Source organism: Cohnella herbarum (assembly GCF_012849095.1).
Lineage (GTDB): Bacteria > Bacillota > Bacilli > Paenibacillales > Paenibacillaceae > Cohnella > Cohnella herbarum.
This window is the reverse complement of record NZ_CP051680.1, coordinates 3944666-4002336: the sequence shown is the minus strand read 5'-3', so window position 1 is coordinate 4002336 and position 57671 is coordinate 3944666. Positions and strand designations below refer to the sequence as shown.

The window sequence follows — 57671 nt, the reverse complement described above, 5'->3', positions numbered from 1 at the left end:
ACGTCTCCTATCGCTAATTCAATTGTCTTTGATCTCGAGCATATGAATGATGATCGTTGTCCCTTTGCCCACTTCACTGTTCATTTGAAAATGAGCTCCTTTAATAAGTGAAAGCTTTCTAAATGGATTTGTGAAGCCCAATCGCTCACTTCGACCACGCATTAGCTCTTGCTGCTTTTCTAGAGGAATCCCGACACCGTTATCCTCTATCGTAATTTTGATATACTGCTGTTCCCGCTCGATAGTAAGACGCAGAGTTCCACCTTTAATACTTTTGGTTATCCCGTGAGTAACAGCATTTTCCACTAGCGGCTGAAGCGTCATTGCAGGGATATAGGTTTGAATCGTTTCGTCGATATTATATTCGATATGAAGCCTTTCTTCGAAGCGCAATTGTTCTATCGCTAAGTAAGCCATCACTAATTGTATTTCTTCCTCCAAAGGGACGAGTGAGCGCTGCTTCTGGTAATCCAGCTTTCCTCGGAAATAGGTAGAAAGATGTTCTAATGCAATTTGGGTTTTTTCCTGGTCAGACCAACTTAGCGCAGTAATCGCACTGAGTGTGTTGTATAAAAAATGCGGTTTAATCTGAGCGTAAAAGTAGTTGAGTTCATGCTCCACTGCATCCTGCGCTGATTGTTTCATTAATAATAAGGACTCGATTCGCATCTCTAATTCCTTCAAATTAACAGGCTTTTGCAAGTAATCATTGGCTCCTAATTGGAAGGATACAACTAAATCAGACAATTGTCCTGCTGCTGTTAATATGATGACAGGCAAATCTACTAAGTCATGCTCCTGTCTGATCGTTTTGCAAACCTCATATCCCGTCATACGGGGCATCATTAAATCTAATATTAATAGATCCACCTTTTCCGTTTCAATGATGTCGAGTGCTTCCTGCCCGCTGCCTACTGCAATTACGCTATAATGAAGCGAATGAAGCATATTAATAAGCACCTTCAAGTTGGCAGGCTCGTCATCTACAACTAATATCGTATATGGATTTGATCCTTCCACTTTTGTAGGGAGGATAACCTGCGACTGCTCCATCTCCCGATTTTTCATTTGGGTAAACGTAACTTGTTGGTTCATTTCGTGATTGTTTATTTCATTATGACCTAATAGCTGCTGCTTAGTAGCCAGTGGGAGCGTGAAGGTGAAGCATGAGCCTTTACCTATTTCAGAAGTTACCCAAATACGTCCGCCTGCACTCTCCACAATTTTCTTGGTAATGCTTAATCCCAAGCCAAGTCCTTCTGATTCCCTGATCCGGCTGCTTTCAACTTGATAAAAGGTTGTAAATATGAGGTCTTGGTACTCTGTAGCAATACCTGGTCCCGTATCCTCAACCGATATGTGCATCTGATCCTCTATGATTTGAGCTGAGATCGTGATCGTTCCCTGCTTGGTGAATTTAATCGCATTATAGATCAGATTAAAGAAAACTTGCTTTAGCTTTTGCTCATCGGTGTAGACAAGCGGCAAATTATCTGGAATCGAATTGATCAGTTGAACAGGCAGAGCGGGCGGCATGACATAGGCAATCTCAGCGAGCACTTCCTCAATAATTCGAATTTCGACTGGTCTGGATGTAAAAGACACCTCACCTTGCTTTATTTTGGAAATAAATAAAAGATCCTTAACCAAGCCTGTCAATCTTCTACTAACCGAGTGTATCAAAATAACGCTTTCTTGCTGTTTCCTTTTTAAAGGCCCCTCTACGCCCTCCAGCAGTGATTGAGTGAGATTCATGATACCGTGAAGTGGAGAGCCGAGCTCATGTGATGTTTTGACTAGAAATTCGTCCTTTATCCGGTCGAATTCAAGCAATTCATTAGACAGTTCCTCCACTTTATTATATGCCCGCTGAGAACGGTGACTCATTAATAGCGCTAAGCTCATCACCATAATTAGAAACAAAAGAAGCGACGGCATTTCGATATCCACTTCAAATAGCAGGACAACTGCAAGTAGAGCACCATAAACAGCAAAAGTAAAAACAATGATCAGCACATAGTCGGATTCATCCGTTTTTTGTTTATAGGCTTTTAGCAGCATAATAAAAATATACACATATCCAATAGCGGTAGTCCCTGAAACAATGAGTTGAATGAGCGGAAATGGAACCTTTACCATTAAATCAATAGTCATGCTTAACACACACACTGCCAAAGCTTGAAATCCTAACATTGCACTTAATGCAGTGACGATCCTTTTGCTGGCGGACATGTTGAAGAAATGATAAACAAATAGTAGGAAAAACAATACGAAAAGTGTAAGTGAAATGGCTTGAATTCCTAGTTGTGAGGATGGGCTGAGCTCCGGAAATTGTAAGTAGATCCATCTTTCATTTATCGTTGATATATGTACAGCTTGCGCTAAACTGAATAGACTGAAATAAAGCTCATACCGGAATTTCCGTTTATGTTGTAAATATGTTGTAACGTATATGAATGAAAACAGCAAATAACCGGAAATGAGAAAGGCTTCAAGGAATTTTTCACGGCCTTGTTTGGCTAATATTTGATCGGCTAGACCGAAATGGAGCGAACTGACAATCCCGCCAACGGCATAGTCATAATTGGCAACTAGAATAACAAGCTCTATTTGTTTATTATTACTATTTCCCAGCACGACATACTTTTTGTAATCGAAGCGATATTCTTCGGTGCTTTTTGAAGGAACACCTGCTGAGCCAAGCTCTTCCCCGTTTAAATACACTTTGTTGGCATTTCGAATCGTATTCAGCTTTACACCGTAACGGTCATCCTCCGGAACATGAATAAGCAAGCGATACGTACCTGTCCCATAAGGAGTAGCGTTCTCAGTTCTATAGCGATCCCACGCTGTAGGTACTGGAATGGATTGGCGTTGGTTCTTATAACGTTCAAATACATCCTCATTCGGACTTGGCACGATTAATTCATCTGGATAGAAGTCCCATTCTCCATCAAGCGCAATAATTTTTTCATCCTGCCGATCCCAATGCTGTAATGAAAGAACACCATTTTTCGCAGCGAATGTATCGGAGTCGAATATACGTAAGGAGCTAAGAACAAAGTATGTTGTCAAGAGAGTGATAGCGATCATAATTAAGGTTAGCGTCTTTCTCTTTTTCACATAGCCAATTCCTTTCACTAGGAGAGCTGCACCCATTTGGGTACTTGCGACCATTCAAACAGGCGGCAGCGCATCTTGCTCTAGTATATTTGACTCGCATCGCGTTCAATTCTTAATATGGAGGTAACGATGGGGGGAACTGCGGTTTGTCAAATATTTAAATAGTTTACCATAAATTTATAAGAAGGGGACAAACGGGGCGCCTAAACCGGATGTTAAAACAAAGGCACTCAGAAAATTAATGAGTTTCAGACCGATTAAGAGGCAGTTGCCGATGGCAACTGCCTCTTTCGCATACGGCAAAGCTATTTGAACCGGATCAGACAAGACGAGTAAGACTGTACGGTCGCTAGCCATACATTGGCGATGTTTCCGCATCTTTTAAGATTTCATTAAGAGTTTTATGGTCGAACGGTTAGTATAATTTTTTTGATAGAAAAGCGGAATCCTGAATAAAATACGAATCTCACATTCTGGAGGTAACAATGCAATGAAAAAAATAGGGAAACGAATGAGCAGTCTGCTGCTCTCGGCGTGCATGGTGCTGCCCATGTTGCCCATGCTGCCAACGATGGCGTTTGCCACGGGCGAAGATTTTTCTCTCCCAACAGGACAAACCTACTATTTCGACCTATCCAGCGAAGCGGATCATATCGGTACAGTGAACACAGCTGTGCCCGATACTACCCTGCACTATGTACCGTTCACCTATGCGGGAACAGTCAACGCGTATAGTCTTGACAGTTCAAGCAGTGGCCATTCAAACGCATCGGAGACGGCTATGGCAAGCAATCGCAACCTTTTTGCGCCGGATTATGCCCTGAGCTATTCTATATCGTGGAATACGCTGAATGCGAACGGCCTTATCTTCGGCAAAACCTATGATACCAACTACAAATTGCGATCTCTGAGTGTGGGTAATAGCACGGGTACTGGCTCACCAACTAATAATGAATGGGATCAAATTTTAGATAAAAATAGTTCCTTGATAAAAAACTGGTCCAAACTCTCCTGGGGGCAGGATACGAATACGATAAACCCGGGGGTCCGCCTCTCGAGAGGAGGCACGGCTGTGCGCAATGCGATTGGCGCCCAAGCGGATCACGTCCATGCTGCATACGGATTCCGGCCCGTCCTTGAAGTCCTGAATGTTGGGGCGCTGGGTCCTGATGGACTGCAAGCTGTCGCCCTTGAGCTTGGCGACGGAAGTGTCAACGGAGAAAACATGATTTACATCATCAGCGCTGGAGGTCATTTCACAGCGCCAAGCGGCACTGGCTTGACTCCGCCGGCTAATATGACCTTTTACAAATGGCAACAAACAGGCGACACAAGCAAAACCTACAATGCCGGAGATACAGTCACCTATACGAACGGTTTGGGGTTGACTGCGATATGGAAAGAAGCCACGCCTAATATCGCGATCGATTATGCCAATGAAAAGTTGACAGGCTTCGAAGTGGGCGGCAACTATACGTTCGATGGCGCACCGGTATCTCCAGTTAGCGGCAAGCTGGATGTTGCAGGCTACATCGGAACGACGATTGCTATCGTGAAGAAGGGCAACGGGACATCGACGATTGATAGCGCTGGACAAAACCTGGTTATTCCAGCAAGACCCGGCACTCCGACTGCAGTAGGCGTGAATCCGACAACCATCGGTGGCGATGGGACGATTACAGGCGTAACGGCAGGCATGGAGTATCAATTATCAGCAGGTGCTTGGACGGATGTAACGGGAACGGAAATTACGAACCTGATGGCAGGTACCTACCACATTCGTGTCAAAGCAACGGCAACCGACTTCAAGAGCGCCGAGCAGATCGTTACGATCACGGCATTTACACCGGGGGTAGAAGCCACGCCTAATATCGCGATCGATTATGCCAATGAAAAGTTGACAGGCTTCGAAGTGGGCGGCAACTATACGTTCGATGGCACACCGGTATCTCCAGTTAGCGGCAAGCTGGATGTTGCAGGCTACATCGGAACGACGATTGCTATCGTGAAGAAGGGCAACGGGACATCGACGATTGATAGCGCTGGACAAAACCTGGTTATTCCAGCAAGACCCGGCACTCCGACGACAGCTGGCATTGATCCTGTCACCAACGGAGGGACAGGCACTGTTACAGGCGTCACTGCGGCCATGGAGTACAGATCTTCAACCGGCGGCTGGACGGATGTAACGGGTACGGAAATTACGAACCTAATGGCAGGCATCTACCACATTCGTGTCAAAGCAACTTCAAGCAGCTTCATGAGCGCCGAGCAGACCGTCACGCTGACTGAGCCCGCACCGGCCTATACCGTGATCCTTAGCAATGGCGGCACAGGCGCAAGCGGCAGCGGAAATTATACAAGCGGTGCGATAGTTTCAATACAGGCGGGAAACCGCAGCGGTTACAGCTTCAATGGTTGGACTTCATCAGACGGCGTAAGCTTTGCGGACACCAGCAGCGCAACGACCACCTTTACCATGCCTGCCACTAACGTGACCGTTACGGCCAATTGGAGGGATATCGGCGGCTCCACGGGAGACACCGGCGGAAGTGGAGGGGGTCCACCCTCAACTACGCCGAATAGTCCCGCGATCACGATCGACAAAAAACCAAATCAGCCGACTCTCGCATCCATAAACCTAACCGCAGCCGTGAATCAGAACGGCAATGCTTCTGTCCCTATTACGGTCCCGCAAGTAAAGGCATTGATCGATGCCGTGAAAAAGGAAGCTCAGAACAAAGGAAACATAGCTGACGGCATTGGCATTGTCTACAATATCCAGTTTGGTGCAGACGGGATAAGCTTCAGCGTGAAGCTGGAGGAAGGAACCCTCGCCTTGTTGGAAAAAGAAGGTGTGAAACGCTTTGATGTAAACAGCACGCTTGTCAGTTTCTCTTTTAACCAAACAGCCATTCAGGAAATGCATTCTCAGGCAGTGGGAGACGTCGCGTTCGGAGCGAATCCTGTTGCCAAGCTGTCTGATGAGGCCAAGGTACTGATCGGTAGCCGACCGGTGTACGATCTCACCGTCAGCTATCAGAAGGACGACAAGATCGAGTATGTTACGAACTTCGGCAAGGGCACGGTCACGCTGGGTATCTCCTACAAGGCGGCTTCCGGTGAAAAGAACGGGAACCTCTACGTCGTGTATGTAAACAAGATCGGTAAACCACAGCTTTTGTTCAGTTCCAGTTATGACAGCAACATGCTGATGTTTAGCAGGAACAGTCTGTCCACCTATGGAGTGGGCTATCTGGCACCGGCGCCGGCTTTTATGGATACGGCAAAGCATTGGGCGAAGGACAACATTGATTATGTTATCAGCCGCGGGCTTATCTCCGGCACCGGCGCGACAACCTTCTCGCCCGATACGGCCATCGCCCGAGCGGACTTCCTTATGGCGCTGGGCATGCTCTCCGGTGCTGACATGAACGAGTACAAGTACAAGTACAAGCAAAGCAGCTTCACTGATGTTTCAAGCACAAGCGCTGCCATGCCCTACATCGAATGGGCAGTGCAGAACAGGATCGTGCAGGGTATCGGCAATAACAAGTTTGATCCGGACAGCCCGATTACTCGTGAACAGATGGCGGTTATGATGGTGAGTTACGCCCAAGCCACTGGGTATAAGCTGCCCGTCAATAGGCAGGCTGTCACCTTTGCAGATGACGCGATAATCAGTTTATGGGCAAAGGAAGCGGTAAAAGCGATCCTGCAAACAGGTGTCGTGAACGGCAAAGATAACAATCTGTACGATCCTGCCGGTAAAGCAACTCGCGCGGAGGCTTCGACCATCCTACGCCGGTTCATGGAGTTTGTCATTGACGAGGGTGCGGAGCTGGTGGAGTGAAATGACAGCGGCAGTAGCAGTATACTAACATAAACGGCAAGGCTGTCACCGGCTGGCAGGACATCCTGTTGTGGCTCGGTTTCTCTGTCAAGAAACTGAGCCACAATAGGGGATACTAATTTTTTTTTTAACGAGGCAGCTTGATCCGAAACACCGTTTCCACGTTCGGCGTACTTTTCAACTCCACGTTGCCTTGGTGGGCATAGGCGATGTCCTTGACAATGGCCAGGCCAATCCCCAATCCTTCTCCCTTTCTTCCGCTGTCCACGCGGTAAAAGCGTTCGAAGACGTGCGCCTGATGCTCGATAGGAATCCCTTTCCCCTTATCCTTCACGGAGAAATTCACAAATTGGTCGTCCGCTGTCAGTTGGATGCCAAGATATCGTCCATCCTTGCCGTACCGGATCGCATTGTCGAGGAGATTCCGTAGGGCTCTCTCCATAAGGGGAGCGTCAATAGGGAGAAGAATATCCTCATCGGGTGTTTCGACGTCCAATTCCACTTGATCGCCATCGAGCATCATGATGTATTCCACCGCGATTTTGCGAACGATCTCCGATAAATTATGATTCTCCAGGCGAAGGGTCAGATCATCCGGATCCGAGCGGGAGATGTCCAGCATTTGGTCGAGCAGCTTGTCCATGTATCTGCAACGTTGAAGAATGATTTTGGCTCTGCTCTGGAGCTCTTGCTGATCATTATAATTTCCGGTGCGTATCATTTCGGCGCAACCGAGCATTGTCGTCAGAGGCGTTCGCAGATCATGTGACAGATTGGATAGCAGCAGCTTGCGCTTGCTCTCGAAATGTTGAATTTCCGCGAATTGGGCTCGGATCCGATGCGCCATGGAATTATAATGTTGCGTCAGCTGGCCCAGCTCGTCCTTGGAATTGTCGAACAGTTCGACAAGTGGCGAGTCGCTTTGGATATTCAGTTGATTCAGCGCATGGTTGAGTTTGCGGATTCTTTTATTCAAGGATGTGAACAACCATAAGGCCAACAGGAAGGGAATCGAAAACGACAGGATAAGCGGCAATACCAGTGTGAGCAACGATTCGAGCTTGCGAATGAGAAAATAAACCTCGCCTTGCTTCATCGCGGAGGCCGGAATGCTCATGAGCAAGAAATACGGCTGTCCGTTCTTGGCGGCAGGGGTGAGGATATGAATATCGTCTTCGGTTAAGTAATTCCTGGGTATATCCTGCATGAGCATCGCCAAATCATGGAAGGTAAATGTCGGATTAAGTCCTGCCGTATCATAGAGGGATTGTCCCTGATCGTTCAGCAACACCCAACGAATGACGGGGTGTTCTGCGTGCGCGCGCTCCAAGGTTTGTTTTACCGTGTCTGCCCCAAATTCAGGCAGTTCCCTCATAGAATCGACAATGGATTGCGCAAGCGGATTTAACTCGAATAGTGCGTAGCCTTTATTCGCTACCTTTCCGATCCAGACAGTCGTATAGCCGAACAGTACCATACTCGTTGCGGCGCTAAGCACAAGCGATATCCACAGCTTGGTGCGTAATTTCATAGGCCAACTCCCGTCAACCGGTAACCAACGCCGCGTACGGTTTGAATTTCCCAAGACGACTGAGCCCGTTCCAATTGTTTACGCAGCCGACTCATATATACGCTTAAGTTGTTATCGTCATATCGTTCATGCTGCCAGACTTGTTGATAGATTTCGAGCTTCGTCATCACGCGGTCGGGATTCTGCATAAGGAGCTGCATGAGATCGCACTCTACCATCGTTAAGGAAATCTTCTCGTTATAGATCAGAAGCGCGTAGTTATCGATATCCAGAATCATATTGCTCAAACGAATGACCAAAGAAGGGGGGCTGGATTTAGGGTGCCGTCTGCGCAGAACGGCTTGAATGCGGGCCATTAACTCCATGGGACTAAAGGGCTTCGTCATATAATCGTCAGCCCCGAGTCCTAGCGTGGCGATCTTATCTTGTTCCGCTCTTCTAGCGCTGACGACAATAGCCAATACGTCTAAGCTGCGCTTATTCAAGTAACGCAGCACTTCGAATCCGTCGCGATCATCCATCATGAGATCCAGAATGAGGACATCCACCTGCTCGGATTCCAGCCGTTCGATCGCTTGCTCACCGGACTCGGCTTCGAGCACATGCATGCCAGATTGTTCGATATGGGTACGGATCACTTCGCGAATTTGCGGGTCATCGTCAACTATCAGAATTCGTTCCATACTATTGTTGTCACCACCAAGATATAGATTAACTCGATCTTAGCACGATTCATCCGGAATTTGATTCTTTCAAGGCAATGATGCTGAATCCTTTAAGGTTCCTTTAAGATTCCGGTACATTTCAAACGGGCTTACAACGTATTAACTCAGGTTAAGTTCACGTTCGATAAGTTGGCCATGTTCCCCAAAATGATGGTATTCATGGAAGATTCTCCGTTATCTGAAGCCGTATATACATTATACACAGAAACGGCTGATGTGGTCGTTGCGATGTTTTCTTTATACAGCAACCTACTTTTGTTAGACGTCCTGATCTGGTTAAATATATATTGACTCTGTATACTCGACACATGTGGAGTGCTGTGTTTCGCTCGTAAGAAAGTAGCAGTTAAGAGCCGTATTTACCTGTATAATGAAGCCCGAATGTATTTCGTATACGGGCTTCTATGTTTGTGGTCGCCAAACGGTTCGAACGAAAGAAAGGAATTGAATCTGTTCAGCTAGAATAAATCTGCATCGGTGAGTCTTCTTAGTTACCGGTTCCCTTCTCCTTGGTTTGTACGTTAATGAACCGTCCGGGGGGGGGGGGGGGAACGGTTTTTTCTTACGTTCAAAAAAGGACCTCATCGTGATGTTTGTGTTCAACGCCTCGCAGATATTTGAAGGGTACATTTTCCTTAAATGATGATACTATTTAGATAATCAACTTATTTATTGCACTCTAGTAGATTGGGGTCTGTTTCATCATGAGGGGTACTCTCCGATTCGGTTCTCGTACGATCTTGCTTTATATATCCGCTGCCGTTGTTGTCGGCTTGATTGCAAGCTATGCCGTCATCTTCGCTCCGGTCTCCCCTAAGGTTCAAAGCGAAAAAGGCATTCTGGATTTAACGCAGGTTCATGTCAGCGAGAATCCGCTAAAGCTAAAAGGGGAGTGGGCGTTCTACTGGCAAGAGCTGCTGTCGCCTGAGGACATACGGGTTCGTTCGGCCAGCGACGGAAATCATGACCGCTGGATCAACATTCCGGGCTCCTGGCTAGGCTATCGGTTAGATGGTCAGCAGTTGAAAGGTACAGGTTTTGCAACCTTTCAGGTGGTCATAAAGCTTAGCGAGCAGGATCGGAACGAGCGTCTTGCCCTGCGGCTGCCTACCATCTTTCATTCGTATAAACTATGGGTGAATGGCGAGCTTCTGGAAGAAGTCGGCGCGGTTGGTCAGGACAAGAGCAGCGTGACGCCGCGTTTGGTAACGAAGCTGGTGTTCTTTCAGCCCGAGAAGGATAGGGTGGAGCTGGTGATGCAAGTAGCCAACTTCCATCATAAGCGAGGCGGCATCACCAAGTATATCGAGTTGGGCGGTAGTGATGAGTTAACCGTCAGGACAAATCTGAGAATCGCCGCTGAAATGTTCATCACCGCAAGCCTGCTGGTGATTGGCGTGTATCACCTGCTGTTGTTCGCCCTGCGACGCAAAGACAGGGCACCATTGTATTTTGGTCTGTTCACCCTGTTGTTCGGTATCCGCTCGTTGCTGGTCGGCGAGCTATTGCTCACGCAATTGTGGCCGACTTTTCCGTGGGAATTGCAGTTCAAGATCGAGTACCTGATTCTTTGCAGCAGTGGATACATCATCACGATGTACTCGGAATGCATCTTTCCAAATTATGTGTCGCGATGGTTTCGTCTTAGCACCCGGATCGCAACAGGCGCACTCTGTCTAGTAGTTGTGGTGGCTCCTGCGCTTATATATACCAAATTATTACCGATAATCGGTGTGGTCGTTGTTCTCCATATGATTTATCTGATGGTCGGGCTGGTCCAAGCGGCTGTTCGTCGTATGGAGGGAGCGCTGGTCTTCCTGCTGGTGTCGGTGGTTGCTTTGGTTACCGTCGTCAACGATTTTTTATATTACAACGAACGGTCGCCGATCGGAAATACCTCTCCTCTTGGTCTGTTAGTGTTTACGATCGCACAGATGATTTTGCTTTCTTCGAGATTTACGAGGGCGGCATCGAACGAGGAAAGGATTGCGCGCGAACTTCAGGACGCTAACGACAAGCTTATCGAGATGAATATGAATCTGGAACGGACCGTGCAGGAACGCACGCAGGCCTTGTCTGCAGCTCATGACGATCTCCGCGCTTCGTACGACCGGTTGCTTCACTCTGAGGAAGGGCGGAAGAAACTCCTAGCCTATATTACGCACGATCTGCGTATGCCGCTGTCCAGCATGCTTGGTTATGTAGAAGCTGTGCAGGACAGGGTCAAGCCGGAACGCAATGAACAGTACCTGAAGTATATCCAGGATAACACGATAAGGATTAACCGCATGATCGAGGAGTTGTCCTTCTTGTCGCATCTAGAGACGGGACAAGTCTCGTACCGAATGGAGCCGGTTCATGTGATCCACTTCTTGCGTGGTTTTTTTGAACAATATGAGCTGGTTGTGCGCGATGCAGGGCTCAATTTCATGCTGGATATCGGAGATGGGGAAGACCAACGACCGAACTCGCCCGTTGTCGAGATGGATGCGCAAAGATTAGAGCAGGCTTTGTTTAATCTCGTGTCGAACGCGATGAAGTTCACCTCCAGAGGCGGGGTGGTGCGTATTGCGCTAGCTGTGGACGAGGCGAATCCTACCCGCTATGCGATCATTAGCGTGCAAGATTCCGGCACGGGTATTCCTCCGGATCAGCTCGAACAAATCTTCAATCGCAATTACAGGTATGATAGGCCGGACGCGGAGACGGGGGTCGAAGGCAGCGGGCTTGGGCTGGCGATTTGCAGGGAAATCGTACAAGCGCATGGAGGGGCGGTTCGAGCGGAGAGCGACGGCAAGACGGGGTCGATATTCTATGTATCGCTTCCTTGTATTGTAGATCGTCGATGATGATCCTCATATATGCGAGATTGTTCAGGTGTATTGCGAGAGAGAGGGTTTCATATCCTCCTACAGTCATAGCGGGACAGAAGCAATGAAGCTGATAAGGTTGGTAGCCTACCAGAAGCAGGGTTAAATATACCAAAAAAATGGGTCGAAGCGTTGCAACTTGGCGCTGTTGACCCATTTTTTGTTATTTCCGCTAGCTTCGTAATCAGCTCCGTCAACGGACGCAAGAGCGAACTTAAAGTTTTCTTTGTAATTCACAATTGGCCCCATCCACCATGATAAACTAGGTGAAAATTCGACATAAACTTCCCTGTGTCGGCGATATCATTCAATTTTCACGTGGGGGCGATTAAACGGTACAAGCAGACGAAGGCCAATCTATTTACATAGAAGTAGAGACGGGTGCTGTAGAGCTATTAATCTGACAGCCCTGACAGCATGGGGGATGAAAGAGCAGTAGGGCAGGAAGAGATTCATAACAGTTACGAGAAGGGATGAATAAGCGTGAAGAAGGCAACAAAACGAGGTTGGAAGTCGAAATCAAGGATTCTGGTGTGGATGTTGATCATCAGCATGATCGTGACCGCACTGCCGGTACAGCAGGCGACAGCGGCCGAACTGTCGGTGCAACAGGCGGCAGCGTCCGAATCAAGCGGTTTCCAAGATGTTCGTCCAACGGACTGGTTCTACGAAGCGGCCGTCTATGTCCGGAAGAATGGGATATTCAGCGGAACGGGCGGAGGTCTCTTCTCGCCCAAGGGAACGATGACGCGCGCCATGTATGTGACCGCGCTTGGACGAATGGCGGGCGTGGATGTAAGCGAGTATTCCGCCTCGAGCTTTGCCGACGTGCCGGCGGGCATTTGGTATGCGCCATATGTAGCGTGGGCGGTTAAGAAAGGGATTGCTGGCGGAACGGGCGGACGGAATTTTTCTCCGGATGCAACCGTATCCAGAGAGCAGATGGCGACGCTGATTTTGCGGTATTTTGAAAGCTATCAGATTCCCTATCAATCAAGCAATCGCATAACTACGGAGCCGAGCGATCTCGCGAACGTTTCTTCCTGGGCGGCCGATGCGGTCGTCAGGCTGTGGCAAGAAGGCTTGTTCGCCGGGGATAGCAATGGCAACTTCAACCCGCATGGCCAAGCGTCTCGCGCGGAAGCGGCTATTCTCTTCATGCGCAGCAACGCGGTTGTGGAGGCGTGGGCCAATCAGAATCAAGAGACGCCGACGCCGACGCCATCGCCGACACCGACACCGACACCCGGAGCCGGCGGTAACAGCGGCGGAGGGAATGCAGGCGGCAACAGCGGCGGAGGAAATGAAGGCAGCACCGGTATCGAATATACGCTTACGTTCGAGAGTAACGGAGGTACAGCGGTAGCTGCCCAGACGGTGAAAGATGGCTCCGTGGCTGTGATGCCTGAAGTGCCGACAAGGACAGGTTATCCGTTCGGCGGCTGGTACAGCGACAGCAACCTGACAATTCCTTACGGCTTCACGGAAGCGGTAACGGGTGATATGACGTTGTACGCGAAGTGGATTGCCAACTACACGGTGAGCTTCGATAGTAACGGTGGATCGGCAGTAGCTGCCCAGACGGTACAGGAAGGGGGATCGCTGAGCCGCCTGCCTGCCCCGGCGAAAGACGGATATATTTTCCAAGGGTGGTTCAGGGATAACGATTTGTCGCTTATTTTCACGGAGGGCAGTACGGTCACTGCCGATACGAAGTTGTACGCGAAGTATATCGATAATGTGAGTAATGCCGTACGGAGCACTCCGAGCTACTCCGTGCTGGATGTCGCTCCGAGCTTCACCATCGCTATAGCGGATGCGACTGGTAGCCTGACGGCATCCGAGGTGCAAGAGCTTATGAAGTTTGAGGACACCTCGAATCCTGATTTTACGGGGATTAGCGTCACCGGCGCGAATGGTCTCTTCTCGTTAGCGGCCAAAGGCGGTCAGTTCACAGAAGGACACACCTATCAACTGACGTTGACGGATGACAATCTGTCTTTCCAAGGTCAAGATGCGACGACGCGTATCTATGTTTTTAGCGTTGCCAAGGAAGAAGTTATGGTCGTTCCGCTGAATCCGAATATGATTTATCTGCCCTTCGCAGATGTCACGAATATGATGCTTAATGGCAAGGATGTGAATTCTCCCGCGATTCCGGTGGTCACGACGACGGTGGGCGACAGCGAGAACGGTCTTGCTGCCGCGAATGCGGGCGGCGGAACTTTTGAATATACCGGAAGCGCCGCAATCCGGGTTGGCGATACCGTCGCCATCTACGAAGGGGTTCGCCCCGATCTGCGCACGGTAGACACAACCGGTGCCGACGATGGCGCTGTCGCCTATGTACAGATTACGGCGATGAACGGCAATACCTACACCTATGATCACGCGGATGCCAAGCAGGTGTTGTTCAAGCCGGATGTTCTGCCTGTGAGCGTAGAGGCGGACACGGACGGAGACCCGGGCAACCACTCTATCACGGTAGAGCATATCGCGATGAACTACAGCGACAGCCAGTATGCATCAATAGGCTTGAATGAGCTCACTACCGTCGATGTAGGCGATTTTATCGCTTTCTATGAGGGTGAATTAGCCGAAGGTGCAGTAAACACAGCTGTTGTCGGTTATGGACGTATTACGTCAATTACGCCTGTGGCGGAGATGGATGTGATTGCCTATACCGATGTCACGGAAGAAGACATCGCGCATATCTTCGACGTCTATCAGCAGCAAGCGATTGACGGCGACCAGTTATTGTCGGATGAAGAGATTGCGCAGCTTGAAGATCAAATTAAGCAGCAAGCGATCGCCAGCGGCTTCGTCGATCAAGCCGCGAACTATCTGTCTGCCCTGGCTATGGAGACGAATGGCTTCAAGACGCAGATGGAAGTGAATATGCTATCGGCCTCAAAAGGTGCGGGCAAAGTCAGTGTAGAGAATCTGACCGTCGTCCCTTCGCTAGGCACGAGAGTGAAGCATATTGCCGGACAAACCTCCGGAGTCAGCGCTACGCTTCAGATCGGAGCGGACATTGTCATTCGGATCCATGAAGAGAGCGACCTCGTCATCCATATGACCGGTACGTTCCTTCAGGAGATCGCCTTGAATCTCGGCATCAATGGGGGGACGGAATGGGGGGAGGCATGTGTTTGGTTCCTCTGCGTGCCTTACCCGAGAGATTATCGGATCACCGCTAATCTGGATGCCTATACCTATACCGGGATCAACGTTACAGCGGAGATTGCTACCGTCGAACACGATAAGCTGCAGGATGCGCTGGACGACTGGGATAAAGCAGCTACTGGCGGTATGCTAGGCAAGGTTCGTGACATCGCGACAGAGATTAAAGCGTTAATTGATGGTGTGCAGGATACCAGCGTAGATGCGGAATCTCTGAAGGCACAGTATCAAGAAATGATGGAGAACGAGACGGATTGGGTTCCGTTAATCAAGAAGAAGCTCTTCGAGAAGAGCGTGCGCGTGGTTTATGGCATCATTGAAGTCAATTTCGAAGCCAACTTTGTGGTCAGCGCCAATGTGAACCTGACGATCGGGGCTGATTTCAACTATACGACAGCCAAACGCTACTCGGTTACCGTGCACGTGCTTGGTTTCAGGGGCTCGAGCGGAACCGTAAGCTTGCCGGGCGACGGCAATTACCAGTTTACCTTCTATGTGATGGGTACGCTCGGACTGCGGGCGGGTGTTCTGCTGGAGCTTAAAGCGGGGGTTGGAAGTGTTGAGCTGAATAGCATCGGGGTGTCTATTGAAGCCGGCGCGTACGTGAATCTGTGGGGGTACTTCTACTATCAGTTGAAGCAACTGAATGGGGAGCAGACCACCCGGTCCATGGGCGCTCTGTATGTAGAGATCGGCATCTATCTGGAGACTGCAATAGGCGCCCAATTGGGCGATGGGATGCTCTCGGGCAGTATACCGGTATACGAGAATACATGGCCGTTGTACACGGTAGGGGAGCAGCGGAATGTTGTAGAATTTGCCTATCCGCAGGATGAGGCGCCTGAGCTGAACTTGGCAGGCTCTGCGTCATCTCTCACTGTGCCGAAGATGTTGCTCGAGATGAGTATGTTTGATCTGAAGTCAGGCGGCACCGATACTCAGACGTATGACGCTTCGCGGTTCGATATTCAGGTGGATCATGCGAATTTCAAGTATGACCCGGCGACCCGCAAGATTGAGGTGCTGAATACAAACAGCCCGCTGAGCAAGGGGAACCTGGTCATTACGTGGAAGGGGGCGCCGCTGTCGTTCGGGTCTGAGCCGCTCAAGCGTACGATTCCGGTGACATGGCGCATCAGGGCAGGGGAATATGTCCTGCAGCTGGACCCGCAGAATGGCGGAGTGACGGAGGTTATCGTTGGCGCACCTAACACGGCGATTAGCGCGGCGACCCCGGTATATCCGGGCTACACCTTTGACGGCTGGTTTACGGAGGCTGTCGACGGCACGAAGACGACGATTCCGAGTCGAATGCCTGCGGGGGATCTCCAACTGTACGCGCATTGGACTGCTAACACGAATACGCCGTATACCGTTCAGCATTATTTGATAGAGCCGAACTCCAGAACGGCGGCATCGCCTGCGTATACGGAAATATTGACTGGAACAACCGATACGGAGATTCAGATCAACTCTGACCGCTTCAAGGGTGAAGGCTATGCGAACGGGACGTCAAGCGGTTCGACCATCAAGGGCGACGGTTCGGCGGTAGTGCGTGTGGATTATTATCCGACGAATCGAACAATGACGTTCAACCTGAATTATGCGGGCGCTCCTGCAGCGTCGATCACGGCACTGTTCGGTAAAAATATTGCCGCGCGTATTCCTGTGCCGACAAGAATGGGCTATACGTTCGCCGGGTGGTCGCCGGAGGCGCCGAGCCTCATGCCGACTTCCGACACTACCTACACTGCAACGTGGACTGCGCGCGAGAACACGCCTTATAAAGTCGTGTACTTGAAGCAAAATATTGCGAGCGACACCTACACGGTGGCGGATACGGAATCCTATTACGGGATCACCGGTGCTGAGGCGAATCTGACGAATGTCACGCTGAAGTCCTATCCGGGCTTCAGCTTCGACAACAGCGTTCCCGGAACGGTGCTTGAGCGCCTGATCGCAGGCGACGGCACAACGTTGCTGAAGGTGTACTACAAGCGCGATGCGCATACGATGACGGTCGATTACAACGGTTCCGGCGTAGCGACGAGGGTCATTGAGGTTCCGCTGGGCGCCACGATCTCTCTCGGTATTCCGACACGGCAAGGGTATGCCTTCGCAGGCTGGTTGCCGATTCCTCCGGCTACGATGCCGGCGGAGGATGTCCAGTTCACCGCACAGTGGACGCTGAACACCAACACGGTGAGCTTCGATAGCAACGGCGGGTCGGCGGTGGCTGCACAGACGATCGGTTACGGCTTCCTGGCAAGCGAACCCGTCGAACCGACCAAGAACGATTGGGTATTCGGAGGCTGGTACAGCGATAGCGCTCTGACGAACGCCTACGACTTCGCGACACAGGTGACGGGCGACCTCACGTTGTATGCGGAGTGGCTGCGCAGCTACACGGTAAGCTTCGACAGCAAGGGCGGATCGCCGGTAGCGGACCAGAAGGTGAATGAAGGCACCAAGGCGATAGCGCCTGACGCTCCTACGCTGGAAGAATATGTGTTCAGCGGTTGGTACCGCGATGAAGCCTTCACGACCGTCTACGACTTCACCACAGAGGTGGTGACGGGCGATATCGAGTTGTATGCCAAGTGGACGATGGATCTGAAAACAACCTACACGGTAAGCTTCGCGAGCAACGGCGGCTCGACGGTGGAGGCCCAGACGGTGAACGAAGGGGCTGTGGCTAAGGCACCGGCTGCTCCGACGCGATCGGGGCATACGTTCGGAGGTTGGTACAGCGATAGCGGCTTGACAAGTCCTTATGGTTTTACCGCAGGAGTAACAGAGGATCTTACGTTGTACGCGAAGTGGACGAAGAACAGTTACACCGTGAGCTTCAATAGCAATGGAGGGTCGACGGTGAGAAGCCAGTCGGTAGATGACGGCGACACGGCTGCGAAGCCTGCCGATCCGACCCGTTCCGGGCATGTGTTCAGCGGCTGGTACAGAGATGCGGGGCATAGTCAAGCCTATAGCTTTACGACCCCGGTAACGGCGAATGTCACGCTGTATGCGAAGTGGATCGCTACCTATACTGTGAGCTTTGAGAGTAACGGCGGCTCGGCAGTGGACGCTCAGACGGTGAATGAAGGGGATGTGGCTGCGGCGCCTGCCAACCCGATCCGTTCGGGGCATTCGTTCGACGGCTGGTACAGCGACAGTAGTCTGAGTGAAGGCTACAGCTTCACGACACTTGTAACGGAGAATATCACATTGTACGCGAAGTGGACGGAGAACAGCTACACGGTGCGCTTCGACAGCAACGGCGGCTCGGTCGTGAACAGCCAGACGGTGAGTCCTGGCAACAAGGCTGCGGTGCCGAGCGCTCCGACGTGGAAGGGCTACAGATTCGAAGGCTGGTACGTGGGTCTCAACGAGGGTTCGCCAGTCTACGACTTCAATACAGCGGTGACGGCAGACCTCACGGTATACGCGAAGTGGACGCTGTCCCCGTGGCAAAATGTAGGGGATACGGTCGGTCAAGTTTTCGAATTTAAGTCTGCGCTCGACAGTCACGATACGCCTTATGTTGCTGGTGCGTTAGATGGCACTGTATACGTGATGAAGTATGATGGAGACGAGTGGGTCAATATCGGCTCCTTTGCTGGGGCGCGGAACCAGCTGGAGTTTGCCATAGACAACGCGGATGTTCCTTACATTGTTTATAGGCCTCAAGGCACTTATGCGCTAGTCGTAAGTAAATATGACGCTAGCACTGGAACCTGGACGCCCGTAGGCAGTGACGTACTTCCAAGCTACACGAATAACCCGTCTCTTGCCTTCGACGGAAGTAATGTTCCTTATCTCGCTTACGTGCATAACGATGGATCATCAGAAAGAACGAGGGTAGTCAAAAATAACGGCACGAGTTGGGTCGATGTAGCTGGCGGCGAGAGTCTCGTAAGCGGTTGGCTGCCTCCAATCATCAAGTTTAGCAAAGGCAACATCCCTTATTTATACCAAAAAGTATTGTACGGGGATGCGACTGTTTCTAAATATGAGAATGGCGCTTGGGTGACTGTCAGCAACCTGGGCAGCCTTGAGAATCAAGCCCTCTCGTTTGCGCTTGATCCGAATGGCGTGCCGTATATCGTCTACAGGAATAATTCAACAATGAGCGTGATCAGGTATAATGTTGGCTCCAACAACTGGGGCACGATCGGTACGATTGCGACAGGCAATACAGGGCAATCCCGTTCAAACATTGCTTTCGATAGCAATGGCACGCCTTATGTCGTTTACGGATACGGGAACAAGGCGACCGTGATGAAATACGAGGGCGGCAGTTGGACGCTTGTAGGTAATGCCGACTTCACCGAAACAGCAGCTTATCAAACCGGGATGACGATAGACAGCCGCGACAGCGTGTATGTGTTCTATGTGGATAACCAGCCTCTGGGTAATCCAGTTAACTTGACGGTGATGAAGCATGATTCCGGCAAGTAACCGTCTTTCGTAGCACATACTAGAGCAGCCTACTCCCACCGGAGTAGGCTGCTCTTCTGTGAGCCCGGCATAGGCCATAACTTGTATTGGGAAAAAAGGATCTCATCGTGATGGGTTCATATCCTTCTACAGTGGTAACTGCTTAGGTCCATTCTACTTTCGGCGAACACACCATACTTCCATCCAACAAGGTACATTTTTGGCCTACTTTCAGCGAACGCACCATACTTCCGTCCAACGAGGCACATTTTTAGCCTACTTTCAGCGAACGCACCATACTTCCGTCCACAGAGGTGCATTCGACCTTGGCAACTAAGAGTATCGGACTAAGAAAGGCAAGAAGAGTGACCTGAGTAGTAACCCTACAGTGGAGTTGTCAAAAAAAGTGCAGTTTGAAAACACACTCATACGGAACCCCCGTTGCTACGCTGCCTTTGACAGCATTCTTTCACGATAGATAGCTGGCGGCCAGCCCCCTGGATTAGAGGTGTAGATCCGCCGCCTGTTGTAGTAGACCATGATGTACCTGAAGATGATTGATTTAATATAGGCCATCGGATAGTGCTCCGTTCGGATCTTGTACAGCTTCTCTTTCTTTAACGTAGCAAAAAAGCTTTCCATCCTTGCGTTATCATAGCAGCGCCCCGTGCCGCTCATGCTTTGAATGGCGCCGCAGTTAGCCAGACTCTCACGGAAAGCTTGGCTCGTAAACTGGCTGCCTCGATCGCTGTGATAAATCATTCCGCGGGCATTTCTTGCTTTACAGGCATTCTCAAAGGCTTGGATGCAGAGTTCCTTGCGCATGTTGTCGTCCATGGCGAGGCCCACGATCTCTCCGTTGAAACAATCCAGTACCGCGGATAGATATAGCTTGCCGTCCGAACAAGGGACTTCGGTGATATCCGACAGCCACTTTTGGTTGGGTGCTGTGGATTTAAAGTCTCTCTGGATCAGGTTCTCGCTCTTTTGAGCAGCGGCATCCTCGCGTGTAATGCCGTTTGGATGACGCTTGGCTTTCTTCAGCAGACCGTGCATCTTCATGATGCGATAGACGGTGCTGTAGCTCGTCGTGATCTCTATTTGTAACAGCGCCAGCAGTATACGCTGGACGCCGTAGTTACTGTTGTCGTCATGTTCTCCAATGATGTCTTTGATTTTGACCAGAAGACGTTGCTGCCGCTCCTGTTTGGGCGTAGGCTTCAAGCTACGGTAATAGCCCGATTCGCTGACAGCAAGTACTTCGCACATCTCCTTGACGGTCCATCGATCCCGTCGTTTACAGATGTAAAGATAGAGCTGGCATGCCTTTACCGCTTCCGGTCTTTTGCGAAAAAACCGAGTGCATCCTTGAGAATTTCATTCGCTCGGCGCAACTCGCCTATTTCTTTTTCTAATTCGATTTCTCGCGCAGTCTTATCGGCAGATGCATAAGCGCGTCCGCTCCCGATATGCGCTCCGTCGCCGTGCAGGGTTCTTTGCTTTCTCCATCCTTGCAAGGTGTGGTAGGCTACGCCCAACTGCTCGGCGGCTTTCTTTGGTCCAATTTCATCGCTCAATCTGACTGCTTCTTCTTTGAATGCTTTGTCGTACTGATTCATTGTCTCTCGTCCCCTCGTCAGCTTTCATTTTATTTCATACGAGGGTGTTTTTCGACTGCATTTTTATCGTAGCACTCCACAGTGAGTTCATTAATGTAGCAACGAAGTAAACTAATAAACTAGCCTCAGACGCTGCCAATCCAATTGTTACGATTCGGGGGCGGGCAATATGCTGGCTGCCAGAAGTGCGTGCAAGCGCGAAATAACCGTTAACCGGACAATTATTCAGCAACTCTAAGCTATTTTTCTAGAATCCTGATAGGCCCAACTAAGTTCATCCTATCGCATCTTCAAGCGCGAGTTTAAAGTTTTCTTTACATTTCACAAATGGGCCGATCTACTATGATAAATTAGAAGTAATATTTGTAAGTTTTTGACGGGGGGAATGGCGTGAATATTAAATCCGTACAACCGGTCAGTGATTATATCAAAGCAATGCAGCAATGCAAGGACGCACATGCGACGAAGGATCAGTCGCGTTTGGCATCTATTCGAAATACACTCATGCTGGGCAAGAAGCTACGCACCGAAGAAATGGACTACTTACAGCGACATGATCCCAATCTATATGACCAAGCAATGAGCCTCTCGATGGAACGCCAAGCGTATGAGGACGCATTGCAGCATAGCCGTAGCAAAGCGGATGCGAACTATTACAACACGTTCAAGCTGATGCAGATTGCTGGGCAACTGAAGCATGGTGGTTCCGAGGAGCTGCTGATGCGCACGAACGCGATTCGGGAGGCCTATCAAGAGTTCGTGCGATCGAGCAAGTATGCCTCACTGAGGTGAGATGGAGGGATAGATGGATGACGTTATCGATTAACTCGTATAACTCGATGTATCCGATTAACAGAACGAAGCCTTTGAGCTTCCTGTCATCTAGTAATCAGAGTGCGAACCAGTCTTTCTTATCAAATTACGTTGTGAAGAGCAAGCCATATGAGCAATATATCAAGACAGCAGCAACCGGGATTGCGAATTTTTTGAAATCTGCGCAGGATATGCAAGCATCGGCGCAAAAAATAATGCAGAAGGATCATTCATCTTTCCAAGCAAGGACGGCGGAATCATCGGACGGCAAGAAGGTTACTGCAACTGCATCGGCCGGAGCTGCGAGCAAAACTTATGAAGTTAAAGTGAATGCGATCGCGACTTCCCAAACGAACAGTGGAACATTTTTGTCTAAAGTAGACACGTCCGTTGCAAGCAGAGGCACCAATCAGTTCAACATTACGATAGGCGGCAAGACTACGAAGGTATCGGCTGTTATCTCTGATAATGATACAAACGATCAAGCGCTGACCAAGCTGAAAGATGCGGTCAATGCAGCGAAGACGGGCGTAACCGCCAGTATTGTCACGGATGATAAAACAGGCAATAAGAAGCTTGAGTTAAGCAGCGACAAGACAGGAGCGGATCAGGCATTCGAGGTTGAAGATATTACCGGCAACGCGATGTCGGCAACCGGCGTTCAGGATGCAACGCAACTAGCGTTGAATGCGTCCTACAGCGTGAATGGCGGCACAACTCAAACTTCGCAGTCGAACACGATTGATCTGGAGAAGGGTAAAGCTGCGGCGACACTATTAGCCCCGTCAACGGACACTGTGAATATACGAATCAAACCGGACGAAGACAAAGTCATCGCACAAGTTAAAGATCTGGTGTCGAGTTACAATACGATGCATGATCGCTTGAAAGAAGCCGGTGGAGTCATGAATTCAACTGTCCGTAAAAGCATGGAATCGTTAGTCAGCTCATCTACCTATGAGCGAATCGGTATTCACCGTAATGGCGATGGTACTCTCAAGCTGGATGAAGAGCAGCTAAAGAAGAGCTTAAGCTCGAATTTCGAACAAACAACGAAAGCGATTAGCGGGAACTATGGCCTAGCTGACCGTCTATCCTCAGCAGCGGAAAGATACAATGAAGTCCCGGCAAGCAGCTTGCTGAACTCTAAGGCTCGCCAAGTGCAGCAATTCGCGATGTACCAGTCATTGATGCAAACGGTTATGCCGAAACAAAGCGAATGGGTCGTGAATTTGCTTTATTAACTCGATACAGGTAATGAACAACAATTTATAGATAAAGGATATAATTGTAGGTATGCTATCCGGGATGGTAACGATGAAGGCATACGCCACTAGCTTCCCAGACGAGACGCAAGATTTCACCGGTTATACAGTATTACCCAAGAGCAATGCCACACGAGCAGAAGCGTTGCAGATCATCTTGAATGTGCTCAAGCTTAACCCACAGTTGAAGACGTTGTTGGATTCGCTTAGCTAGTATTTGTGGGAACATTCCGGCATGGGTGAAGGGCAGTATTGCGATCGTACAACAAGCAGATATCATGAGGCTGTCTCCAAAGTGAAATCTTCGGAGAAGCCTTTTTTTTCTGTTCTAACCGTTAACATCGGATAATCGCCATGACGAAGTTGATTTCGGAGTAGAAGGGAAGGAATTGCTTTAGATGAGTGCAGACCGAGGAGATCTAGTGTGGATAAACTTTAATCCTCAAGCAGGTCAAGAACAGGACGGGAGAAGGTCTGCAATCGTGCTTTCACCACAAGCATTCAATGAGACGATGGGTTTTGTTTCCGTTTGTCCAATCACCCATACCATTCGAGGCTAGGGGTATGAAATATTGCTCCCCGATAGTTTGGTGTTTAACGGGGGGATTTTGACGTATCGGATTAAAAATCTTAGATAAAATACACACTTTTTTACAGGGATCACCTCCCTTACGCCGCTATTTTGCTAGAATCCTGATAGGCCCAACTAAGTTCATCATATCGCATCGATTCAACGTTCTTATAGTCTTTATCTCGAGCTCGAACTTAAAGTTTTCTTTGAGTTTCATCAATGGGCTAATCTACCATGTTAAGATACAAGGAGGAAAATCGCTATAGTTTAACATACTTCAGGGGGAAAACGAAGCTATGGTGCCCCCCATCGGTGGAAGGAAGGTGACGATGTGGCGGACGCGCACAAAATTATGATCGTCGATGATGATCCCCATATCTGCGAGATTGTTCAGGCGTATTGCGAGAGGGAGGGGTTCATATCCTCCTACAGTTATAGCGGGACAGAAGCCATGAAGCTGCTCGAGACTTTCGAGCCGGATTTAATTGTACTGGATGTCCTGCTGGCTAATGAAAACGGCATTGATTGGTGCAGGAGCGCACGCTGCTACACGAATGCGCCGATCGTGTTTCTGAGCAGCCGTGAGGAAGACGAGATCAAAATCAGTGCGTTATCCTATGGCGGCGACGATTATGTGACCAAGCCGTTCAGTCCGGGCGTACTCATGGCCAAGATCAAGGCTCACCTTCGCAGAGTGTCGACGGGCAGAAGGGAACAACTGATGGAATTACCGGGTTTAACGCTGGATTTCTACGCCCAGTCCGTCAACATGGGTAGTGAAACCATCTTATTATCGAAAAAAGAGTTCAGTCTACTGTCCTATATGGCACTAAACGTGAATCGTGTCGTCAGTGTCGATGCGTTGTTTCAGTTTACTTGGGGAACGGAGAGTCTAGAGGATACGAGAACGGTCGCTGTACACATCAGCAATTTGCGCAAAAAAATCGAGGCTGACCCTGCCAGTCCTGAGAGAATCATTACGATTCGAGGAGCCGGTTATATGCTGTTTGCCAGAAGTGCGTTGCAAGCGCGAACATAGCGCTAAGGTTGGTAGCCTACCATAAGCAGGGTGAAATATTCTTGAAAAATGGGTCGCAACGTTGAGCTATGACTTGACGCTGTTGACCTTTTTATTGTTCTTTCCGCTAGCTTCGTCTAATGAACGCTTTCCAAGAGATTGTGTTGTAAGCGCGAACTTAAAGTTTTCTTTGTAATTCACAAATGGTCCCATCTACCATGATAAAATGCTATAAACTCTTTAACTGATTGAGAGAGCAGTAGGGTAGTGAAAGAGATTCAATACAACTACGAGCGAGAAGGGATGAATAAGTGTGAAGAAGGCAAGCGGTAAAAGGTAATGGAAGATTCGATCCCAAAGGCAATGCCACACGTGCAGAAGCGTTGCAGATCATCTTGAATGTGTTGGAGCTTAACCCACAGTTGAAGAAGTTGTTGGATTCACTATGAGTAGTGTATAAATAGGGAGAAATCCGTGGCAGGAGCAGTCCTCTGGCGTCGTCACCCAATCTAATCTAAAGATCGGTTTATGAAAAGATAGCGGCGTAGAGATTATCTCCCTTACGCTGCTATTTTTCTAGGTGTGCGCCCGGCATGGACGATAACTAAGCGGTGCAAGCCCGCTTCGGTATTCGATCGTTGCTGGTCGTCCAGCGATTGCTTACCCTCCAGTAACGGTTCGAGCGGAGAGCGACGGCAAGACGGGATCGATCATCTATGTATCGCTTCCTTGTATTGTAAATGAAGGACCTTCGATCCGAAAAGCTTGAAGAAGGGTCAAAAGCCTTCCGTCTTCTACTATGTCGAAACGAAGAAGGCACGGGTAGAAGTCGGCGGTAAGGTAGAGGGTAATACCATCACTGTAGAAGTCAATCACTTTACGAATTTTGCTGTACTCATCGTTGGACCGACGGAAGGAACGCCCACAGAGCCGATCGGTTTCAGTGATATTTCCGGTCACTGGGCGGAGGCTAACATGGGCGAACAAAGCAGTCGCGCAAGCAGTACAGGCAGGCATCGTTAATGGCTACGCCGACGACACGTTCCGTCCGAACGCAGAGATTACGCGCGCCGAGATGGCGGCGATGATCGCCAAAGCGTTGGGTCAGTCGATTAATGCGGCTACGGTAACGGGCTTCGCGGACGACAAGGACATTCCGAACTGGGTGAAAGGCACAGTAGCGGCCATGAAAAAGCTGGGCATTATCGAAGGTAAAGGCGCAAACGCATTTGCTCCAGGCGATAAAACGACAAGAGCAGAGTCAGTAACGGTGCTACTGAAGATGCTGGTACAGAAGAGCAAGTAATGTAAAATTAGACGAGGGGTTGTCCCAAACTAACACGGCCTGACGGTCGCCACCATGAACGAAAGTGTACTCGGCCTGTGAATCTGCGTGTTCCTACTGGAACTGAAGGTCACAGGCCGATTCTTTTTTGGTAGTACACACTCTGAGTCCCAAACCGGCCGTCTGTATCCCGCGAACACCGCGGTGCTATGTTTGGCTGTCGCTTCGAAGTCGTGCGCTTTCTCCTGGGAGGGCGGTTGTAGGGACACGGAGCCTTTGGGGAGGCGAAACTCCGCGGTGAAGAGCAATTTCTCTACGTGTTCAAAAAAGATGGACATCATAATTATTGTTTGCTACTATTTAATTGCGAATATTACAGAACACCGTTCTATAATATAAAACAAAATCGGGAGGGGGCCAGAGAAGAAACATGCCGATCATTCAAGCATTGGATAGAGCATTGCAAATTATCGACTTGTTCGATGATCATCATATGGAGTACAAGCTATCTGAAATAAGTTCGGAAATGAAATTGCATAAGAGCACGGTCCATTCGCTGTTAAAAACGCTTCAAGCTCACCATTACATCGTTCAGGATGAGCAGACCGGGAAGTACCGCCTTGGATTAAGGTTTATAGAGAAGGGACAATTGCTTCTTAATCATTTCGATATTCGAGAAACCGCTAGACCCCATCTAAGAGCTTTGTCTACTGCCACCGGCCAAACGACGAATTTGGTCATTTTGGATGGGAAAGAAGGCATATACATTGATAAAGTAGAAGGGCATAAGGCGGCAATTCGGTATTCGCGTATCGGACGCAGAATACCTTTGCATTGTAGCGCTGTGGGTAAGGTATTGGCGGCTTTTCGGACTATCGATGAACAGACGCAGATGATGGTAGGTCATACGTTTGTAAAACATACGGATAAAACGATCGACAACCTCGAAGCATTCTTAGCAGAGTTGGAGCAAGTAAGGAAGCAGGGCTATGCGATTGATAATGAGGAGAATGAGCCAGGGGTCCGGTGTGCCGCTGTTCCGATATACAATCATAATGGACAAGTGATAGCAGCGTTGAGTATATCCACCATGGTGGCATACGTTGATGATCAAGAACTGGCCCAATTAATCGACTTGCTTCTGCAGGAAAAGAGTGAAATTTCTCGGCAGCTAGGTTATCGGCAATAAGGATAGGCTCAAGCATAGGTTGTTTTTTGGCCAATTACGAGAACGTCGTTTTATAATATAAAACAAGGAGCGGTTAAAATGAGAATTATTCGATATCAAGATGGCTTAGAACAACGTATGGCAGCGGTAACTGACAAAGATAAGGTATACACATTGAAGGATTCGGACTTTATATCATTCCTTGAACGAGTTGAGAAAGCCGGGAAAACACCGCTAGAAGACGTGAACGATCTAATCCGTTCAACTCAGCCGCTGGATAGGGAGTTTGAAAGTCTTGAATTACTTATTCCCGTAGATGCCCCAGAGGTATGGGCGGCCGGTGTAACCTATCAGCGCAGCAAGGAAGCAAGGAATTATGAGGCGACAGGCGGCAAGCTGGATGCATTCACCTTCTATGATAAGGTGTACGATGCGGAGAGACCGGAATTATTCATGAAATCTACTGCGGCCCGAACGGTCGGCCATCTTGATCAGGTTTGCTTAAGGAGCGACTCGAACTGGCAAGTTCCCGAGCCAGAGCTTGGTTTGGTACTGAATAAGCGCGGAGATATTGTAGGGTACATCATTGGCAACGACATGAGCTGCCGCGATATTGAAGGAGAGAATCCGTTATATCTTCCGCAAGCCAAGGTCTGGAAGCAATCTTGCTCGATCGGTCCGAGTATCCGATTAGCCGAAACGGTTCAAGATCCCTATCAGTTGCAGATCACTTTGCGAATCTATAGAGATGGAAATCAAGTGGTCGATGAGTCAGCAAGTACGGGGCAGCTTAAGCGTAAGCTGGATGAACTCGTATCCTTCTTGCTTAGGGATAATATTGTGTTCGATGGCACGGTTCTCCTCACGGGCACTTGCATCGTTCCACCGAATCAATTCACGCTTGCTCCAGAGGATATCATTGAAATTGAAATCACAAGCCTTGGAACTCTAGTGAATACTGCTGTAATGGGCTAAAAAGAAATGAATACGAGAGAGGATGAGTAAAATGACCGACATAAACGCCCAGGTATATGACAATTACATTAATGGAGAATGGAGGAGCTCCGAGAGCGGCAGAACGCAGAAGAGTATTAATCCTTCAAATAAGAATGAAATCGTAGGTATAATCCCAGATTCGTCTAAACAGGATTTAGAGGATGCCGTAGCATCCGCGAAGGCAGCCAAGCTCGCTTGGCGTAAGCTTGCCGGAACGCAACGGGGCAATCTGTTATTCAAAGTTGCTGATATTATGGAAAGCAGAATAAATGAAATCGGTGAAGCGATGACATTGGAAATGGGGAAGACATTACCCGAGGCGAAAGGCGAAACAGCACGCGGTGTAGCCATTCTCCGTTATTATGCAGGAGAGGGCATGCGTAAAATAGGCGATGTTATCCCTTCTTCCGATGCGGATGCTTTCTTGTATACAACTAGATCTCCGCTCGGAACGGTAGGGGTGATCTCCCCTTGGAATTTCCCGGTTGCAATTCCCATCTGGAAGCTGGCACCTGCATTAATATATGGCAACTCGGTCGTATGGAAGCCGGCAACGGAAACAGCGGTTACAGCAGCGAAAGTAATGCAATGCTTCCATGATGCCGGCTTGCCGGCAGGCGTCCTGAATATGGTCGTTGGGAGCGGAAGCGTCATTGGACAAGGTATTGCTGAACATGTCGATATTAACGGAATCACCTTCACTGGCTCCAATGCGGTTGGTCAAGCGGTAGGGCAAGCAGCGCTAGCACGCGGAGCTAAGTACCAGCTAGAGATGGGCGGCAAAAACCCGATCATAGTCGCTGCGGATGCCGACGTTGATCTGGCGGTTGATGCGACCATTAGCGGAGGCCTTCGTTCAACGGGTCAAAAGTGTACTGCGACTAGTCGAGTCATCGTGGTAAAGGATGTTTACGAGGAGTTCAAGTCGAAGCTGCTACAAAAGGTTTCCGAATTAAAGGTTGGAAATGGAATGGATGGACAAACATGGCTTGGGCCTTGCGCGAACGAAAAGCAAATGGAAACGGTTCTATCTTATATCCGTAAAGGCGTTGAAGAAGGGGCCGTATTGTTACATGGCGGCACACGACCAATAGACGGTGCCTTATCCAATGGCTTCTACGTTACGCCTGCGATTTTTGATAAAGTAACTTCAAAAATGTCCATTGCTCAAGAAGAAATATTCGGACCTGTACTTACATTAATCGAAGTGAATGACATTCAAGAAGCCGTAGAACTAGCGAACGATACGAACTATGGTCTTAGCGCATCGATCTATACTCGTAATATCGGTAACGCATTGATGTTCGTTCAAGAAATGGAAGCGGGTCTTGTACGTATTAACGCGGAAACGGCCGGAGTTGAACTTCAAGCACCGTTCGGCGGCATGAAGCAGTCCAGCTCGCATTCAAGAGAGCAGGGCCAAGCAGCAATCGAATTTTATACTTCGATTAAAACCGTATTCATTAAGCCTTAACGACTGACTACACAAGGAATGGATGGGGTAAGTATGTCTTCGGGTTTCGAAACGATTATGGGTAAGGACTTGAGTTCTTACTTTGACATCTATACACATGCTTCGGGACCAAGCGGCTCATTGCCGCTAACACCGGATATGCTGCGCCATTCACCAAGCGGTGATCTATTCGGCTTAACGCAGAACGTCGGTATGGGATGGGATCCTGCTAAACTTCTGGGAAAGCAAATACTCATTCTTGGAACTCAAGGTGGCATTCGAGATGAAGACGGACGTCCAATTGCGCTTGGTTATCATACAGGCCATTGGGAAGTTGGAATCTTGATGAAAGCAGCAGCTGAAGAAGTCGCGAGCCATGGCGGAGTTCCCTTCGCGGGCTTCGTAAGCGATCCTTGTGATGGCCGTTCTCAAGGGACGACAGGAATGTTCGATTCACTGCCGTTCCGAAATGATGCTGCAATGGTATTAAGACGTCTTATTCGTTCCTTGCCGCAACGCTCGGCCGTTCTGGGAGTAGGCACATGCGACAAGGGCTTGCCTTCCATGATGCTGGCTCTGGCAGGGATGGGCAAACTTCCGGGCGTAATCGTTCCAGGCGGCGTTACTCTTCCGCCGACCAATGGGGAGGACGCAGGCAAGATTCAAACGATTGGCGCGAGATATACGAATGGTGAACTGTCGCTTGAGGAAGCGGCTGAACTTGGCTGCCGTGCTTGCGCAACGCCTGGCGGAGGCTGCCAGTTCCTAGGTACGGCGGGAACTGCGCAGGTTATAGCGGAGGCTCTTGGGTTGACCGTACCTCATGCTGCACTGGCACCGTCAGGACAGCCGGTGTGGGAGGAAATGGCTAGGCAATCCGCGAGAGCTGCGCTCAAAATGGCGGAAAGCGGATTGACGACAGGTATGATTATTACCGATCGCGCCATTCGTAATGCGATGGCCGTTCATGCAGCCTTTGGCGGATCTACAAATCTGCTGCTCCATATTCCTGCAATCGCACATGCAGCTGGGCTTTCCATACCAACGGTCGCTGAATGGGCAGAGATGAACCGCAATGTTCCGCGATTAGTCAGCGTTCTTCCTAATGGACCTGAGCATCACCCGACAGTAAGAGCTTTCCTTGCCGGCGGCGTGCCCGAGGTTATGCTGCATATGCGCAAGTTAGGCGTATTGGATGAGAAATCGCTTACGGTAACGGGGAATACGATTGGCGAGACGCTGGATTGGTGGCAATCGTCAGAACGACGTCACCACATGCGCCGGCATTTGCTGGAGAACGAAGGGATCGACCCCGATCGCGTTATTTTCAGTCCGGAGCGTGCCAAACAAGCAGGATTAACTTCGACTGTGACCTTCCCGACTGGAAATATTTGTCCCGAAGGCTCTGTCATCAAATCTACAGCTATTGACCCGTCAAGGGTTGACAGCAATGGCGTCTATCGGCACGTTGGCAGGGCGAAAGTGTTCACGACTGAACGCGCGGCTATCAAAGCGATTAAGAACAAAGGCATCGTGGCTGGGGACATTATGGTGCTTATGGGACGCGGTCCATCGGGTACCGGGATGGAGGAGACGTATCAACTGACTTCAGCTCTTAAGCATTTGCCATTTGGCAAAGAAGTTTCGCTGCTGACGGACGCTCGCTTCTCAGGAGTGTCAACTGGCGCTTGTATTGGGCATATTGGACCCGAAGCCCTTGCTGGCGGACCGGTTGGCAAGCTTCGCAATGGCGATTGGATCGATATTCGTATTGATTTACATCGATTAGAGGGGACTATCGACATGGTAGGCAGCAGCGAGGAACCGGAGGATTCGGATGCCGGAACGAAAGTGTTAGCTTCCAGATTGCCCCATCCAGATCTCGCGAAAGACCCGGAGCTTCCTGACGATACGCGTCTATGGGCAGCTCTGCAAGCAGCGAGCGGCGGCACATGGCGGGGATGCGTCTACGATGTAGATCGGATCGTAAAGCTGCTTGAAGTAGGCATGAACACGGCAGAAGGTCGTGAGATTATGGACAGCTAATCAGGACAATGAAGGGGAGTCGAAAGTGTGATTAGCAATCCAATACTACGGGGATTTCATCCTGATCCGTCTATCGTGCGAGTAGGAGAAGACTTTTATATTGCGACTTCGACATTCGAATGGTTTCCTGGGGTACTCGTTCACCATTCCAAAGATTTGGTAAATTGGCACCCGCTCACATCGATATTGACACGCTCCTCTCAATTGAATATGGAGGGAAATGTTAATTCGGGAGGCGCATGGGCGCCGTGCTTAAGCTATCATGACGGCATTTTCTATCTTATATATACGGATGTAAAGAGTCGTATGGGAGCTTTCAAGGATACCCATAATTATATGGTGACGGCCAATAATATTAAGGGACCTTGGTCAGAGCCGATTTATTTGAACAGCAGCGGGTTCGATCCTTCCCTGTTTCATGACGAGGATGGCCGACAATGGCTTGTCAATATGATCTGGGATCATAGGAAAGGGACAAACTCATTCGCAGGCATCGTTCTTCAGGAATATTCGAAGGAAGAGAAGAAGCTTATCGGTCCTAAGAAAAATATTTTCCAAGGCACAGAGCTTAAACTTACCGAAGGACCGCACTTATATAAGCGGAATGGATATTACTACTTGCTGACAGCAGAAGGCGGAACGCAATATGAACATGCTGTAACGATGGCGCGTTCTCGGCATATCGACGGTCCCTATGAGGTAGATCCCGCGAATCCGATCTTAACCTCTGCCGGCAAACCGGAACTGGAGCTGCAGAAAGCGGGACATGCTTCATTGGTAGAAACGCAGACGGGCGAGTGGTATATGGTTCACCTCGTTGGTCGTCCTGTGAAGGATAAACTATGCATGCTCGGCAGAGAAACCGCCATTCAGCGCTGTCATTGGACGGAAGAGGATTGGATTGCCGTTGATGGAGGAAACAATTGGCCGCAAACAGTCGTGCAAGCACCCCAATTGCCATCACATCCTTTTCCAGTTGAACCCAGCATAGATCACTTTGATAACACGGAGCTTGGGCTGCAATGGAACACCCTTCGCATACCTGCAAGCCCGGATTGGCTATCCTTAACAGCAAGATCAGGCTGGTTGCGGCTGCGGGGCCAAGAGTCCATGAGTTCAACGCATCGCCAAAGTCTTGTCGCGCGTCGGCAACAATCGATGTATTGTGAAGCTGAGATATCGATGGAATACCGACCAGAGCATTATCAGCAAATGGCGGGATTAATTCTGTTCTACGATACTCGCGATTATGTCTATTTGCGCGTGACGCATCATGAGGAATTAGGCATATGCATAGGGATTATTCAATCGATAAATGGAGTCTACAATGAAATACTGGAAGGGGATATCCCGCTTGGCGAGGGTACATACCATTTGAAAGTTATGATTCAGCGAGACAAAGCTAGGTTCATGTACGCAGTGCAGGATGGGGAATGGAACGGTATTGGTCCAGAGCTTGATGTCAGCCATTTATCTGATGAATTTGCGGATTATATTCGTTTTACAGGCAACTTCATTGGGATGAGCGTCCAAGACTTAAGCGGAGAAGGCATGCACGCCGACTTCGATTATTTCCGTTACGATGAGCATGAAGATGCGAATGGATAATAAACAATTACAGCAGTCATTTCTTGTTAAAGACCCATAACCGTGTTATGGGTTTTTGTGTAATTAGGTATCATATTGGGATATATTCCCTTAATAAATGGCGAGGATAACGGGCTTTTCTGTTGAATACAATACAGCTGGTGATTTTCCTTGAAAGAGGGACGGACAATGAACAATGCGGTGAATTTCTTAATTCGTTCCTTAACGGGAAAAACGATCATTCGAACGATTATGGTCTCTTATTTAATTGTAAACATTCTGCTTTTATTGCTGCTAGGACTATTATCCGTTCGTGATTCGACGACAAGCCTTACTAAGGAAATCACTCAATCCAGCTACAAAATGATGGAACAAGCAGCGCGTGGGTTCAGCTTCAATCTTGAAGAGGCTACTCGCCCACTTGCTCTTCTGGCAGGCCATTACTCGGTTCACAGCATGATGAATCCGGGCAGGGAAATGGAGGTTGAAGGGCGTATCCAGCATGAGAGGAATATCGCGGACGTAGCTTTTGGCGTATCATCGTTGCAATCCTTGGTTAGCGATATTTTATTATTGGGTGAAAATGGATATGTAAACAACCTAGATGGCAGAAAATCGCTTCGTTGGGATTATCCTTTCATCGAACAGGCATGGTTTAAGCGGGCGATATCGGGAACTCCAAACAAAGGCTTCATTACACTTGGACTCCATAAGCAGGACTACTATCTAGGAAATAATATATCAAAATACAACAAGCCGACACTGTCCATCGCCCTGCCTGTCAAGGATTACAACCGCAGACCGATTGGTGCGGTCATCGCTAATCTGGATTTGGAAAGAATCAATGGGATGTTTGAATTAAACTCCTATCAAAATAATGAGAGCGTTTTCATGATTGACAATCAACAGACCATCATCGTCCACAAAGACGTTGCCGCAATCGGTACTAAGCTTGATTTCGCGGACATCGAGCTTATTTACGCCGGCGACTCCGGGAGCTTCGTTACTGAGCTTGACGGGGAGGAGACGCTTGTTATCTTCCACCCCACTGCTGTCCAAGGGTGGAGGATGATCTCGACGATTCCGATGTCGGTCATCAGTGGACAAGCTGACTCGCTGAGATCCAAATTAATCGGGTTTATTTATCTTTGTTTGCTGCTCAACTTTCTTATTTCCATATTGATTACGATCCGGATATCCCGGCCGTTCGGACGATTTCTCTCCACGTTGGATAAAATTGGGGGGGACAGTATTTATGTCATTGCCAATAACTATAAATATCGCGAGCTGAACATGATAGGCAACAAATTTAAGGAGCTGGTAATCCGGATAGAAACGCTGGTCAAACAAAACTATCAATCGGACATCGCATTGAAGGAAGTGGAACTCAAAACGTTGCAATCGCAGATTAATCCACATTTTCTCTTTAATACACTGCAGTTGCTGCAAACCGAGATCGTATGCGGCAGTACGGAGGAATCCAACCAATTGGTACTGTCGCTAAGCAGTCTGCTGCGATACTCCATGAAGCAATCGGAGGAAACTGTGGAACTGGAACAGGAAATTCAGAATGTAAGGGATTATTTATATATCTTGAACAAAAAATATGACAATCGAATCGATATCGAGTTTCGTATACCGGATGAATCCATTTTGAAACATGGAACGATTAAGTTAATTCTGCAGCCGCTCGTTGAAAACGTGTTTCTACACGGATTCGGTGAAAATCCTCAGTCGGCAAAAATAACGATCTGCGTTGTGGGAGTCAAAAAAGGGATTATGATCGCAATTAAAGATAATGGTAGAGGAATAGCGAAGAGTCGACGGCAGCAATTGGCTAGACAATTAAACTTACGGGATTTTAAACCGGATGGCATCGGTCTCTTCAACGTAAATCAGCGTATTCGGTTGAAATTCGGCGCTGATTACGGATTGAAGATTAGAAGCAAGCAGGGGATATTTACAACGGTTTATATCGTATTGCCTAAAGCTTGAATCATCGGGGGAGGTAATGAGCGTGAAGCTGCTTATAGTAGATGATCAAGTATCGTTGCATAGGTATTTGAATAAAGTGATGAGCTGGAGGGACATGGGGTTTACTAAAGTGGAGCATGCATATGACGGCGAGGAAGCGGCTGGGATGGTCGATACCTTTCGCCCAGACATAATGATCATGGATATCCATATGCCGTTGTTGAATGGAATCGAATCGTTGAAGCGGATTCAACAGTCTGGCAATTTACCGAGGACGATTATTCTAAGCGCTTATGATCAATTTGAATATGCTAGAGACGCACTCCGGCTTCAGGTTTCCCATTACCTGTTAAAGCCGGTCGATGCCGATCAGCTTAGAGATGTTCTAGGGGAACTGATTCGAGAGTCGGAATCGGCCGTACGGCAATCGATTCGCAGCGAGCTTAACGGGATAATATATTCCGGAGTCATTGAAGCGGAATCGTTGTCCATCGTTCGGAAGGGACTTGAATTTCTCGCGGTCGACCGTTTTGCAATTTTGACATTCACGGACAGCTTGCCTTCGGAGAGCGACTATATCTGCTGGCTGCAAGAACAAGCGGTTTATAAATTCCGTTGTGTTATATGTTGTAAAAATCGGAAGGATCAGATTGTTTTGGTTGGCGGGGGGGATGATTTGTCTAACGGTCAATTGCGGGAATTGAGCGAGTTTGTGATGGAAAAAGCGGCAGCGTTATCGCCGACTCATACGTTGTCTGCCGGAATCAGCTCGATTGCCCAGGATGTCGCGCTCCTGCCGCAATTGCTTGCGGAAAGCGCACAAGCAATGTGGGAGCCTGCCGAAACCGGCTCCAGGCTGCAAGATGCTGTGTGGCGAATTAAACCGTATGTAGATAGCAGTTATCAAGAGGATTTATCCTTGCAATCAGTCGCAAGTCGGTTCAACATTGACAAGTATCAGTTAAGCCGGGCGTTCAAGCAGGAATTCGGAGTAAATTATTGGGCCTACGTGATCAAGGTGCGGATGGATAGAGCCGCTGAATTGCTTGTCGGAACGAACTGGAAGAACAGTCGCATTGCAGAGCATACCGGCTTTCTGGAAGAAAGCCACTTCAGCCGCGCATTCAAAAAATATTACGGCGTAACGCCTAAAGAGTACCGCGCTTCATCCGTTCGCCTTGATTGAACGGGTATACGGCTAATGCAACAATTGACAACAAATGATGCAACAAAATGAATTCAGATTCAAACAAGATCATACTATACTCATGTTGTAAGTGCTTACAACAAAATATTTCTTTCGGGGGTTAGTCAAACATGAAGAAAAAGTCTTTGCTTTTGTTGATTACCATTATCTGCCTTTCATTAGTGCTGGCTGCTTGCGGCGGCAATGCAAGTAATGAAGGAAAAAAAGGTAATGAAGGTAAGAGCAACGATACAACCGACAGCGCAGATGCTCCTAAACCGGTCAAGCTCAGCATTCTTGCCTGGAACAATGAAAAAGAGATGAAACCTGTTATTGACGGCTTCAAGAAGAAATATCCGCATATTACGTTCGACTTTCAATTCGCTCCCCCGGTAGCAGATTACATTAAAAAGCTGCAGACGATGCTTTTGTCTGATACGACGCCTGATATTTTCATGATCGCCGCAGAAAACCGCAATGAGATCATTGACGGAGGTTACGCGCTGGATTTGACCGACCAACCGTTCATGTCCGTTATGCTGGACAGCAACAAGCCGATGCTCAGCAAGAATGGAAGAACGTACGCCTTTACGCAAACGGGATGGGCTGGCGGCTTGTTCTATAACAAGCAACTGTTTCAAAAGGCCGGCATCAATCAATTGCCGGAAACATGGGATGAATTTATTCAAGCTTGCTTAAAGTTAAAAGAAGCCGGCATCCTTCCGCTTTATGACAGAATGCATGATATTACGATCATTCATTCCGCTATGTTCGGTAGCAATGTATTATCGAAAGATCCATCGTTCGACGAAAAGCTTTTTAAAGGCGAAGCAACCTTTGCCGAAGGCTGGACAGAAGTGTTGACGATGTGGAAGGAAGGGCTTATCGACAATAAAATATTAACGCCGGACATGATCGGAATGACTAGTGACCAAGTCATGAACGAGTTTGCCCTTGGCAACGTGGCTATGTTCCCTGGCGGACCTTGGAACATCGGTACGATCGAGCAAACTAACCCCGATATCGAGTTTGAAATCATGGCTATTCCAGGAAAAGAACCAGGCAACAAATATTTCAACGGGGCACCTGGCGTAGGTTTTGCCGTAAGCAGCAAAACTAAAAACAAGGACGAGGCTCTGCTGTTCCTCGAATATTTATCGACACATGATGGGCTGAAGCAGTTCGAGGAAGGCACGGGCGGAATCATTACGGCTCACGGTTATGAAACTAAGGTACATCCGGCGTATGAACCGGCTTATAAAGACGGATTGATGGCAGGCCGAATTTATTTGCCAATGGTATCGTGGGATCGGCATCAGGAAGCGCTGCGCAACCAATTCCTTGTTGGATTTCAGGATATAGCGTTAAACCACATAACGCCGGAGGAAGCAACCGCTGCACTGGATAAGAAACTGAAGGAAATGGATAATAAATAAGCTGAATTAAGTCTTGTAGAGGGTATAGGAAAACCTACTACCCTCTTTTTTTCAACTATTAATGACTATTAATTCATTCATCAATGCTAAGTTTTTACGTTAGGAGGCAAAATATGACCAAGTTTGTCCGACAGCTGCAGTTTCTATTATTTTTGCTTCCAATCCTTGTTATCTATTCCTTGTTTACGATCTTTCCGCTGGTCAAAGCCTTTTTCCTGAGTTTTACCAACTTTAATGGATACTCGAAGGTATTTGATTTTGTCGGCATGAAAAATTATGTGCGGATATTTGCTGACGATGCAATCATTTCCGCAATTTCTTATACCCTATTCTTTACATTTGCGAAGGCGCTGCTCGTTACGGTGTTAGCGATCCCGCTAGCAATGATATTGGATCAGAAGTTTTTCACAAGAAATTTGCATCGGGCCATCTTCTTCTTTCCGTCAATCCCTAGCGGGTTGCTGCTTGCTTACATTTGGGGATTTATACTTGCACCGATGGGATCAGGCGTATTTAATACGATCCTCAAAGGGTTGTTTAACATCGGACCTCAGCCGTGGTTGGCCGATCCGTTGCTCGCGAAGCTGTCTACTATTGTGGTAGCTACATGGGCGATTACAGGATGGCATGCAGTGCTTTATTTGGCTTTTCTGCAATCGATTCCGAAAGATTATTATGAGGCTGCTTCAATTGACGGAGCGAACCGTCTTCAGCAAATTCGATTTATTACTTTGCCGCTGCTTGCTCCCGCGATGACGATTAGCATCATGTTGCTAATTACAGGCGGACTTAAAGTATTCGAAATACCTTTCGCCTTGACGAAGGGCGGACCTGGCTTTGAAACTTATTCGATTACTCAGGTGATCATGTTAAGAGGAATATCGGAAACGCAGTACGGCCTTGCATCGGCGATGTCTGTCGTCTTCTTCCTGATCGTGTTAGCGATCGCTGTCTTCCAAGTCACAGTGATGCAACGAAGGGAGCAAAGCATGCAATGACGAAATCGAATAAACGGTTATGGATTCTCGATGTCTTAATGCTCCCTGCAGGAATAATTGCATTCTTCCCGTTTTATCTGATCATCATCAATACGTTCAAAACGATGCAAGATGCCGCAAAGAAACCGTTATCCCTCCCTTCGAAATGGATCTTTACGAACTATGTTCAAGTGTTCGAGGAAACATCGATCCTGCGCAGCTTCGGAAACAGTCTGACGATCACCATCTTTGCCGTACTACTGATCGTGTTGATCGGCGCGATGGGGGCATACCCAGTTGTGTTCAATATGGGTAGATTTTCACGGTTTGCTACGATCTATTTGCTTGCGGGATTTATGATTCCTTTTCAGGCGACACTCATTCCCTTATTCCAACTGATGAGCGATTTACACCTGATCGACAAACTTTATGGTTTGATTATTTTGTACATGAGCGGCTCTGTTTTTGTCTTTTTCCTAATGAGTGGCTATATGAAGACGATTCCTCGGGAGCTGTCCGAGGCGGCTGTTATCGACGGCTGCAGCGTATGGGGTATCTTCTGGCGAATCATCTTGCCGCTGCTTAAGCCGATTACGATTACGAGTGTCATCTTTCAGACGATGTGGATATGGAACGACTTTTTGGCACCCATGCTGTTTTTAAACTCGTCTTCCAAATCGACTCTCGTTCTGGAGATTTATAAAGCCAAAGGTGAATTTACCGTTAATTGGCCGATGTTCATGACTCTAACGGTCATTACGTTGGTGCCGATATTTCTCTTCTTTATCTTTATGCAAAAGCATATTGTCAAGGGGATCGCCGCCGGCGCTGTCAAAGGCTGATTTCAATCTGAAACCGGCGACAATAGCTAACTTGTTTGGCATGAGTCCGGTGTGATCGGACTCATGCCTTATAGTTTTGCCTTAATCCTTAGTACCGGAAATTGACGGGACTAAGGTTTTTTGTGTTTTGATGGGGCAAGGGTCCTATACATCTCGTAAATATAACGTTGCGTTTATAGTGAAACCGAATGCATCCACATTCAATAGCTTTTTTGTGGGAAATGCGAAGCAGTATGAAGTTCAATTTATTACCAATCAATTGAAGGTACAATTTGCATCGTTTGGGATTAGTCCGAAAGATCGTTATGTTGCCGCGCACCGTGTAATTAATAGTGAATTAACAAGAATCGTATGAGTATGACTTGTAGGGTCGTGATTATGCTGTCCTGGATTTCCAATCGTGCTCACTTGGAACATCTGCCGAATTCCTGTAGACTAGATGAAAATGTAAGTTTTTAACGGACGGCATGGACAAAGCGGCGTCGGCCGATAAAGTCATCATCGGCAACGCTCACGCTGGTGCAAGCCGTGCGCGCGATTCCGCATTTTATGGCAAAGGAGCAAGCGCGTGTTTTTCGAACATGACAACGACAACGCCTTCGATATTGACGCAAAGGTGTACCCGCTATGAATCGCCAACAAGGACGGATATACGGCAGAATACACGAAATTTCGCTGCTCTCCCAGGCGTATCATTCCACTTGCCTTGGGTCTGCGGAAATCGTGTACGTTTCAGGTGCGCCCGGCATCGGCAAAACAAGTCTCCTGGAGTGGGTATTTCGCCAGGAGCATAATCATCCTCGCCCCCCGATTTTCTTAACCTGTAAGTTCGAGCAGATTGCCAAGGACAGTCCATATCATCCCATCATTCAGGAATTCCGCGGATTCATGCGGCACTTGCTCGGCGAAAGCTCGCATCGAGTCGACGCCTGGGCCAAAAAGCTGAGAAGCGCCTTGCGGTCGTATGAAGCAGTTATCGCCGCCATCATTCCCGAAGTCAGGCTGCTGCTTGGCGATATCCCCGCCGCTTGGGAACTGCCGCCTGACGAAGCGAAAAAAAGGTTCGTATATGCGTTCCGCAAATTTGTGCAGACGCTCGCCTCCAAGGAACAGCCTCTTGTCCTGTTCATCGATGACCTGCAGTGGGCGGATGCGTCGTCGCTGCAATTGCTGCACGCGCTAATTTGCGATCCCGAGCTGCAATATTTGCTGTTTGTCGGCGCTTATCGAGATGGCGAGATGGAGAGTACAAAGCTGCCGGGCTACGAGGACGATGGCAATATCGCGAAGGAGGCCGTCATTCATCACGTTCAACTTCGTGAACTAACGCTCGAGGAGTTGAACCCGATCGTCATAGAGGCGCTCGGCTGCAGCTCCGACGAAGCGATCCCTCTGACGGAGGTAATATATCCTGAGTCGCAAGGGAACCCGTTTCATTTCAAGCAAATTCTTAGGCGACTGCTTGATGACCGTCTCTTGACCTACGACCTTGAGCGTCGGAGTTGGGAGTGGAATCTGAGCGACCTGATTGAACGGGAGCAGCATTTGGCCATAGGCGAACTAATGGCGCATAAGCTGCTGCGTCTTACCCGGTCGGCGAAGGAAGCGCTTGAAATCGCGGCGTGCCTCGGGAGCCGATTCGAGCAAGGGTGGATTGCCGATATTACACAACGTAGCGCGCATGACGCTTCTGTCGATTTAGCAGCCTCGGTGGAAGAGGGCTTTATCGTTCGTCTTGGTCAGGATCAATACCGTTTTGTGCATGACAGCGTACAAAACTTGATATACAGCCGAATGGACGACGCTACAAGACGGCGGACGCATCTGGCGGCCGGCAGACGGCTGCTGGAAGCCGGTTCGAGTCATCCCGAGAGCTTGTTTGAAGCGGTGAACCATCTTAATAACGGTTCGTTGGACATTCATGATGCAGAGGAACTGCATCGATTGGTTGAACTGAATTTGGCTGCCGGACAACGGGCCAAAGCTTCGACGGCGTATGACATCGCGCTGCAGTATTACCGCAAGGGGGGAGAACTGCTGGCGGCCAACGCCTGGGAGCTTCATTTCGACTTATGCTTCGAACTGCACGTAGAACGAGCCGAATGCGAATATTTATGCGGGTATCACGAAGCTACGGAGCATCTGATCGAACACCTGCTGCGCCGGGCGCGAAGTCCGATCGAACGTTCCAAAGTCCAGATGCTTCGCATGATCCGATGCATCAATCGGAAGGAATATCATGAGGCCACCCTGCTCGGATTGGAGAGCCTGAAGGAATTCCGTATCAACGTTTCGCCGAACCCTCCGCAAGCGACGGTCGTTACCGAGGTGCTGCGAGTAGATATGCGGCTTCGCGGCCGCATTGGGCAGCTTGCGGATTTGCCGGAAATGACCGAGCCGAGTCACATTGCTGCTGTCAATATCCTGTTTGCAACTTTGGTCTCCTCCTTCCGCACGGATAAGAGGGTGTATTTCCTGCTCGCCTGCAAAGCTGTTCAATTATCGCTCAAGCATGGGAATACCCCGGCCGCTGCCGATGTCTATACGGTATACGGTCTGGTTCTGGCGCTTGTGCTTGGCAGGCGGGCCAGAAGCTATGAGATCGCCAAGGTTGGTCTTGAACTTGCGGAACGCTATGACATCGCATCCATCAAATCTAAAACATACGCGACCTTCGGCGGGATCATCTGCCAGCTTGCCGGAAAGATGCGCGAAGGCGAACCGCATTTGGAGCAAGCGGTTCGCTTCGCTAAGGAGTCTGGCGATGACGTCTATTTGAACACGGCGATCGGGGCGCATATCCATGCCTTGTACACATGGGCGCCGCTTGCGATTTTGTCCAAGGCGCTGACGGAACATACGGAGACGCTCGCGAAGACGAAGGACGACTTCGTGCTGCAAAACCTTTATTTATGCCGTCAGTTTGTTTTGGCGTTGCAAGGAGACACGGAGAGTCCCGGCTCGCTTGACACGGCGGTTTTCTCGGAGCGGAGCTTCCTTGAACAGAACGGCGGCGAGGAAACGGCATCGGCAACGTTGTTCCAGTACTACGCCTACAAGACGCAGCTTTGTTATTTGGACGGGAAATACAAGGAGGCGATTCGCTGGCGGAAGGAAGCGGAGCCTTTTAAGCTGTATGCAGCCCATCTCAATCATTTGCCGGAATGTCTGTATTACGGGGCGCTGGCGGAACTGGCCATCAACGGTAAGGGCGACGGGAAGGGATCACCTCCGGCTATCGGTTCGTTGCGCCATGCTCGCAGACAACTTCGCAATCTGCGGAAATGGGCGAAGATCAGCCCCGACAGGTTCCTTGCGAAGCAAGCGTTGGTCGAAGCGGAAATGGCGCGTGTCAGCGGACGCTGTGCCGCAGCGGAAGCGGGATACGACCGGGCGATTCGGGAAGCTCGCGAGCAGGACAATGCGCAGGTTGAGGGTGTCGCAAACGAGCTGGCGGGAGGTTATTACGCTCGTCAAGGAAAAGTGAAGGTTGCGCTTCATTATTTTCAGGCCGCGCGCGACGCTTATGTTCGCTGGGGCGCAAGCTTGAAGGCAAGGCAAATCGAAGAGCGGCTGGCTGCGATGGGAGAAGAGCTCGGGGCGGAGGCGGTATCAAAGAACTGGACGCCGGCAACAAGCGAAGTCGCTGCGGCAGTGGAAGAGCAGTCTCCGGACGTCAACAGGGAAGCAGGCGCGCGCGATACGGTAGACGCGGTAGATCTCGCCGCGATACTGAAAGCGTCGCAGGCTCTCACGAATAAGATGGAGCTAGACGCCGTCCTAGCGGAAATCATCAGTACCTTGATGAGCTATGCTAGCGCTCGCAAAGGCGCTTTGTTGACGGCCAGTCGCGGCGAATGGCTTGTGCAGGCTTGGGCGGACGCCGAAGTTCGCGTTTTGGCCGAGCCGGCGCCGCTTGAGGACGATGGGCTTCTGCCCGGCGGCATTGTCAGGTATGTGGCGAGAACGCAAGATGCGGTGCGGTATGTCGGCGACGAGGACAACTGGTTTCGCCACAGTCCGTATATGGCGGAGCACCGTCCGCAATCAGCCTTATGCATGCCCGTCGCCATTCACGGGTCGGCGGTTGGTGTGCTTTATTTGGAGAATTACGCCGCTGCAAGCTTTGTGTCCGAGGATCGTATCCATATTCTTCATGCGATGGCGTCTCAAGGCGTGTACATTTGCGAATTGCTGCGATCGTTAAGCGGAATGGATGGGGGATCGGATATTAGCGAGGAACTGGATGCGGAGAAGAGCGGAGACAAGACGCCGGCTGCGATGGAAGAACCGCTCACGGACCGCGAGATGGAGGTGCTGGCGTTGCTGGCGGCAGGGCTGTCCAACAAAGAAATTGCCGAGCGATTATTCGTGGCTGTCGGCACAGTTAAGGTACATGTCAAAAACATTTTTACGAAATTAAAGGTTAACCGTCGCACGAAAGCAATCGCCCAGGCAAAAGAGCTCCATTTACTGGACTAGTACCCTTTTAACTCGCAATTGTTGTATCATCACCCAGACAAGGGCTCCCGCGCAAACAACGTGCGCGCGAAGCCTTTTTCGCGCTTCCTGATCAGCAACTCTGCGAAAATATCCCTTTGTAGGTATAGTGGAATCAAAAGATTTGATGTATTTTATGGAATGGCATCGTCGTGTTTACGTTTTGCAAATGCCGGGAGGATCTTAGTATTCGACTTCTTTTACTTATGCCCTGAGGAAGGGGATTTCGGACAAAAGGAACCTTTCGGAATCTTGGCGCACTGATGTGCGAACAAAAAAATGGCCCTGTCCCTTCAATAGGACAAGGCGATTTTTTTGTCGACCCGTCTAGATCAGATCCGATTTTGCAGCAAGCGTTTAACGATAGAGGTCCAGTGATCGTATTTTAAACGAATAGCTTATTGGATCCGCATTTACCTATTAGACGAAGCTCGGGCGCTGTTGGTGCTTGTGCTTTAATTTTTGCGTTCCACAGTGTTTACTGGAACTATTGTGTAGCACGAGGCTATGCAAATCCGATCGAACGCCGTTGGCTATAGATGCTTCGGAGGCGGAATGGGAGAGCTTCTTACCTCCCAGGTTCTGCCTCTTTTTTATACTGCAAAATTACTTTCGCGTCGGTTGAACCTTATCAAACTGACCGAATTTTCCGGTTCTTGCTCAAGGTATTAAAGATACTCCTTTATAGGTATAGAGTAATTCATGGATTTGCTTTACTTTAGGGGTTAAAACGTCGTTTTTACTTGTACAGATATAGGGGGCAGTCGAGTCGTATTTGATCGCTATTCAAACATTATGGAGGATAAATAAAAATGAAAGAAGTACGAAAACGCATTTTCATCCTATTGCTGGCGGCGTCGCTCGTTTTCCCCATGTTGTCTAAGCCCGCACTGGCGGAGGAACAAGCGATCATCAACGAAGCTCCCGACCCGGATATCGCTATTTTGCAGGCAGCCAGGGAAGCGGTGGAGAATACGGCGTATCCCGCAGCCAAACAGGAGGAACAAGGCACGGAAGCAGCCGTAAAAAGCTACGTGGAACAACAGGTGAAGCAAGCGGCGAATAACGACGCGATTGACCTCGCCATCCACGTTGACGAATACACGGCGCCGAAGGCGGGTGACGCGGACTACCCGGATGGAACCGACGGCGAGGTAGCGTTTACCGTCACGTTGACCAAGGGAGCGCAGGTGCAAAGTACCACCCGGCTGACGCTGGCGATTACGGCGGCGCCGTATTCCGGCGTTTCCAATCAGCAGGTGCTAGACGAGGCCAAGCGGCTGTTGCTGGAGGAAGAGCATACGATCGATGTGCCGTTAGGCACAACCTGGACCGAGATAGCAACGATATTAGTGATAAATTATTATACAGATTTGCTCGTTGATTTCGACTTGTCCTATCTGTTCATTATGCCTAAATATCCCAACCCCGAGACGCAAACCACGGATGTTGAGATCACTATAGAAAAAGGACAATTAACGGAACGAATGACCGCAAGCCTCTCCATTAATGAGGAGCGCGACCCGGACCTGGCTACGGCCAAGACAGCGGCGGAGAACGCCGACTATCGGGGCATCACGCAAGCGATGTATGACAATCGATCTCATCTTTCATTTATTCAAAATCGGGCCCGGGCCGCGATCAAAAACAGCGGCATCGTGACGGACCGACTTATTGTCGGCAGCGTGAAAGAGCGGGGCTACGTTCCGTCGATAACGGGCGATGCCGCCAACCCGAACGGTACGGATGGCAGCTTTAGCTTTACCGTAACGTTTTACAGAGCATGGCAGGTCTGGACGACCGAGCAGGTGACGGTTCCTATCGTAGCCACGTCCTTCCGTGAAGTTAATGAGCAGGCCATGGCAGCGGTCAAGGCGGCTTTGGTGGACGGAGAGGTCGATGTCGCTTTCGGGGCTTCGCAGGCCGTTAAAACAGCGGCCGTGCAAAGCTATGTAGACCGCCTGTTGGCCGGTGATCCCAAAGTAACGGCAACCGTCGCCTACAACAGCGGCACGGGCGGTTATGATGTGGCCCTAGTCAGGGGGAACGTAAGCGACAGCAAGAGCCTGACGATGACGGTGAAGGAATCGGCCGACCCGGACATCGCCATTGTGTCGGCAGCCAAGGCAGCGGCAGAAGGGGCAAGTTATTCCGGCACCACGCAGGCTGCGCACGGCGATGAGGCTGCCGCGAAGAGCTATGTCGAGAATCAGGCGAGAGCAGCTGTCAATAACAGCACGGTTACGGTCACGGTCACCAAGGTTAGCTACATCGCGCCGATCGCGGGCGACGGCGACAATCTGAACGGCACGGACGGCAGCTATGCCTTCACCGTCACGGTGGCTAAAGGCTTGCAGAGCCAAACGACGGCGCAACAAACCATTGTTATCGCCGCAACGGCCTTTAACGGCGTGCCCAACGCGCAGGCGGTGGCTGCGGCCAAGGCGGCTTTGGCGGACGGAGAGGTCGATGTCGCTTTTGAGCCCTCGCAGGCCGACAAAACAGCGGCCGTACAAAGCTATGTAAACGGCTTGCTGGTCGGCGATGCCGCAGGGGTAACGGCGATTGTTACCTTTAACGGCGTTAGCGGCAAGTACGATGTTACGTTGTCCAAGGGAAGCGTAAATGACAGCAAGAGTCTTTCCATGACGTTTAACGAATCGGCCGACCCGGATATCGCTATTTTGCAGGCAGCCAGGGAAGCGGTGGAGAATACGGCGTATCCCGCAGCCAAACAGGAGGAACAAGGCACGGAAGCAGCCGTAAAAAGCTACGTGGAACAACAGGTGAAGCAAGCGGCGAATAACGACGCGATTGACCTCGCCATCCACGTTGACGAGTATACGGCGGCGAAGGCGGGCGACGCGGACTACCCGGAAGGAACCGACGGCCAGGTGGCGTTTACCGTCACGTTGACCAAGGGAGCGCAGGTGCAAAGTACCACCCGGCTGACGCTGGCGATTACGGCAACGCCGTATTCCGGCGTTTCCAATCAGCAGGTGCTAGACGAGGCCAAGCGGCTGTTGCTGGAGGAAGAGCATACGATCGATGTGCCGTTAGGCACGACCTGGACCGAGATAGCAACGATAATAGTGATGAATTATTATACAGATTTGCTCGTTGATTTCGACTTGTCCTATCTGTTCGTCATGCCTAAATATCCCAACCCCGAGACGCAAACGACGGATGTTGATATCACTATAGAAAAAGGACAATTAACGGAACGAATGACCGCAAGCCTCTCCATTAATGAGGAGCGCGACCCGGACTTGGCTACGGCCAAGACAGCGGCGGAGAACGCCGACTATCGGGGCATCACGCAAGCGATGTATGACAATCGATCTCATCTTTCATTTATTCAAAATCGGGCCCGGGCCGCGATCAAAAACAGCGGTATCGTGACGGACCGACTTATTGTCGGCAGCGTGAAAGAGCGGGGCTACGTTCCGTCGATAACGGGCGATGCCGCCAACCCGAACGGTACGGATGGCAGCTTTAGCTTTACCGTAACGTTTTACAGAGCATGGCAGGTCTGGACGACCGAGCAGGTGACGGTTCCTATCGTAGCCACGTCCTTCCGTGAAGTTAATGAGCAGGCCATGGCAGCGGTCAAGGCGGCTTTGGTGGACGGAGAGGTCGATGTCGCTTTCGGGGCTTCGCAGGCCGTTAAAACAGCGGCCGTGCAAAGCTATGTAGACCGCCTGTTGGCCGGTGATCCCAAAGTAACGGCAACCGTCGCCTACAACAGCGGCACGGGCGGTTATGATGTGGCCCTAGTCAGGGGGAACGTAAGCGACAGCAAGAGCCTGACGATGACGGTGAAGGAATCGGCCGACCCGGACATCGCTATTGTGTCGGCAGCCAAGGCAGCGGCAGAAGGCGCAAGTTATTCCGGCACCACGCAGGCTGCGCACGGCGATGAGGCTGCCGCGAAGAGCTATGTCGAGAATCAGGCGAGAGCAGCTGTCAATAACAGCGCGGTTACGGTCACGGCCACCAAGGTTAGCTACATCGCGCCGATCGCGGGCGACGGCGACAATCTGAACGGCACGGACGGCAGCTATGCCTTCACCGTCACGGTGGCTAAAGGCTTGCAGAGCCAAACGACGGCGCAACAAACCATTGTTATCGCCGCAACGGCCTTTAACGGCGTGCCCAATGTGCAGGCGGTGGCGGCGGGCAAGGCGGCTATGGTGGATGGAATCGTCGATGTCGTCTTTCAGCCCTCGCAGGCCGACAAAACCGCGGCGGTACAAAGCTATGTGAATAGTCTGCTGGTCGGCGATGCCGCAGGGGTAACGGCGATTGTTACCTTTAACGGCGTTAGCGGCAAGTACGATGTTACGTTGTCCAAGGGAAGCGTAAATGACAGCAAGAGTCTTTCCATGACGTTTAACGAATCGGCCGACCCGGATATCGCTATTTTGCAGGCAGCCAGGGAAGCGGTGGAGAATACGGCGTATCCCGCAGCCAAACAGGAGGAACAAGGCACGGAAGCAGCCGTGAAAAGCTACGTGGAACAACAGGTGAAGCAAGCGGCGAATAACGACGCGATTGACCTCGCCATCCACGTTGACGAGTATACGGCGCCGAAGGCGGGCGACGCGGACTACCCGGAAGGAACCGACGGCCAGGTGGCGTTTACCGTCACGTTGACCAAGGGAGCGCAGGTGCAAAGCACCGCCCGTCTGACGCTGGCGATTACGGCAACGCCGTATTCCGGCGTTTCCAATCAGCAGGTGCTAGACGAGGCCAAGCGGCTGTTGCTGGAGGAAGAGCATACGATCGATGTGCCGTTAGGCACGACCTGGACCGAGATAGCAACGATAATAGTGATGAATTATTATACAGATTTGCTCGTTGATTTCGACTTGTCCTATCTGTTCGTCATGCCTAAATATCCCAACCCCGAGACGCAAACGACGGATGTTGATATCACTATAGAAAAAGGACAATTAACGGAACGAATGACCGCAAGCCTCTCCATTAATGAGGAGCGCGACCCGGACTTGGCTACGGCCAAGACAGCGGCGGAGAACGCCGACTATCGGGGCATCACGCAAGCGATGTATGACAATCGATCTCATCTTTCATTTATTCAAAATCGGGCCCGGGCCGCGATCAAAAACAGCGGCATCGTGACGGACCGACTTATTGTCGGCAGCGTGAAAGAGCGGGGCTACGTTCCGTCGATAACGGGCGATGCCGCCAACCCGAACGGTACGGATGGCAGCTTTAGCTTTACCGTAACGTTTTACAGAGCATGGCAGGTATGGAAGACCGAGCAGGTGACGGTTCCCATCCAGGCGACGCCTTACGATGGACTTTCCAACGCTCAGGCTGTGGCTGCAGCGAAGACGGCTTTAGCAGACGGTACAATTGATGTCGCTTTCGGAGCATCGCAGGCCGACAAAACAGCAGCCGTACAAAGTTATGTAAATGGCTTGCTTATCGGCGATGCCGCAGGGGTGGCAGCGACCGTCGCTTATAACAGCGTTAGCGGCAAGTACGATGTTGTACTTTCTAAAGGAAGCGCGAGCGACAGCAAGAGCCTGACGATGACGGTGAAGGAATCGGCCGACCCGGATATCGCTATTGTTGCCGTGGCAAAAACAGCGGCCGAGGGCGCAAGCTACAGCGGTATGACACAGGCGGAAGCGGTCAACGAATCGGTTATTGCGGCGGCACTGAAAGCCACTGCCGAAGCAGCGGTCAACAACAACGCTGTTATGGTCACGGTCACCAAGGTTAGCTACATCGCGCCGATCGCGGGCGACGGCGACAATCTGAACGGCACGGACGGCAGCTATGCCTTCACCGTCACGGTGGCTAAAGGCTTGCAAAGCCAAACGACGGCGCAACAAACCATTGTTATCGCCGCAACGGCCTTTAACGGGGTGCCCAACGCGCAGGCGGTGGCTGCGGCCAAGGCGGCTTTGGCGGACGGAGAGGTCGATGTCGCTTTCGGAGCATCGCAGGCCGACAAAACAGCGGCCGTACAAAGCTATGTAAACGGCTTGCTGGTCGGCGATGCCGCAGGGGTAACGGCGATTGTTACCTTTAACAGCGTTAGCGGCAAGTACGATGTTACGTTGTCCAAGGGAAGCGTAAATGACAGCAAGAGTCTTTCCATGACGTTTAACGAATCGGCCGACCCGGATATCGCCATTGTGTCGGCAGCCAAGGCAGCGGCGGAAGGTGCAAGCTACCCTGATGCCGCACAGGCAGCGTATGGCGATGAAGCTGCTGTAAAGAACTATGTTGAAATTCAGGCGAGAAGAGCGATCAACGACAGCGGCGTTACGGTCACGATCACCAAGTTCGGCTACACCGCGCCAATTGCGGGAGATGCCGACAACCCGCAAAGCGTAGACGGCAGCTATACCTTCACCGTCACGGTGGCAAAAGGCCAGCGGAGTCAGACTACCGCGCGGATAACGATTGCCATCATCGCAACGGCTTATAACGGCATGACCAATGCGCAGGCCGTAGCAGCGGCCAAGGCGGCATTGGTAGACGGATCGGTCGATGTCGCTTTCGGAGCTTCTCAGGCCGACAAAACAGCGGCCGTACAAAACTATGTAAACGGCCTGCTGGTCGGCGATGCGGCAGGAGTAACAACGACTGTTACCTACAACAGCGGCACAGGCAACTATGAGGTTACGCTGTCCAAGGGAAGCGCAAATGATAGCAAGAGCCTGACGATGACGTTAAACGAATCGGCCGACCCGGATATCGCGATTGTCGCGGCGGCCAAAAGAGCGGCAGAAGGCGCAAGCTTCGGCAGTTTGACTCAATCGGCGGCCAGTAGCGAATCGGTCATCGCGGCGTCAGTGAAAGCCACGGCTGAAGCAGCGGTCAGGAACGGCGACGTTGCGGTCACGATCAATAAAGTCAGTTACACTGCGCCGATAGCCGGAACCTCCGCTAATCGAAGCGGAACAGACGGTAATTACGTATTTACCGTCACCGTGACAAAAGGGGCGCAGAGCCAAACCACCGGGCAAATCAGAGTAAGCATTGCCGCCACTGCTGATACAAGCGGCGGTAATCCTGGCGGTGGTACTCCAGATGGCAGCACGCCCGGCGGCACCGCACCAGGCGGCACCGCACCAGGCGGCAACACGCCTGGAAGCAGCACGCCTGGAGGCAGCGCACCTAGTGGCGGCACATCCGGCGGCGGCACTTCCTTTGCGGATGTTAACAAGTCCGACTGGTTCTTTGACGCAGTAGCCTATGTCCAGCACAACGGCTTGATGTCAGGAACCAGCGAAACGACCTTTAGCCCCCTTTTGACGGCCGACCGTGCCATGATCGCAACCGTGTTATATCGCATGGCTGGCAACCCGCATGTGACCGGAGAAAGCACGTTCACTGATGTACCTTCCGGCAAGTGGTATACGAATGCCATCAAATGGGCGACGCAGAGCAGCATTGCGAGTGGTTATAGCAACAAACGATTTGGCATCGATGACGCAGTGACCCGCGAGCAGCTTGTCGCCTTGTTGTATCGCTACGCACAGCATAAAAACCTTAATATTACAGTGTCGGGTGATCTGTCCGACTTTGCAGACAAGGATAAAATTTCAGATTGGGCGACGGAATCTATGAAGTGGGCGATCGGAAAAGGTATCATCTCCGGTAACGTCAATGGAATGCTTGATCCGTCCGGTACGGCTAGCCGTGCGGAAATTGCAGCGATACTGATGCGATTTTTGATTGGTCAAGATCCCATGTAGCGGACATTTATGAACACCTGACAGCAAACTGTCGTCGGTACTACGCTGAAAAGAGATTTCCATGAGCGAGGTTAAATATCTATTTAATTATGCGCGAGATGGATATGGTGTGTTGACTATGCTTATTCCTCACATGCGAAGCGCATGGTGTCAACATATCGTATCGTTAAAACAAAGCCTAGTCCTCATCTATTCAGAGGACTAGGCTTTGTTTTCCCAAAAAAACGATTAAGATTTGCTGGTATTTTACTAAGTTTACGTTGTCTAGAACTACTACTCATAATTGTGGATTCAATGTGGTAAGGCCACAGTCCGTATATGGCGGAGCACCGTCCGCAATCAGCCTTATGCATGCCCGTCGCCATTCACGGGTCGGCGGTTGGTGTGCTTTATTTGGAGAATTACGCCGCTGCAAGCTTTGTGTCCGAGGATCGTATCCATATTCTTCATGCGATGGCGTCTCAAGGCGTGTACATTTGCGAATTGCTGCGATCGTTAAGCGGAATGGATGGGGGATCGGATATTAGCGAGGAACTGGATGCGGAGAAGAGCGGAGACAAGACGCCGGCTGCGATGGAAGAACCGCTCACGGACCGCGAGATGGAGGTGCTGGCGTTGCTGGCGGCAGGGCTGTCCAACAAAGAAATTGCCGAGCGATTATTCGTGGCTGTCGGCACAGTTAAGGTACATGTCAAAAACATTTTTACGAAATTAAAGGTTAACCGTCGCACGAAAGCAATCGCCCAGGCAAAAGAGCTCCATTTGCTGGACTAGTACCCTTTTAACTCGCAATTGTTGTATCATCACCTAGACAAGGGCTCCCGGGCAAACAACGTGCGCGCGAAGCCTTTTTTCGCTTATCCTTATCTTTGACATCCCTACCCCCGTTGTCTATAATTGGGACTATGAAAACCGACCACGACGAAGAAGCTTTTCGCCGGCAGCGAAGAGTTCAGCGGTTCATCCCCGCTAAGGTCCGTCATAACGTTGATCAAACCCTTCTATGGACAGGGTTTTTCTTGTTTATTTAGATTTTTTCACAGCCCTACTTATTCCATCTCGTGCGAAGCTCGCTTTTTCGGAAACCGAACAGCCTGCAAGGAGGATACCTAGGTGAGAGTTCTATTGGTAGACGATGAACCATTGGCTTTGATAGGGCTTCGAATGGCAATAGAAGACGAATTCGGCGATATGGAAGTCGTAGCTGCGTATTCGAATCCGACAGAGGTCGTTACGGGAGTAATGGAGCATTGTCCGGACGTCGTATTCCTGGACATCCATATGCCCGAGATAGACGGGCTGCAGCTCGCCAGACAGCTTCAAGCGGTCGCCCAGGGGATTGAGATCGTATTTATTACCAGCTACGACCAGTATGCAATCCGCGCTTTCGAGCTATATGCTTTGGACTATATCATGAAGCCGGTAGAAAGACAGCGTTTGATCCAGACCGTTATGCGCGTCAAAGAAAAGCTGAATTGGAAAAATTCGATGAAACCGCCGAGGTCGGACGCTTCCTGGATTTGCTGTTTTGACCGAATCCGGTTTCGGCATCCCGGAATGGAGTCGCAACCCGTGAAGTGGCGAACGAGCAGGGCGCAAGAGTTGTTTGCTTATCTGCTCCATCATAGAAATCGAATGGTTAGCCGAAGCGCGCTGCTTGAACTGTTATGGCAAGATAACGAAGAGCCGACATTAATGCAGCTTCTCTATACGGAGATTTACCATGTTCGTCAAACCTTAAAGCGACATAAGATGGACATGATCTCTATTTATGCCGGAGAGCTGGAGGCTGGATATCGGCTGGATATCGGCGATGCGCGAGTGGATACGGAGGCGTGGGAACACGCCGTGAAGCAGATGGGACATCTCGATGCGAGCACGGTTGGCGCTTATGAACGCGTACTGCTCGCTTATGAGGGCGGGTATCTGGGGCAATATGAATATCTTTGGGCGGAACACGAACGGGAACGTCTGCGATTGTTATGGCTATATAATATGAACAAAGTAAGCGAGTTTTACGAACGGCACGGAATGCCGGACAAGGCTATTCAAGTCAATAGGCGCGCTCAGGACTTGTATCCGGAAGAGGAAGGCTGCTATTTCGCTCTTATGAAATTGTACGACGCCATCGGCAATAAAATAGAAGTGGAGGAACAATACTTGCTTCTTCAAACGAGGTTGCAAAAAGAGTTGGAGCTGCCGATCAGCGCCCACGTCGCTCGCTGGTATGAACAGTGGAAGCTGAGTACAGCATGAAACGGCCCATGGGGCTTTTTGCGCCTTATCGGCGTTTTTTTCTCGTCCTTGCGATTATTGTCGTGCTCTTCGGACTTCGATCGGCGTGGAACGAATTTTTTTCGATGGACAAGTCGTTTCAGGCGATAGACGGAATCGTCGACTTGCGCGGAACGGACCTTAAGGCCTCTTCTCCGTTAACGTTGGATGGACAATGGGAGTGGTATCCCGATCGGCTATTGACCGAGCAACAAATTCAGGAGAAAGAGCCTGTCTCGCGCAGCATTCAGGTGCCGGGTAAATGGAGAGCGGCGTTAAATTCCGACACTAATCATGCCTATGGTTACGGAACGTATAGGCTTCGTATTCTGACCGATCCGCTTGAACAGCCTGTTGCGTTCTGGTTCAAAGGGATTCAAACCTCCTCGGAAGTCGAGATCAACGGCAACATTCTGGGGGGAGCCGGGCACGTTGCCCAGACGGCAAGCGAATATATGCCTAGCCATACTTCGTATAGTCTTTCTTACGCGGATAAGGGCGTAACGGAGATCGATCTGCTCATTCGCGTGGCGAACTTCGACGCTCCGTTCTCTGGAGGGATTACGCGTTCCGTGCGATTCGGCTCGGAGACGGCGATCGAGGATAGCAGCTCGATCTCGCTCCTCTTTCAGTCATTGACCGTGGGTATTTTGCTGTTGCACGGTTTGTATTCTTGCATCGTTTATTTGCACAGACGCAAAGACCCGTCTCTGTTGTTTACGGGCTTGGTCTTTTTGTGCGCTGGCGTTTCGATATCGAGCGGGTTTGACAAATCTCTGTTTACTTGGCTGCCTGTCGACTATATATGGGCCATCAAGATCAGGCCCATTGCGTTGCTGTGGAAAAATCTATTTTTACTGCTTGTCTACATGAAGTTTGCAGGGATGGCATGGCGTGGCAGAGGGTTACGAGTCTACATCGCCGTGCTTGCAGGGCTGACGGGGATCCTCATGGTTGCGCCTGCATCGGTCGTGAACAGCGTGTTGGATTTAAATATTTTCCTTGCGGTTTACTTGCTGTCGTATGTGTGGTTTATCGGGATCGTGTTCAAGGCGGCATTCAAGAAGCAAGCCGATAAGAATGCGAATTGGTTGCTAGTTGCCGCGATCGGTACGGTATCTAATATGGCGTGGGTCATGGTAGACAGTTTCACGGAAGTGACGAGCGTCTATTATCCGATCGACATCTCTTTTGCCGTCATCGCGTTTTCAACCCATTTGTTCAAACAATATTCACGCAACGCCGATGAGATTCGCGAATTATACGAGCAGTTGAAGATTGCCGACAAAATGAAAGACCGGTTTCTCGCCAACACCTCGCATGAATTGCGCACGCCGCTGCACGGCATTATGAATATCGCTGGGAACCTCTACGACAGAGAGAAGGATAATCTCACGGAGGGAAGTCGCCAAGAGATGGAGCTGCTTGGTACCATCAGTCGGCGCATGTCTTATCTTCTCGATGATTTGCTTGACGTCGTACGGTTACGGGATCATCGCATAAACTTGCAGTTGGAGCCGCTTCGTGCCCAAGCGATTGTACCCGGCGTTATCGCGATGCTTCAATATATGGCGGAAAGCAAGCCGATTCGGTTGCAAACGAACATAGCGGAATCGTTGCCGCCCGTGATGGCGGACGAGAAACGTTTTGTACAAATCTTATACAACTTGTTGCATAATGCGTTGAAGTATACGGAGCAGGGATCAATCATTTTATCTGCCGAAGTCCGGAACGGGCAAGTTGTAATTGAGGTTGCCGATACCGGCATTGGCATGGATGAAGAGACGCAGGCGCGAATCTTCGCGCCTTACGAACAAGGGGAAGATGGAATCAGCGACGGTAGAGGAATCGGGCTAGGTCTTAGCATCTGTAAGCAATTGGTCGAATTGCACGGCGGCGAGCTGTCGGTTGAATCGGGGTTAGGCATGGGCTCGACATTCCGCGTAACTCTTCCATTGGCGGATGAGAATGCGGAATCGCCAGCTAGACAGATTCGACTTGCGGAGCGGGAAGCGGCAACGGCGGTGCAACCGTACGAGGGCTTACGGGCGGAAGGGCGAGAGATAGACGGCAAATCCGTACGCGACGCGATTCCGCCGTTGCTTCATGGCGATCCTATTCGCATATTGGCGGTTGACGACGATCCGATCAATCTGAAAGTACTCGTCGGTATACTGGAGGCGGAGCCCTATCGGATCGTAACGGCGCATTCCGGGCAAGAGGCGTTGCAATTGCTGGAGCAGCAATCGTGGGATCTCCTGATTACCGATGTGATGATGCCCGGAATGTCCGGTTACCAACTGACGCAGAGAGTGAGAGCGCGTTACCCCCTTTCGGAGCTGCCCGTGTTATTGATGACCGCGCGTAGCCAGACGGCCGACATTTACACGGGCTTCTCGGCGGGAGCGAACGATTATGTGACCAAGCCCGCGGATGCGTTGGAGCTTCGGTACCGGATTCGCTCGTTGATCGCGCTCAAGCGGTCGATCCATGATCGGTTGCGAATGGAAGCCGCGTATTTGCAAGCGCAAATTCAGCCGCATTTTCTATTTAATACGCTCAACGCGCTAATGGTACTTAGCGAGATCGATACGAAGAGGATGCGTAAGCTGGGCGAAGCGTTTACCTCCTTCATGCGGATCAGCTTCGATTATTTGAATACAGGGGAGAAGGTCGAGCTCGCTCACGAGCTTGCTCTGGTAGAAGCTTATCTGCATATCGAGAAGGAGCGATTCAGCGACAAACTGGATGTCGTTCAGGAAGTCGAGAAAGGCGTTCGCGTGCGGCTTCCGCCGCTGTCGATCCAGCCGCTGGTCGAGAATGCCGTTAAGCACGGTCTCTTGGGCAAGGCGATCGGCGGCACGGTCCGGCTTAGAGTCGCTCGAGTGGAAGAGGGCGTTCTGATCGAGGTCAAGGATAACGGCGTTGGCATGTCACCGGTTATGATCGAGAAGCTGCTGAGTGCTTCTATGCAAGAGCAGGGCGGCATCGGCATCGCCAATACGAATCGCCGATTGATTCAGCTGCATGGCAGCGGGCTGCGAATCGAGAGCCAGCCAGGTGAAGGAACGACGGTGACCTTCATCGTTCCCACGAGACGCGCGTAGCTAGAATGATAAGAATAAAGCTTAAATAGACAAAGGCCGCTCTACGAGATAAGGACTGAATCGATCAGATCCCAGCTCGCGGAGCGGTCTTTT

The 57671-nt window shown here is 50.1% G+C and carries 28 protein-coding genes and 1 pseudogene; 24 read left to right on the top strand and 5 right to left on the bottom strand.

Annotated features, from left to right (window positions below):
- Nucleotides 1–18 precede the first annotated feature (18 nt).
- Nucleotides 19–3123, bottom strand: coding sequence for an ATP-binding protein (locus tag HH215_RS17120; RefSeq protein ID WP_169281016.1), 3105 nt, complete (start codon nt 3121–3123; stop codon nt 19–21).
- A 490-nt stretch (nt 3124–3613) separates the two neighbouring features.
- Here HH215_RS17120 and HH215_RS17115 point away from each other — a divergent pair, with 490 nt between their 5' ends.
- Complete coding sequence (locus tag HH215_RS17115) at nt 3614–6976, top strand: S-layer homology domain-containing protein (RefSeq protein ID WP_169281015.1); 3363 nt, start codon at nt 3614–3616, stop codon at nt 6974–6976.
- Between the two features lie 127 nt (nt 6977–7103).
- Here HH215_RS17115 and HH215_RS17110 read toward each other — a convergent pair whose 3' ends face one another.
- Nucleotides 7104–8507 carry a sensor histidine kinase gene (locus HH215_RS17110; protein WP_169281014.1) on the bottom strand — a complete coding sequence of 468 codons (1404 nt, stop codon included), beginning with the start codon at nt 8505–8507 and terminating at the stop codon, nt 7104–7106.
- Nucleotides 8504–9190, bottom strand: a complete 687-nt coding sequence (locus HH215_RS17105) for a response regulator transcription factor (RefSeq protein WP_169281013.1) — start codon at nt 9188–9190, stop codon at nt 8504–8506. The genes HH215_RS17110 and HH215_RS17105 overlap by 4 nt, the downstream gene beginning before the upstream one ends.
- A 746-nt stretch (nt 9191–9936) precedes the next feature.
- On the opposite strand from HH215_RS17105, the gene HH215_RS17100 reads away from it, so the two are divergent.
- Entirely contained in the window at nt 9937–12081 is a 2145-nt protein-coding gene (locus HH215_RS17100) for an ATP-binding protein (protein ID WP_169281012.1), read from the top strand.
- 504 nt (nt 12082–12585) lie between these two features.
- Complete coding sequence (locus HH215_RS17095; protein ID WP_169281011.1) at nt 12586–19743, top strand: InlB B-repeat-containing protein; 7158 nt, start codon at nt 12586–12588, stop codon at nt 19741–19743.
- A gap of 423 nt (nt 19744–20166) precedes the next feature.
- Here HH215_RS17095 and HH215_RS17090 read toward each other — a convergent pair.
- Nucleotides 20167–21039: pseudogene (locus HH215_RS17090) on the bottom strand (IS3 family transposase); the annotation flags it as partial.
- 11 nt (nt 21040–21050) lie between these two features.
- Nucleotides 21051–21341 (bottom strand): transposase, encoded by a 291-nt coding sequence (locus HH215_RS17085; RefSeq protein WP_169280726.1) that lies wholly within the window; start codon nt 21339–21341, stop codon nt 21051–21053.
- 390 nt (nt 21342–21731) lie between these two features.
- Here HH215_RS17085 and HH215_RS17080 point away from each other — a divergent pair, with 390 nt between their 5' ends.
- The 21 genes from HH215_RS17080 (at nt 21732) to HH215_RS16980 (ending at nt 57578) form a co-directional block, all read left to right on the top strand.
- Nucleotides 21732–22133, top strand: coding sequence for a hypothetical protein (locus tag HH215_RS17080; RefSeq protein ID WP_169281010.1), 402 nt, complete (start codon nt 21732–21734; stop codon nt 22131–22133).
- Between the two features lie 17 nt (nt 22134–22150).
- A complete protein-coding gene (gene fliD, locus HH215_RS17075) occupies nt 22151–23398 on the top strand; it encodes a flagellar filament capping protein FliD (RefSeq protein WP_169281009.1) in 1248 nt (415 codons plus the stop codon).
- A 52-nt stretch (nt 23399–23450) separates the two neighbouring features.
- On the top strand, nt 23451–23633 hold the full coding sequence (locus tag HH215_RS17070; RefSeq protein ID WP_169281008.1) for a hypothetical protein: 183 nt from the start codon (nt 23451–23453) through the stop codon (nt 23631–23633).
- A 184-nt stretch (nt 23634–23817) separates the two neighbouring features.
- Nucleotides 23818–23979, top strand: coding sequence for a type II toxin-antitoxin system PemK/MazF family toxin (locus HH215_RS17065; RefSeq protein ID WP_169281007.1), 162 nt, complete (start codon nt 23818–23820; stop codon nt 23977–23979).
- Between the two features lie 342 nt (nt 23980–24321).
- Nucleotides 24322–25029 carry a response regulator transcription factor gene (locus tag HH215_RS17060; protein WP_169281006.1) on the top strand — a complete coding sequence of 236 codons (708 nt, stop codon included), beginning with the start codon at nt 24322–24324 and terminating at the stop codon, nt 25027–25029.
- A 922-nt stretch (nt 25030–25951) separates the two neighbouring features.
- Complete coding sequence (locus HH215_RS17055; RefSeq protein ID WP_169281005.1) at nt 25952–26314, top strand: S-layer homology domain-containing protein; 363 nt, start codon at nt 25952–25954, stop codon at nt 26312–26314.
- A gap of 409 nt (nt 26315–26723) precedes the next feature.
- Nucleotides 26724–27482: an IclR family transcriptional regulator gene (locus HH215_RS17050; protein WP_169281004.1), complete on the top strand. Its 759-nt coding sequence runs from the start codon at nt 26724–26726 to the stop codon at nt 27480–27482.
- Between the two features lie 78 nt (nt 27483–27560).
- Entirely contained in the window at nt 27561–28436 is an 876-nt protein-coding gene (locus HH215_RS17045) for a fumarylacetoacetate hydrolase family protein (protein WP_169281003.1), read from the top strand.
- A gap of 31 nt (nt 28437–28467) precedes the next feature.
- Nucleotides 28468–29931, top strand: a complete 1464-nt coding sequence (gene gucD / locus HH215_RS17040; protein WP_169281002.1) for an alpha-ketoglutaric semialdehyde dehydrogenase GucD — start codon at nt 28468–28470, stop codon at nt 29929–29931.
- 33 nt (nt 29932–29964) lie between these two features.
- Entirely contained in the window at nt 29965–31956 is a 1992-nt protein-coding gene (locus HH215_RS17035; RefSeq protein ID WP_169281001.1) for a YjhG/YagF family D-xylonate dehydratase, read from the top strand.
- Nucleotides 31957–31983: 27 nt separating this feature from the next.
- Complete coding sequence (locus HH215_RS17030) at nt 31984–33564, top strand: glycoside hydrolase family 43 protein (protein WP_169281000.1); 1581 nt, start codon at nt 31984–31986, stop codon at nt 33562–33564.
- A gap of 168 nt (nt 33565–33732) precedes the next feature.
- Entirely contained in the window at nt 33733–35538 is a 1806-nt protein-coding gene (locus tag HH215_RS17025) for a cache domain-containing sensor histidine kinase (protein WP_169280999.1), read from the top strand.
- Between the two features lie 22 nt (nt 35539–35560).
- Complete coding sequence (locus tag HH215_RS17020; protein ID WP_169280998.1) at nt 35561–36703, top strand: response regulator transcription factor; 1143 nt, start codon at nt 35561–35563, stop codon at nt 36701–36703.
- A gap of 131 nt (nt 36704–36834) precedes the next feature.
- Nucleotides 36835–38139 carry an ABC transporter substrate-binding protein gene (locus tag HH215_RS17015; RefSeq protein ID WP_169280997.1) on the top strand — a complete coding sequence of 435 codons (1305 nt, stop codon included), beginning with the start codon at nt 36835–36837 and terminating at the stop codon, nt 38137–38139.
- A 113-nt stretch (nt 38140–38252) separates the two neighbouring features.
- Nucleotides 38253–39137: a carbohydrate ABC transporter permease gene (locus tag HH215_RS17010; RefSeq protein ID WP_169280996.1), complete on the top strand. Its 885-nt coding sequence runs from the start codon at nt 38253–38255 to the stop codon at nt 39135–39137.
- The gene (locus HH215_RS17005) at nt 39134–39958 is read left to right on the top strand and encodes a carbohydrate ABC transporter permease (RefSeq protein WP_169280995.1); all 825 of its coding nucleotides are present in this window, start codon (nt 39134–39136) and stop codon (nt 39956–39958) included. Before HH215_RS17010 ends, HH215_RS17005 begins: the two co-directional genes overlap by 4 nt.
- Before the next feature lie 627 nt (nt 39959–40585).
- Nucleotides 40586–44440, top strand: coding sequence for an AAA family ATPase (locus HH215_RS17000; protein WP_169280994.1), 3855 nt, complete (start codon nt 40586–40588; stop codon nt 44438–44440).
- Nucleotides 44441–45270: 830 nt separating this feature from the next.
- Nucleotides 45271–52197 (top strand): S-layer homology domain-containing protein, encoded by a 6927-nt coding sequence (locus tag HH215_RS16995; RefSeq protein ID WP_169280993.1) that lies wholly within the window; start codon nt 45271–45273, stop codon nt 52195–52197.
- A gap of 318 nt (nt 52198–52515) precedes the next feature.
- Complete coding sequence (locus HH215_RS36875; protein WP_169280992.1) at nt 52516–52971, top strand: response regulator transcription factor; 456 nt, start codon at nt 52516–52518, stop codon at nt 52969–52971.
- A gap of 339 nt (nt 52972–53310) precedes the next feature.
- On the top strand, nt 53311–54453 hold the full coding sequence (locus tag HH215_RS16985) for a response regulator (protein WP_169280991.1): 1143 nt from the start codon (nt 53311–53313) through the stop codon (nt 54451–54453).
- Nucleotides 54450–57578 (top strand): hybrid sensor histidine kinase/response regulator, encoded by a 3129-nt coding sequence (locus tag HH215_RS16980; RefSeq protein ID WP_254450513.1) that lies wholly within the window; start codon nt 54450–54452, stop codon nt 57576–57578. The genes HH215_RS16985 and HH215_RS16980 overlap by 4 nt, the downstream gene beginning before the upstream one ends.
- Nucleotides 57579–57671: the final 93 nt, after the last annotated feature.

Bases quoted from the DNA above. Each gene is read 5' to 3' on its own strand.
- HH215_RS17115 (WP_169281015.1), top strand. From the start codon at position 3,614: ATGAAAAAAATAGGGAAACGAATGAGCAGTCTGCTGCTCTCGGCGTGC.
- HH215_RS17110 (WP_169281014.1), bottom strand. From the start codon at position 8,507: ATGAAATTACGCACCAAGCTGTGGATATCGCTTGTGCTTAGCGCCGCA.
- HH215_RS17105 (WP_169281013.1), bottom strand. From the start codon at position 9,190: ATGGAACGAATTCTGATAGTTGACGATGACCCGCAAATTCGCGAAGTG.
- HH215_RS17100 (WP_169281012.1), top strand. From the start codon at position 9,937: ATGAGGGGTACTCTCCGATTCGGTTCTCGTACGATCTTGCTTTATATA.
- HH215_RS17085 (WP_169280726.1), bottom strand. From the start codon at position 21,341: ATGAATCAGTACGACAAAGCATTCAAAGAAGAAGCAGTCAGATTGAGC.
- fliD (WP_169281009.1), top strand. From the start codon at position 22,151: ATGACGTTATCGATTAACTCGTATAACTCGATGTATCCGATTAACAGA.
- HH215_RS17070 (WP_169281008.1), top strand. From the start codon at position 23,451: ATGCTATCCGGGATGGTAACGATGAAGGCATACGCCACTAGCTTCCCA.
- HH215_RS17065 (WP_169281007.1), top strand. From the start codon at position 23,818: ATGAGTGCAGACCGAGGAGATCTAGTGTGGATAAACTTTAATCCTCAA.
- HH215_RS17050 (WP_169281004.1), top strand. From the start codon at position 26,724: ATGCCGATCATTCAAGCATTGGATAGAGCATTGCAAATTATCGACTTG.
- HH215_RS17045 (WP_169281003.1), top strand. From the start codon at position 27,561: ATGAGAATTATTCGATATCAAGATGGCTTAGAACAACGTATGGCAGCG.
- gucD (WP_169281002.1), top strand. From the start codon at position 28,468: ATGACCGACATAAACGCCCAGGTATATGACAATTACATTAATGGAGAA.
- HH215_RS17035 (WP_169281001.1), top strand. From the start codon at position 29,965: ATGTCTTCGGGTTTCGAAACGATTATGGGTAAGGACTTGAGTTCTTAC.
- HH215_RS17025 (WP_169280999.1), top strand. From the start codon at position 33,733: ATGAACAATGCGGTGAATTTCTTAATTCGTTCCTTAACGGGAAAAACG.
- HH215_RS17015 (WP_169280997.1), top strand. From the start codon at position 36,835: ATGAAGAAAAAGTCTTTGCTTTTGTTGATTACCATTATCTGCCTTTCA.
- HH215_RS17010 (WP_169280996.1), top strand. From the start codon at position 38,253: ATGACCAAGTTTGTCCGACAGCTGCAGTTTCTATTATTTTTGCTTCCA.
- HH215_RS17005 (WP_169280995.1), top strand. From the start codon at position 39,134: ATGACGAAATCGAATAAACGGTTATGGATTCTCGATGTCTTAATGCTC.
- HH215_RS17000 (WP_169280994.1), top strand. From the start codon at position 40,586: ATGAATCGCCAACAAGGACGGATATACGGCAGAATACACGAAATTTCG.
- HH215_RS16995 (WP_169280993.1), top strand. From the start codon at position 45,271: ATGAAAGAAGTACGAAAACGCATTTTCATCCTATTGCTGGCGGCGTCG.
- HH215_RS36875 (WP_169280992.1), top strand. From the start codon at position 52,516: ATGGCGGAGCACCGTCCGCAATCAGCCTTATGCATGCCCGTCGCCATT.
- HH215_RS16980 (WP_254450513.1), top strand. From the start codon at position 54,450: ATGAAACGGCCCATGGGGCTTTTTGCGCCTTATCGGCGTTTTTTTCTC.